This is a genomic window from Erythrobacter alti (assembly GCF_037996805.1).
Taxonomy (GTDB): Bacteria; Pseudomonadota; Alphaproteobacteria; order Sphingomonadales; family Sphingomonadaceae; genus Alteraurantiacibacter; species Alteraurantiacibacter alti.
Genome location: NZ_JBBNAX010000005.1, coordinates 1 through 55,313, shown reverse-complemented (window position 1 = coordinate 55,313; position 55,313 = coordinate 1). Strand labels below are relative to the sequence as shown.

Sequence of the window (55,313 nt, the reverse complement as noted above, 5' to 3'; positions counted from 1 at the left end):
TCGACCTGATCTATGCCCTACCCGGTCAATCAGCCGCGGCCTGGGAAGACCAGCTGCGCCGCGCACTCGGATTGGGCACTGGACACCTCTCGCTTTACCAATTGACCATCGAGCCGGGGACGCGGTTTGAATCCATGGTTCGACGCGAGGAATTCCTGCCGCTGGACAACGATGAGGCCGCAGACCTGTTCACCTTGACTCGCGAGCTGACTGCTGGTGCCGGCCTGCCTGCATATGAAATCAGCAATCACGCCCGTCCCGGCGAGGAAAGCCGCCACAACCTCACCTATTGGCGATATGAGGATTACGCAGGCGTGGGTCCGGGCGCGCATGGGCGGCGAGGCGGCTTTGCGACAACGCGGCACAAAAAGCCGGAGAACTGGCTGGCTGCGGTCGATCGCAAAGGCAACGGTCTGCAGGAAGAGCGCGCGCTCGGCACCAGCGAACAGGCTTCCGAGGCGCTCCTGATGGGATTGCGACTGCGCGAAGGTATCGACCTTGCAAGGCTCTGCGCCCGCTTCGGCGTAGCGGAGGATGCCCTGCTCGATCCAATCCAGATCGAGCGCCATGCCGACCTTGATCTGGTCTGGCGGGACGGCTCCCGCGTAGGTGTGACCGAGGCGGGGATGCCGCTACTCGATGCCCTGCTCGCCAAGCTTGTCGCGGATGAGCTGGTATCGGCATGAGTGCATCGGCTGACCTGCTCGAACAATGGCACGATTATCTCGCCATCGCCCGTCGCCGGTCGCCACATACAGTGCGCGCCTATGTCGCAACCGCAGGTCGCTTGCTGCAATACCGTCAGCTTGAAAGCTGGGACCAGGTCGCGGGCCTTTCCACGCGTGATTTGCGCGCCCATCTTGCCGAACGACGGGCAGAGGGCATCGGCAATGTTTCCGCGGCGCGAGAACTCTCCGCCCTCAAGGCTTTCGTTGGCTACGCCCTGGAGCAAACCGGCGCCGAGCCGGGGTCTGCGCCGCGCATTCGTGGTCCTCGCATAAAGAAGGGATTGCCCCGCCCCATCACGCCTGACGAGGCCGCCAATATGGTCGCCAGCGTCACCGAGAATGCGAGCGAGGACTGGACCGGCTCGCGCGACGCATCGGTGCTACTGCTGATGTATGGCGCGGGTCTTCGCATTGCCGAGGCTTTGTCGCTCAAGGCAAGCGACCTGCCATTGGGTGAGACGCTCGTGGTAACCGGCAAGGGTAGCAAGCAGCGGGTGGTTCCACTGCTCCCCGTGGTCCGCGATGCTGTTGCCAGCTATGCCGCCGCCTGCCCCTGGCCTCTCTCGGGCGACGATCTGCTGTTTCGCGGCGTGAAAGGTGGCCCGCTGAGCCAGGGCATGGTGCAAAAAGCGATGGCGCGGGCGCGTCGTGCGCTTGGATTGCCTGACACCGCTACGCCCCACGCTCTGCGGCATAGCTTCGCGACTCACCTCCTTGGCTCAGGCGCAGACCTGCGCAGCCTGCAGGAATTGCTTGGCCACGCCAGCCTTGGCTCCACACAGATCTACACGCAGGTTGATGCGGCGAAGATGCTCGAAGCCTATCGCTCGGCGCATCCCCGCGAGGATGGCTAGTCGGCTTCACGCTCGGCGCGAGGCACGAAAGTGAAAACGCGCCAAAGGTAGCCAGCTACCGTGAGCGCCACCAAGCCGACGATGATCCAGCCGATAATGTGCTGCGAATCTTCGAGGTAGTGCCCCAGCCATTCGCCGCCCTTGATCAGGAGCGCATTCCAGATCAGCGATCCGGCAAATGTGAAGCCGAGGAATTTCCATTTCGGCATATGCGCCAACCCGGCCGGGAGCGAGATGATCGTGCGCAGGAAAGGGCTGAACCGCAGGAAGAACACTACCCAATGCCCGCGTTGCGAAAAGAACACCTGCGCCTTGGCAATATGCTCCCAATCGACCGTAAGCCAACGGCCCCACTTGTCGACAAACGGTGCAAGGCGCCGGTAACCCCAGGCATCGCCGACCCAGTACCAGGCGTAATTGCCGACCGTAGTACCAAACGTGCCGATCAGCAGCAGCGGCCAGAATTCCATTGACCCGCGTTGCACAAGCAACCCGCCAACGCCCATGATGACCTCGCTTGGTACTGGCGGGATGACGTTTTCGAGCACCATCAGGAAGAAGATACCAAGGTATCCACCCTGCTCGATCAGATCGACGATTAGCTTGTCCATGCTTAGCCAATGCGCGGGAAGGCTAGTCTATCCCCATTTCAGCGTGGCGACGCTCCAGCGCGTCCCAGATCAGACCCGGCGTATCGGTGCCGTTGAACTTGTCGATGGCGACAATGCCGGTCGGTGAAGTGACATTGATTTCGGTGAGCCATTCGCCCCCGATCACGTCGATACCAACGAATGTCAGCCCGCGCCGTTTGAGATCAGGCCCCATCGCGTCGCAAATTTCCTGCTCGCGAGGTGTCAGCTGCGTTGCCTCTGCGCTGCCGCCTTGCGCGAGGTTGGAGCGGAACTCGCCTTCGCCCGGCTTGCGGTTGATCGCGCCTGCAACTTCGCCATCGACCAACACGATGCGCTTGTCGCCCTTGGACACGCTGGAAAGGAAGGGCTGGACCATATGCGGCTCTGGCCAGGTCTGGTTGAAAACCTCGAACAGCGCCGAGATGTTGGTGCCGTCTGCATCGATCCGGAAAATCGCCTTGCCGCCATTGCCATGCAGTGGCTTTACCACGACCGCGCCGTGCTCTTTCTGGAACTCGCGCACATCGTCCAGCACCCGCGTGATCAGCGTGGGCGGCATGAAATGCGCATAATCGAGGACGTACATCTTCTCCGGCGCGTTCACGACTTCGCGCGGGTCATTGCTTACCAGCGTCTTGCCCTTCAATCGGTCCAGAAGCAGCGCCGAACTGATGTAGCCGAGGTGGAACGGCGGGTCCTGCCGCATCAGAACCACGTCGATATCCTGCGCCAGATCGATCCGTGCCAATGCCCCGGCATCGAAATGATTGCCTTTTACGCGCTGCACGGTGACGGGTTTCGCCCATGCGCATACCTTGCCGTCCTGCCAGCTGAGCGAGGTGACGTCATAGTGCCAGACGCTATGCCCGCGTTCCTGCGCAGCGAGCATCAGGGCGAAGCTGGAATCACCAGCAATGTTGATGGATTCGAGAGGGTCCATCTGGACGGCGACGCGAAGACTCATGTGAATTCCTTATGGCATCCAGGCGTTTTCGATGTGGCGAGGCGGGGTGCCGGGTGCAAGCAGGATTACGTCGACGCGCAGATCCTCGCCATTCTCCGCATATTCGTGCGCTACCGCTTCGGCGGCGGCGGCAACCCTGCGAAGGCGGTATTCGTCGATTGCGAAATCGAGATCCACCGGCCTGGCGCGCCATTTGACTTCGATGAAGGCAATCAGCCCATCACGTTTGCCGATAAGGTCGATCTCACCCGCTTTCACTTTGACCCGCCGGGCGACAATCTCCCAGCCCTGTTCTTCGAGCCAAGCTGCAGCTTCGTTCTCCGCTGTGCGCCCGCGTGCCTCTGCTGCCTGCCGCTTCATTCGCCTTTCAGTTCCATTGCGCGGGCATAAAGCATCTTGCGATCGAGCCCTGTGGCCTTTGCGACCTGTGCAACAGCCTTCGATGCCTTTTCGGTAGCCAGCAGATCACGCAGCATTGCGTCGGCATCATCGGCATTGGCTGCCACTTCGGGCGGCGGACCGACGAGCAGGACGATCTCACCCCTTGGAGGGTGCGCCGTGTAATGTTCGATCAGTTCCTGCGCGCTGCCGGTGCGGCATTCTTCGTAAATCTTTGTCAATTCGCGGGCGACGGCAACTTCGCGTCCGGGCAGGATTTCATCAATTGCCGCAAGACTCTTGGTGAGCCGCGGCGCGGTATCGAAGAAGATCAGTGTTGCCTCGATATTGTCCAGTTCACCCAGCATGTCGCGCCTGGCCTTGTCCTTGTTCGGCAGGAAACCGGCAAACAAGAATCGGTCATTGGGCAGGCCCGACAAGGCCAGCGCCGTCAGCGGGGCGTTCGCACCGGGGAGCGCAGTGATGGGGATTCCCGCAGCTTTTGCGTCATTTACCAGCCTGTATCCCGGATCGGAGACCAGCGGCATTCCCGCATCGCTGACCAATGCCACGGCCTTGTCCCGCATCGATTCGACAAGGCGCGCACGGTCGTTCGGGGCCGAGTGGTCGTCATACCGCCAGAGCGGCTTGGAAATGCCCAGATGGCGGATCAGCTTCTGGGTGACCCGCGTGTCTTCACAGGCAATTCCGTCACACCGTGCCAGCACCTCGCTTGCCCGCACGGTGATGTCGCCAAGATTGCCAATCGGCGTGGCAACTATATAGAGGCCGGGAGAGAGAGGGTCGCCGTCATGGGTCACGCGCGCCTCCTTGGACGAAACATAGCGGAGACGGCAAGCATGTTCGGTAATTTGAAGCGCCTCTTGGTGGCGGGTCTTGGCAGTATAGCGCTGGCGGGCTGCGCAGTCATTCCCGATAGCGGGATGGCAGATCGCGCACCTCCGGTTGCAGACGCGCCGGTTGCAGGCCCGAGCGCCGATGTCCTCCCGACCGACAATGAACGTCACCGCGTGGCCCTGCTGGTGCCGCTGTCGGGCGCAAATTCCGAAGTCGGACAGTCGATTGCCAATGCGACGACGATGGCCTTGCTCGATACCGGCGCGGAAAACCTGCGCATCACCACTTATGACACCGCTGGCGGCGCTCGTGCTGCTGCAAGCCGGGCAGTCAACGACGGTAACCGTCTGATCCTTGGCCCGCTGATGGGCGACAATGTCGGTGACGTGCTGTCGGTAGCGCGACCGGCCGATGTTCCGCTGCTCGCATTCTCGAACGATACAACCGTAGCTCGCAACGATGTCTTCGTGATGGGCCATATTCCTGAACAGTCCGTCGAGAGGACCGTTGAATTTGCGATTTCGCAGGGTGCGCGCAATTTCGCTGCGCTTGCACCGCGTGGTGACTACGGCAACCGCGCACTTACGGCGCTTGATCGCGCCGTGGCGCAGCATGGTGGCAGGGTTGTCACTGTCGAACGTTATGATCGCGGGAATACCTCGATCCTGAGTGCCGCAGATCGCCTCAGGCAAACCGGCGGTTACGATACCGTGCTTATTGCAGATAACGCCCGCCTTTCCGCGATGGCAGCCCCGCGACTGAAGAGCGCAGGCGATACCCTGCCGTCGATCATCGGGACAGAACTGTGGAGCCGCGAAGACGCGCTTACGCGCAACGCAGTTATGCGCGGCGCATGGTTTTCAGCCGTATCGGATGACCGCTATCGCCAGTTTGCTGACAGCTACACCTCGCGTTTCGGCAGCCAGCCCTTCCGCATTGCCACACTCGGCTATGACGCGGTCCTGCTTACCTTGCGCCTCACGCGCGACTGGCGGCCCGGGCGTGAGCTTCCCGAAGGCTTGCTAACCGATGATGGTGGCTTCCTCGGCCTGGATGGGCCGATCCGCTTCCACAGCAATGGTCTCGGCGAACGCGCGTTTGAAGTGCGGCAGGTGGGCAATGGCGCTTTTAGCGTGGTCGACCCGGCACCCGGCGGCTTCTAGGTCGGATAACCCCGCGAGTTCGCTTGTAGTCTGCGATTCCACGGGCCTATAGCTTCCTGCATGAGCGACGATCTGTTTGAAAAACTACCGTCTGCGGGCGGCGATTACGATTCCTCCTCCATCGAGGTGCTCGAAGGGCTGGAGCCTGTGCGCCGCCGCCCGGGCATGTATATCGGGGGCACCGATGATCGCGCACTGCACCATCTCGCAGCCGAAGTGCTCGACAATGCCATGGACGAAGCGGTGGCGGGCCATGCCAACCGCATCGAAATGCACCTGGACGAAGGCAACCGGCTGACGATTTCGGACAATGGGCGCGGCATCCCGATTGACGAGCATCCCAAGTTTCCCGGCAAATCCACGCTCGAGGTGATCCTCACCACTCTCCACTCTGGCGGCAAGTTCTCTGGCAAGGCTTACGCCACCAGCGGCGGCCTGCACGGGGTCGGCGTCTCGGTCGTCAACGCACTTTCCCGCGACACGCGGGTGGAAGTGGCGCGCAACAAGGAAGTATACGCACAGGAATTTGCCAAGGGCCTCGCCAAGGGACCGATTGCAAAAGTTGGCGATACGCCCAACCGGCGCGGCACCACGGTCACATTCGTTCCCGACAGCGAGATTTTTGGCGATCGCATGTTCAAGCCTGCCCGGCTGTTCAAGCTCGCACGATCAAAGGCCTATCTGTTTGCCGGAGTCGAGATCCGCTGGAAATGCGCGCCGTCGCTCGCATCCGAAGATGTGCCCGAAGAGGCCGTGTTCCAGTTCCCCGGCGGCCTGGCAGATCATTTGAAGGAGCAGGTCGGCGCGCGTGAATGCGTGACGGCAGACTTCTTCACCGGCAGTCAGGACTTCCCCGAGGACAATGGCCGGGTCGAGTGGGCGGTCGCCTGGCCTTTATGGTCCGATGGATCGACGAGTTGGTATTGTAACACCGTGCCGACGCCCGATGGCGGAACGCACGAAGCTGGCCTGCGCGCCGCCTTGACCAAGGGCCTGCGCGCCTTTGGCGAACTGACCGGCACGAAGAAGGCCAAGGATCTTACCGCGGACGATGTGATGACCGGCGCGGAGATCATGCTCAGCGTGTTCATCCGTGATCCGCAATTCCAGAGCCAGACCAAGGATCGCCTCACCAGTCCGGAAGCGGCACGCCTTGTCGAGAACGCGGTGCGCGATCATTTCGACCACTTCCTCGCTGACAATATGGAGCGTGGCAAGGCGCTGCTCGGCTCCGTCATGGAGCGCATGGATGAACGGCTCAAGCGCAAGCAGGAACGCGAGATCAAGCGCAAGACTGCGACCAATGCGAAGAAGCTGCGCCTGCCTGGCAAGCTGACCGATTGCAGCGGCGAGACCGATGCCGAAACCGAATTGTTCATTGTCGAGGGCGATTCCGCTGGCGGCAGCGCCAAGCAGGCGCGCAATCGCAAGACGCAGGCGATCTTGCCGATCCGCGGCAAAATCCTCAACGTAGCCAGCGCCACGACCGAGAAGATCCGCGCCAACAGCGAAATCGCCGATCTCAGCCTCGCGCTGGGTTGCGGGACGCGCAAGGATTGCGATGCCGAAAACCTGCGCTACGACCGTGTCGTCATCATGACCGATGCCGATGTCGACGGCGCGCATATCGCGACATTGCTGATGACATTCTTTTTCCAGGAAATGCCCGATCTCGTCCGCAACGGGCACCTCTACCTGGCGCAACCACCACTCTATCGCCTGACCGCAGGCAAGGAGAGCCTCTACGCCCGCGATGATGCACACCGCGCGGAAATCGAGGCGGGTCCATTCAAGGGCAAGAAGGTCGAGGTCAGCCGGTTCAAGGGTCTCGGCGAGATGAACCCGCAGCAATTGCGCGAAACCACGATGGACCCGGCCACGCGCAACTTGGTGCGTATCACCCTTCCCGAACACAATGAGCAACGCTTCGCGGTGAAGGAACTGGTCGATCAGTTGATGGGCCGTAATCCTGAGCACCGATTCAACTTCATCCAGAACCGCGCGGGCGAAATCGATCGCGAGATGATCGACGCGTGATCGAACCGGGTGAGCAGGACGACCGGCAAATCCATACCGGTCGACGCTCGCATACACGTTTCGCAATCATCCGGTCGCGGCTCGAAGGATTTACGCCGCCAGCCGGCCCAGCAAGCTGGCTCTACGAATTTGTCCTGTTCGGATTCAAGCAGGCGTGGGCCTGCCTTTTCGGAGCCTTGCTGCTCGCTCTCCTGCTGGCGACGCACCTGTTTTATCCCGATGACGCAGCGCTGGAGCGGTATGACTTTCTCACAGTGGCAGCGCTCGGAATCCAGATCGCCATGCTGGCTTTTCGGCTCGAGACCTGGGATGAGGCGAAAGTAATCCTCGCATTTCACGTGGTCGGCACGATCATGGAAATCTTCAAGACCGCAGTCGGCTCGTGGGTCTACCCCGAAGACGCGTTCCTGCGCATTGGGGGTGTGCCGCTGTTCTCGGGCTTCATGTATGCATCTGTCGGCAGTTATATCGCCCGTGTCTGGCGCATCTTCGATTTTCGCTTCGAACCGTACCCGACACCCTGGCTCACGTGGCTGTTGGCCATCGGGGTCTACATCAACTTTTTCGCGCATCATTACCTGCCGGACATTCGCTATGCGCTGTTTGCCGGGATTGCCCTGCTGTTCTGGCGCACGCGTGTATACTTCACCGTCTGGCAGCAGCCTCGCTGGATGCCGCTGTTGCTCGGCTGGTTGCTGGTCGCTGTCTTCATCTGGTTTGCCGAGAACATCGCTACGTTTGCAAACGCGTGGACCTATCCCGATCAGGAAAATGGCTGGCAGATGGTTTCGCTCGCCAAGCTCGGATCATGGGTGCTCTTGATGTACATCTCCTTCGTGCTGGTGGCAGCCGTTGCCGGTCCGCGCGCTCGAGACGCCGAAAAATCTTCAAAGTTTTCTTAACCAAACTTTCCTATCCCCCAGCCTTGTCCAGTTGGGAGAAAGTCGCATGGCAACGCGGCCTATTTCGGATGATTGTGGGAATGCGGAACGCCGCAGCACTTTCCTTGCGCAGTTGAAAGACCCGTCGCGGGCGCTCGTTTCACCAATGGTGGATGCGCTGCTCTTGTGGGGTGCGCCGCTGGCGGTGATCGCATCCATTGCCGTCTGGCTGAAGGGGACCGAGCTGGCCTTCGGTGCTAGTGCAACCGAACTCTCTGTCTACGTCTTCTTCTTTGCAACCATGATCACTTACGGCCACCTCGTCGCCGTGGTGCCGCGCGCCTATTTCAATCCCGACGTGTTCAACGCCAATCGCTTCCGCCTGACGGTTGTGCCGGTCGTGCTGATAGCTGCACTTATCATTTCGCCGACCGTTTTCATTATCGCAGGAATCGTGGCGTTTTTCTGGGACGTGCATCACAGCGCGATGCAGACCTTCGGCATTGCGCGGATTTACGAATTCAAGGCGGGTAACGGGCCGAGCTGGCTGCGCCGGACAGACCTCTACCTGAATTGGTTGCTATATGTCGGGCCAATTTTCGTCGGGGCTTCCTTCCTCCTCCATGCCGAGCAGTTGAGCGGCTTTGCCGAAACACCGCTCACATTCCTCGCCACGGCTCCTGGTTATCTGGAAGCAGGTCACGGCCAGCTCCGCCAAGTCGCGCTGGCTATCTGGGGTGTAGGGATTGCATGGGCCGTGGTGAATTACGGCAAGGCGATGGCGGAAGGTTATAACCCGCCCGCGCACAAGATCGGCCTTGTCGTGAGCACTGGCGCGGTGACATTCCTCGCCTGGGGCTACCTTCCCCCGCTGATTGCTTTTGCCACGATAAACATCCACCATGCGCTGCAATATTACGTCATCGTGTGGATGCAGGAAGGCAAGCGCATGGCGACATTGTCGCGGCTTGGCTCACGCGGTGCTTTTGCGTTGTTCGTGCTGTTCACCGCGGTCGTCGCGCTTGGCTATGACATGGCAACGAGGCTGGATTCCCGCTTGTGGCTGGTGCCTTTCCTTGCCTGCTCGCTGCTGCATTTCTGGTATGACGGTTTCGTCTGGTCCGTCCGGAAGAAGTCCGTGTAACCAAACGGGTAGTTGGTCGATACCGGCATTGACCTGACGGTTGATCCCCCTGCATGGTCGTGCGGTCGTTGACCGGAGGATTACCCAATGCGCGCCGCTTTGCTTGCCCTGCCCGCCCTCTTGCTCACACCTAATGCAACATTCGCACAAGAGCCGCAGGACGCCGCTGCACAGCAATCGCTCGTCGAACAGCGCGCGCAGGATATTCTCGCGGTAATGCGCGGAGAGATGGCCTATGATGCTGTCTTTGCACAGGCATTCCGCGATCAGGTGGAACAGGCCCAGTTCGATGCGATCAGTGCGCAATTGCAGGCGCAGTTCGGCCCGCTTGTGGGTGTCGAGAGTGTGATCGAACGATCCGCCACCGCTGCCGAATTACAGATCAGGTTCGAACGCGGTCTGGCGAGCGGCAATCTGAACCTTGAAGAAGCAGCGCCGCATTACGTGAACGGCTTCCTGCTTACCGGTGTCGAGCCGCTCAATGACAATGTCGAGGCGCTGCTTGAAGATATCGCCGCATTACCCGGCGAAGCAAACCTGCTGATCATGCCGCTTGGCACAGGCGAGCCTGTCGCGGCGCATAATGCCGATGTTCCGATGGCACTCGGTTCTACCTTCAAGCTCTATGTCCTTTCCGCCCTCGCCCAGTCGATTGCAGCGGGTGAGCATAGCTGGGGTGAGGTTGTCCCGCTTTCGCAGACGAGCTTCCCGAGCGGGATCTTGCAGGACTGGCCCGAAGGCGCGCCGGTTACCCTGCACACGCTGGCGACACTGATGATCTCCATCAGCGACAATACCGCTACCGATCAGTTGATCTCCGTGCTCGGGCGCGATGCCGTGGAAGCCGAAGTTGCCGCATCGGGCCACTCCGATCCTGCATTGCTCAGCCCTTTCATGATGACGCGCGAACTGTTCGTGCTGAAATCCGGGACGGACGGCGAAACCGACGCCTATCGAACATCCGACACGCCTGGGCGCCTCGCCATGCTGGAAAGCCTCGCCGACATCGACCGGACGCAAGAAGCGATCATGGCTGCCTTTACTGGCGGGCCTAACGCCATCGACCTCGAATGGTTTGCGTCTGCTCGTGATGTTGCCGCCATATTCGATCGGCTTCGCGGCGACGAGACTGCTCTTGGCGTCATGGGGATCAATACGGCGATGGCCGATGCCGAGCTTGCGAACTGGGCATACGTAGGTTTCAAGGGCGGATCGGAGCCGGGTGTGCTTAACTTCAGCTACCTGTTGCAGGACGCACAAGGCGATTGGTCGGTTGTGACATTGGGCTGGAACAATCCTGACGCAAGCGTCGATCAACAACAGTTCAACCTGCTCGCCATGCGTGCAATTGCGCTTGCACGATAGGTTGCAGGCCGCGCGGAAAACCGCCATCCGGAGAGAATATGGCAGAGCCAGAACAGTTTGACGAAGACGACCAGGAATCCGCTCGCAGAACCGGCAAATTTGTCTGGATCGCGCTCGGCCTGGTCGCCGCCATTGCTCTTGCGGCATTCGGCGGGAAAATGCTGGGCGAATTTGCCGGCCTGTCGCAGGGCGAGGTAACGGCGGTCGATGGCTCGCAAGCTCCTGCGCCGACCGATGAGCCAAGCGCGCCAGTGCTAACTCCGGTAGAGCCTGACCTCCCGCCCACCGATCCGACAGAAGTGAATATCGCTACATCGCTAGCGCCCGACAGCGGGATTCGAGCGATCGGAATGGGTGAGTGGCTGCGGCAAGAGGATTTTCCGCGTGAGTTGTTTGGCGGTGAACCCGTCAACGGCGTTATCGCCGCCTACCTGACGGTCGTTCCCGAAGGATCGGTGACCCGTTGCACCATTGGCAGCAGCAGCGAGGTCGAGCCGCAACGCTTCCTGCGCCCTGCTGCTGTCGGCGTATGCCGCGCGCTGCGCGAACGCGCGCGGTTCGAGCCATACGCCGCTGCGCCGCGTCCGACGATCTCCCCGGTAGCTGTGCCCACGGCCACTTCGAGTGATCCCAAGCAAGAGGCAGACCCGGCACAGCAGAATAGCCCGACTATACTAGCGGCGCCGCCAGTCGACGAACGCGAGGTGTTCGTGCGGGTAGCATTCAGGACAGCCCAACCGCCAGCTGCTTCAGAATAACGAGACACAGGCCCTGCGTGGAGTAGCGATTGCCAAGCCGGCTCAATAAAGCAGCAGCTCTGCCACTTCCTCACGCCAGCGCGCTTCGTCGGGAGCGGCAAGTTCTTCGAGATCGCGCGGCGCGGCGTCACTGTCATCGACCCATTCGCGCAAGGATGGCCCGCCGTTGATCACGTCGATAGCCAGCACGTCGTTCGTGTACTCGTATTTGAAGTCGGTGCCGCGCCACAGCGAGTAATTAGGGTTAAGGCTGCGGATTGCCTTGAATGCGAGAGCCTGCAGGCGCCACGGGCGAAAGGCCTGATGCGCGTAGAACGGGCCCTCGGCATGGATCATCAGCCCGTTGCAGAGTTGGCCAACGTGCTTGTGGAATGTCGGCTCGAACCAGCATTCGCGAAGCGCGCAGCCCTTTAGCCATTCGGGCGCAATGCGCTGCATTTCAGCAAGCACGGCCTTGGCATCCACATCGGGAGCCCCGAACAGCACCTCGAGCGGGCGCGTGGTACCTCGCCCTTCGCTCAACGTCGCACCTTCAAGCATGACAGTTCCAGCATAGGCTCGCGCCATGTTGAGGCTGGCAGCATTGGGACTCGGATTGATCCAGATGCGGTTGTCCGGCCAACCTTCACCCGGCCCTTCCGGCAACCAATGGTGCATCGTGATGACGCGGTAATCGACGTCCAGATCGAAGTGGCGCACGAACCATTGCCCCATTTCGCCCAGCGTCAGCCCGTGGCGCATCGGCATGGCAGCAGCGCCGACAAAACTCTCGAAACCCGCTACCAGCAAAGTCCCTTCGACCGGGCGTCCTGCCGGATTCGGCCGATCCAGCACCCAGACAGTCTTCCCGTGTTTTGCTGCTTCTTCAAGCAGGTAGAGCAAGGTGGTAACAAAGGTATAGATGCGGCAGCCAAGGTCTTGCAGGTCAAACAGGAAGACATCCGCGCTCGACATCATCTCGCCTGTGGGTCGGCGGACTTCGCCATACAGGCTGAATATCGGGATCTTGTAAAACGGATCGATCTCGTCCGCCGTTTCGACCATATTGTCCTGCTTGTCGCCCTTCAGCCCGTGCTGCGGGCCAAAAGCGCTGGTCACATTGATACCCGCAGCGATCAGCCCATCAAGGCTGTGCGTCAGGTCGGCGGTAACCGATGCAGGATGAGCGACGAGCGCAACGCGCTTGCCCTCAAGAGGTTTTCTCAGCTCGGGTTCGGCAAGGAGCCGGTCGATTCCAAATTTCATGCAGCGCGGGTTCGCGCAAGTCCGGCTGTGAAGCAAGTGGGATCGTGGAAATCCGGCTCTTCCTTGTTATGCGCCAGGGCCCAATAGCTCTTCACTCCGCCCTCTTCCTCAAGCACGGCAGCCAGGCCGATGGCACATGGCGGACCCGGCAACTGAAGACGCGGCAAGGCGGCATCGAAGATCGAGATCGAGCGTCCGGTGCGGATGGTGCACTCCGGCTCGCGGGCAAATTCACGCGGCCGCATACCTTCGCGGTAGTCGTCGAAATCATAGGCAGCCCAGCGTTCGGATGGCGACATGTTGAATTCGCTGTACGACTTCGAACCATCCTTGGGCATGATGAAAAGTTCGAAGCAGGTTGTCTGCCACAACTCGTCCTTGCGCCCGCGGCCGGCAAATGGCGGGACGACAAGCTTTTCGGATCCGTCCACGCGCCAGCGCACGCGCATCCACGCGTCCGTCATCGACAGGATTTTCGCCTCTACGCGGCGGATTGATAGTGGTGGTTGCGAGGCATGTGCGACCAGTTCATGCGTTTGCAAGCGAAGTTCCCCGTGCTACGCGCCCCCGGGTTTGAACAATTAGGCGCCAAATCCCCCGACATGACGACATACGAATCAGATTTGCTGCAACTGCTCAATGAGCGCGGCTATGTCCATCAGATGACTGACGCTGCGGGACTAGATGCCCTCGCAGCGCGGCAAGTCGTGCCGGGGTACATCGGATTCGACGCAACCGCCCCATCCCTGCATGTCGGGTCGCTTGTCCAGATCATGATGCTGCGACGTTTGCAGCAAGCCGGGCACAAGCCGATTGTCCTGATGGGCGGCGGCACAACGCGCATTGGCGACCCGACCGGCCGCGACGAGAGTCGCAAGATGCTGACTGACCAGACTATTGCCGAAAATATCGCGGGCATTCGAACCGTGTTCGAAAAGCTGTTGACCTTCGGTGACGGCCCGACCGATGCCGTGATGGTGAATAACAATGATTGGCTCGGCAAACTTGGCTACATCGAATTGTTGCAGGAAGTTGGCACTCATTTCACCGTCAATCGGATGCTGACCTTCGATTCGGTAAGACTCCGGCTTGATCGAGAGCAGCCGATGACCTTTCTCGAATTCAACTACATGATCCTGCAGGGATATGATTTCCGCTATCTCGCGAAAGAGATGGACGTGCGCCTGCAGATGGGCGGAAGCGATCAGTGGGGCAATATCGTCAACGGGATGGAACTCGGTCGCCGGATGGACGGAACCGAACTTTTCGGTCTTACGACCCCGCTGCTCACCACCGCTGATGGCGCCAAGATGGGCAAGACTGCGGCGGGCGCAGTGTGGCTCAATGAAGAACAGCTACCGGCTTATGATTTCTGGCAGTTCTGGCGCAACACCGATGACCGCGATGTGGGCCGTTTCCTCAAGCTGTTTACCGACCTTCCGCTCGAGGAAATCGCCCGCCTCGAAGCGCTCGAGGGTAGCGAGATCAATCAGGCCAAGGTCGTGCTGGCAAATGAAGTCACAAAACTGGTACGCGGAGATGATGCAGCTTCATCGGCTCGTGCGACGGCAGAACAGACCTTTGCCGGCGGCGGTATGGGCGAAGACCTGCCCACGCTCGATATCCCGGCAGAGGGTATGCGCATTGGCGCGGCGCTGACAGCACTGGGCTTCACCGCCTCCAACGGGGAAGCCAAGCGCAAGATTGCTGAAGGCGCGGTCAAGCTGGATGACGCTGCAATTGCCGATCCGGGTTATTTGATCGAAGCACCTGCCGAAGGTGCTGAATTGCGCCTGAGCCTTGGCAAGAAACGGCACGCTGCCTTGCGAAAAGGTTGATTTTACAAAATATCCACCATTTTGCTCCATATCCCGGATCAACCGATCAAAGGGAGCATTCGGCATATGGCAGCGGGCGCACAATTGTCTGTCACTGATATGCGGCGAGCGTCGCGACATCCGGTGGATTATAAGGTCATCGCGGAGCACTTGTTGCACGGTGATGTAGAACTGCATGTCGCGAACATTTCCGCACATGGATTCATGATCGATGATGCCAGCAATGTCGGACGTGGAGATCGCCTGATTATCCGCTTGCCCTCGGTTGGCCGTATCGAAGCCTATTGCATCTGGGTCACGGAAGATCGTGCCGGTTTCCAGTTCGAGCGCATCCTGCGGCTCGACGATTTCGAAGCCATGATCTCCGAAATGCAGCCCAATCCGGCGCTGCGTCGTCGCGGCTAGTCTTTTACCCGTTCAAGTTTAGTTAGCTTGGCAATATCGCCTCGCGCTGTCATGGCGCGGGAGTGACTACGCTCGCCGACCAGCCGACCCACCCGTTCCGCATTGCCAATTTCCGCGCCTATTGGACTGCGCGGCTTACGCTGACGCTGGCACAATATGCGATGCTGCTGATTATCGGTTGGCAGACCTACAATCTGGCGCGCGATGCCGGGATGAGCGTAGGCGAGGCTTCGGGCCAGCTCGCGCTGATCGGCCTGCTGCAATTTGTCCCTTTGTTCCTGCTCACGCCGTTTACCGGCTTGGCGGCGGACCGCTTCGACAGGCGCAACCTCGGCCGCCTCATGGTGCTGCTGCAATTGCTCTGCGCAGCGACGCTGGCGCTATTCACATGGTCGGACGCGATCGGCCTGCCCGTTCTGTACAGCGTTGCGATTGTATTGGGCATTGCGCGGGCTTTCGCAGGTCCGGCATTCTCCGCCCTCGCCCCCAACCTCGTGCCAAAAGCCGTCCTGCCCAATGCGATCGCGCTATCATCCATCGCGTGGCAAGTCGGGATGATTGTCGGCCCGGCGGTGGGCGGGATCATGTACGAGATTATCCCGGCCCTGCCCTATGCTGTCGCAGCCGCGCTGTTCGCCGTTTCAGCCATTGCGCTGACCTTCATCGGGCACGTGCCGCGTGGATCGCCGCGCAGCACCGACAAGCCCCTGCGGCAAATCCGCGAAGGCCTCGTCTATGTGATGCAGAACAAGATGGTCCTCGGTGCGATCACTCTCGATTTGTTCGCGGTGTTCCTTGCCGGGGCGACCGCGCTGTTTCCGGTCTACGCCCGGGATATCCTGCAAGTCGGCGCGAGCGGACTAAGCCAGCTGGCGATGGCTCCGGCCATCGGTGCCGCCCTGACCGCCCTGTGGTTCTCGTTCAGCCCGCTGAGGAACAACGTCGGGCCCAAGATGCTCGCGGCGGTAGCTATCTTCGGTGCAGCGACAATCGTATTCGGCCTGTCGAAATCCATGCCGCTTTCGCTCGCCATGCTGTTTATCGTAGGCGCGGCGGACATGTTCAGCGTCTATATCCGCCAGTCGCTGATCCAGCTGCACACACCCGATGACAAGCGCGGCCGGGTGTCTGCAGTCTCGCTCATGACGATCAGCGCGAGCAATGAATTCGGCGACTTCTTCTCCGGCAGCCTCGCGTTTCTCATCGGACCGGTGGCAGCAGTTGTTGCCGGGGGTGCAGGTGCGATCGTGACAGTCGTCGCATGGACGGGTCTGTTCCCCGTCTTGCGGACAACAAGGACCTTCGATCCACCTGAAGAGTTGCTAGAAGAGAAAATGAACGTTCCGAACACCGATCCTGCCAAAGAGGGGGCCTGAGCCATGAAATTCGACAATGTCTTGCAATCCATCGGCAACACACCGCATATTCGCCTGTCACGCTTGTTTCCCGATCACGAAGTCTGGGTGAAAAGCGAACGCGCCAATCCGGGTGGTTCGATCAAAGACCGTATTGCCCTCGCCATGGTTGAAGATGCCGAGGCATCGGGTGCGCTCAAGCCCGGCGGCACAATCGTGGAGCCGACCAGCGGCAATACCGGCATCGGTCTGGCGATGGTAGCGGCTGTTAAAGGCTACAAGCTGGTGCTGGTTATGCCCGAAAGCATGAGCCTCGAGCGGCGTCGCCTGATGCTCGCATACGGTGCCAGTTTCGACCTCACGCCCAAGGAAAAGGGCATGAAGGGTGCGCTGGAACGCGCTGCCGAACTGGTCGAACAGACTGAAGGCGCGTGGATGCCGCAGCAGTTCGAAAACCCGGCCAATGTGGATGTGCATGTTCGCACGACTGCAAAGGAAATCCTTGCCGATTTCACCGACACTCCCATCAATGTCCTGATCACTGGCGTTGGCACCGGCGGACATCTCACTGGGTGTGCGGAGGAACTGAAGAAGAGCTGGCCGGGGCTGAAATCATATGCAGTGGAGCCAGAGCTTTCACCGGTGATATCCGGCGGACAACCTGGTCCCCACCCGATCCAGGGCATCGGTGCAGGCTTCATTCCGGGCAATCTGCACACCCGCTCCATCGATGGTGCCATCCAGGTCGACGCTGAAGCGGCGAAAGACATGGCGCGTCGTTGCGCGGTGGAAGAAGGATTGCTTGTGGGCATCAGCTCGGGAGCAACTCTCGCGGCGATTGCCAAGAAGTTGCCAGATCTGGAGGCTGGCACACGTGTGCTTGGCTTCAATTACGATACCGGAGAACGGTACCTCTCGGTGCCGGATTTCCTCCCTACCGAGTAAGCAAAGATAGGCTGCGCGACGCCTGCGCAATAGCACTTGAAATAGAATAGGGATCGCGCAATCATTGCGGGGTGGGTCGTTACGTAGCTGACAGGAGCTTCTGTGACGCCTGCCACCCATCTGAATTCGCGTCCGCCGCTGTATCGATGCCTCAAGAAGCATCGCTTCAAGCTCAACGCTTTCGGCGCGCGTTTCTCCCTTATTCCGAACGACCCCGTCCTGGATGCCGCGCAGTTCGGATGGACGGCACCGATCGCCGAGAAATGGGGAGAGATTCGCGACGAAGCGAAGGCCATTTATGCTCATGCCGAAGCAATCCCGCCCTTGCGCCGCATTTCTCCCGACCATCGCCGGATTGCCACCGACGATGGTTGGCGCAGCTTTTTCCTGATCGGTTACGGCAATGAAGTGCCTGACAACGTTGCCCGTGCACCGCGCACGATGGAATTGGTGCAGCGCATCCCGCAGCTTAACTCCGCATTCTTCTCTATCCTCGCTCCCGGTGCGCATATCGCCCGCCATCGCGGTGTTTCGAAGAGCTTTTTCACCGCACACCTTGGCTTGTGCGTGCCTTCCGATCACGAAAATTGCCGCATGGAGGTGGATGCAAACACGCTTCACTGGCGTGCTGGTGAATGGACCGTGTTCGACGATACCTACGAGCATGAGGTCTGGAACAACACCGCTGAGGCGCGGATCATCCTGCTATGCCAAGTCGGTAGACCCCTGCGCGCTCCGGGGAGTTGGATGGCGCGCTTTTTCGACTGGTACATGCGCCGCAGCCCCTTCGTTACCGATGCCAAGCATGAGCTGGACGACTGGGAACAGCTCTACCGGGAAGCAGAGAAACTAAGTCAACTGCCAGAGCGGACCAGCGAGTCGCCGTCGATCCAGCGATAGAAGCAGCTTCGCGCCCCGGTATGACAAGCGGGACCGGCTGCAGTCACCTTCAGAACCAGCGCATCCTGGTCACAGTCGACCAGTATTTCCTCTACTTTCAGGACATTTCCCGATGTCTCACCCTTCTTCCAGAGCCTGCCGCGACTGCGGGAGTGGAAATGTGCCTCGCCACTTTTGCGCGTGGCAGCCAAGGCTTCGGCATCCATGAACGCCACCATCAGCACTTCGCCTGTCGTTGCTTCCTGCACCACAGCACTCAACAGCCCGGCAGCGTCGAATTTTGGCATGAAAGAAGTGCCCTGCTCGCGATCTTCATCGTGGAGGTCTATCGAAGAAATGGCAGTTACCTTTCCAAATAAGTTAACAGGTTGCATCGCGCATACCTGTTTGTTGCACGATAATCACAGAACCGTATCAATTTCTACCACATCCCAGAAAGCGGTTTGCTCTGAAACCTTTCAGTGAGATGAAGGCGCTTCGGCTTGACGGGCCGACTGTCGTTTCATGACACTTCAAGTGCCAAGGAATGGGAGGAAACGGGAAAGATGGCAAACATCTCCCGATTCATGAGGGTTTGGAACTGCCGCGCTGCTGGGGGGTGACGCGAGGTTCCAGCGAGATCGTCACGCGAACGCCCGAAGGGAAACCTTCGGGCGTTTAGCATTTCTATATCCGCCTAGGCCGCCTCACCGAGAACGCGCGAGAAACAGGCGATCACCACCTTTTTCGCACCCGATTGCTTCAACGCCTTGACGCAAACGCTGGTGGTCGCGCCGCTTGTAAGGACATCGTCGACGAGGATGATGTTAGCGCCCCGCAATTTCGGAAGACGCTTGGGATTGACTGCAATCGCGCCCCTTAGCGTATTTGCTCGCGCCACCTTGCCAAGCCCGCCAAGTGCTGGGGTAGCGCGCGTGCGGACCAGACCGTCCACCACAAGTTCGGTTCTGGATAATTTGCTGATTTCATGTGCAAGCAGGGCAGACTGGTTGAAGCCACGTTTCCACAGCCGAAAACGGTGCAACGGAACCGGGACAGCAAGCCAATCTCCATCCAGCACGGGAAGCCTTGCACTGGTCAGCCTTGCCAGCATCGGCGCTAACGCGATCCTGCCCCCGTGCTTGTACGACAGGACCAGCTTTCGTGCGGCGTCGTTGTAGAGAGTCCCTGCCGCAATCCCGTCATGCCGGGGCGGGCGAGCCGTGCAGGGGGCGCATGTCAGGGTGGAAGATTGGCTCTCGTCGAACTCGCCATCTGCCAAGGGACGTTGGCACTTCCGGCAGGCTGGCTCGCCCGGGATCGACAGTGTTCCCCAGCAAGCGGAACACAATCCCTTCTGCGCCGCCAATCCGTCACCGCACAACGGACAGCGCGGCGGGTAGATCAGATCCACCAATGGCGCGAAAGTCTCTGAAACAAGGCGGGAAGCTAGCATTGCGGACTATGCTGCCCCGCCCTTCGGCTGTAGGCAAGCGCATATGGCCAAGGCACCACCGCAGATATTCTCCAAGGGCCGCAAGCGTGCCCGTAATCGCAGGGCGTCTGCGATGCGCTTCGAAGGCGAACAGGTCCCATTCCTGCTCGATGAAATGGCGCAGGATGCGCACGAGCGCCTTGCCTTCCTACGACATGAGCCAAGCCGCGTGCTGGTCGAGGGCTTTGACGCGGGAGCGATATCGTCTGGTCCCTGGCAAACGTTGCCCGACATCACTGATATCCAACAGCAGGACTTTGACGATCCGCTCCCGCTGAGCTCTGCCACATTCGATCTTGTTGCCACCATCAACAGTCTCGACACGGTCAATGATCTGCCCGGTGCGCTTATCCAGATACGCGAACTGCTGGTACCCGGCGGACTTGCCATTGCCAGTTTCATCGGCGGGGCGAGCCTGGGCAAGTTGCGCCGTGCCATGTTCGATGCCGAGCCGGACAGACCTGCAGCGCGAATGCACCCGCTGATCGACCCGCGTTCATGTCCGCAATTGCTTTCGCGTGCCGGTTGGAGCGATTCGGTGGTGGACAGCTTCCCGCTCACGGTGCGCTATGGTTCGCTCGACCGACTGGTCCGAGACCTCCGCGAACACGCGATGGGTAGCGCGTTGGCATCCCCGGCCCCGCCCCTCACTCACGCCGGCAAGAAGCGCGCCGAGCAAGCATTTCTCGATCAGGCAGACCAAGATGGCAAGGTCAGCGAGACCTTCGAGATCATCACCCTCACGGGCCGCCGGTCACTCGCCGGAGCGTAATGCCGCCTGCGCTGCTGCAAGTCTGGCGATCGGCACGCGGTAAGGCGATGCGCTGACGTAATCGAGACCGACCTTCTCGCAGAAAGCAATGCTTTCCGGGTCGCCTCCATGCTCGCCGCAAATGCCGAGCTTGATGTCGGGAGTGGTTGCCCTCCCCCGCTCTGCCGCGATCTCTACTAACTGGCCCACGCCATCAATGTCGAGACTGACGAAGGGATCGCGCGCGTAGATTCCCTGATCGACGTAGGGCGCGAGGAAACGTCCGGCATCGTCGCGGCTAACGCCGAGCGCGGTTTGGGTCAGGTCGTTGGTTCCGAAGCTGAAGAAGCGCGCCTCGTGAGCGATTTCGCCCGCCATCAGCGCAGCGCGCGGCAGTTCGATCATCGTGCCGACCAGATACTCGACCCGCGAGCCTCTCTCAGAGAACACCTCTTCGGCCACACGGTCGACAAGCTGGCGCAGTATCTCGAGTTCCTTGCGCGTGGCTACCAGAGGGATCATCACTTCGGGCACAACAGCATCGCCGCCCTCGGCGGTCACATCGCAGGCCGCTTCGAAGATGGCCCGCGCCTGCATTTCGTAGATTTCGGGGAAGGTAATCCCCAAACGGCAACCACGGTGGCCGAGCATGGGGTTGAACTCGTGCAATTCGCCTGCACGGCGCTTGAGGTGATCGACACCCACATTCAGATCATCTGCCAGCTCGGCAAATTCTTCATCACGCGTTGGCATGAATTCATGCAGCGGCGGATCGAGCAGGCGGATCGTGCAAGGCAGGCCTGCCATGGTGCGGAAGATCTCGGCAAAGTCTCCGCGTTGTTCGGGCAGCAGGCGAGCCAATGCGGCACGGCGTCCGGCTTCGTCATCGGCAAGGATCATAGCGCGCACCGCGCTGATGCGGTCGGCATCGAAGAACATATGTTCCGTGCGGCACAGGCCAATGCCCTCGGCACCGAATCCGCGTGCAGTACGGCAGTCGGCGGGCGTTTCCGCATTGGTTCGCACGCCCATGCGGCGGTGCTTGTCTGCCCATTCCATCAACACACCGAAATCGCCCGCCATTTCAGGTTCGATCGTGGGGACCTGCCCGGCGATGATTTCGCCCTTGGCGCCGTCCAGCGTGATGACATCGCCTTCCTTGAGCTCGCGATCACCGATACGCAGCTTGCGATTGGCCAGGTCGATCGAGACTGCCGACGCGCCCGAGACACAAGGGCGCCCCATGCCGCGTGCGACCACGGCCGCATGTGACGTCATGCCGCCACGTGCCGTCAGGATAGCCTTGGCGGCGTGCATTCCGTGGATGTCTTCCGGGCTGGTTTCGACCCGCACCAGAATTACAGCTTCCTCGCGATTGGCCCACAACTCGGCCGTATCGGCGTCGAGCACGATCTTGCCCGAGGCGGCACCCGGAGATGCCGGAAGTCCCTTGGCCAGCACATCACGCGGCGCATCGGGGTCGAGCGCAGGGTGGAGCAATTGGTCGAGCGCCATCGGATCGACCCGCAGGATTGCGGTCTCCTCGTCGATCAGCCCTTCGTCTGCCATGTCCACCGCCATCTTGAGCGCAGCCTTGGCGGTGCGCTTGCCCGAACGGGTTTGCAGCATCCACAGTTTGCCCTGCTGCACTGTGAACTCAATGTCCTGCATGTCCTTGTAGTGCTTTTCGAGCAGGTCGAATGTGCGTGCCAATTCCTCGAACGCCTCGGGCATGGCTTCTTCCATGCTCGGAAGGTCCGCTCCAGCCGCCTCGCGCCGCGCCTTTGTGAGATATTGCGGGGTACGGATACCGGCCACCACGTCCTCACCCTGCGCATTCACCAGCCATTCGCCGTAGTAAGCGCGCTCGCCCGTCGATGGGTCGCGGGTGAAGGCGACGCCGGTGGCGCTGGTGTCACCCATATTGCCGAACACCATGGCCTGGACATTGACCGCCGTGCCCCACTCGCCGGGAATGCCGTTCAAGCGGCGATAAACTTTCGCCCGGTCGCTGTCCCAGCTTTCGAACACGGCAGCAATCGCGCCCCAGAGCTGTTCGTTCACGTCCTGCGGGAATGGCGAACCGTGCTCGCGCTCGACGATTTCCTTGAAGCTGCCGACCACTTCCTGCCAGTCCTCGGTCTGAAGCTCGGTATCGGTGAAATAGCCGCGGTCTTCCTTGGCGATTTCCAGTGCTTCCTCGAACAGGCCATGTTCGACGCCGAGCACGACGTCAGAATACATCTGGATAAAGCGGCGATAGCTGTCCCACGCAAAGCGCGGATGTCCCGAGGTTGCAGCCAGCCCTTCGACTGTCTCATCATTCAAGCCGAGATTGAGCACCGTATCCATCATGCCCGGCATCGACACACGCGCGCCCGACCGGACGGATACCAGCAAAGGATCTGCCGGATTGCCGAATGTCTTGCCCACGGCCTGTTCGATGTGCGCGAGCGAAGCCGCGACATCAGCGCGCAGCTTGTCCGAAAAGGCCTCACCCTCATTCAGGTAACGGACCGATTCCTCGGTCGTGATCGTGAAACCGGGAGGAACCGGAAGGCCAATCCCGGCCATTTCAGCAAGGTTTGCGCCCTTGCCGCCGGCGACGGTCTTGTCCTTCTGCCGCGCGTCGTCATGCGTCGCGTTGCCGCCAAAGTTATAGACCGTTGGGATCATGAGTTCTTGCCTATCGGAATGGACACGTCTGCAAGTGTCCGGAAGTTGAATTCGCTACCCCTCGATCTTCGAGAAGTCGGCGACGTTGTGCACTGCAGCACGGAACCTTGCAAGCAGGTCGAGACGGGCTGCACGCTTGTCTGCATTCTCGTCATTGACCGTAACTTCCTCGAAAAAGGCGTCTATCGGTGCGCGCAGGCTGGCGAGAGCTGCCATCGCTGCGGCGAAATCTTCCTTCGCAATCGCTGCTTCGGCCTGCGGTTCGGCTGCGTCGAGCGCATCGGTCAGTGCCTTCTCGGCGGGTTCAAGCGTATAGGAATGCTCTGCCGCGTGGCGTTCTTCCATCTTGGCGGCAATGACTTCCGCCATTTCGGGATCGTCCACCTGGCTCAGCGGGTCTTCCTCACCCGTATGCGCGATCTCGCCCTCGATGCCGCGCCAGTCTTCCTTCTTGAGGATATTGGCCGCGCGCTTGTAGCCTGCGAGGAGATTGGCGCCGTTGTCGGTTTCGATGAAGGCTTGGAGAGCATGGACGCGAGCGAGCAGGCGGACGAGATCGTGCTCGCCGCCGAGTACAAAAATTGCTTCGATAAGATCATGGCGAACGCCTGCTTCGCGCTGTTGAACTTTCAGGCGGTCGACAATGAAATCAAAAACTTCGTCCTGAAAACGCTCTACCTCGTTGCCATCTTGCACCAAAAGCGCAAGTTGCATGTCGAGAAGCAGATCAGGTGCGATATTGGCTTCAAATCCCTTGTAAGTGAGAAGCCCTCTTTCTGCATCAAAATCCAATTCAGTGTTGTAGTCTGGAACTTGTCCATAGTTCTCATCGATGTAAGCGATAACTTTGTCGTATTTTTGGGTGCAAAGTTCCAAGATCGCGAACCCAACGAGCAGCCGTAAATCAATACGCTGTTTCGTTTCCAATATTATCCGGATCAAACCAAGGGCAGCCCGACGTAGGGCATAGGGGTCCTTTGAGCCTGTCGGACGTAACCCAATTGCAAAGAAAGAGCTTAGTGCCTCAACCTTATCGGAAATTGCGAGTGCATGGCCGAGCGAGTTCTCTGGAATGCCATCCGCAGCGCCTGTCGGCAGATAATGATCTCGAATTGCGGATGCGATATTATCTGGCTGTCCTTCGGCGTGGGCATAGTATGATCCCATCAAACCCTGCAATTCCGGAAACTCTCCAACCATCTCGGTTACGAGATCGCCCTTGGCCATCATCGCCAAAGCTATTGATTTTGCTTCGCGTTTTTCATCATCATGGCCGCCCGTTATGACGTTGAAAATTTTACCAATTCTTTGTGCCCGCTCCGCCACGCTGCCAAGCTTTTCATGGAAGGTAATCCGCTCTAGCTTTTCTGCGTGCTTCGCCAAGGTCGTCTTTCGGTCCACGTCCCAGAAGAAGCGCGCATCGCTCAGCCGTGCGGCGAGAACCTTGCGGTTGCCGTCGACAACCACGGCGGGGTCTTCAGCGGCGATGTTGGCGGTGCAGATGAAGGCGTTGGCAAGCTTGCCCGCCGCATCCTCGCACACGAAATACTTCTGGTTCACCCGCGCGGTGAGCTGGATGACTTCGGGCGGAACGTCGAGATAGTCCTCGTCGAAGCGCCCGAGCAGCGGCACGGGCCACTCAGTTAGGCCGGCGTTTTCAACCACCAGTCCTTCATCTTCCACCAGCGTGAGGCCAGCATCGGCGGCCACCTTGGCGGCACCATCACGAATGATCGCGGCGCGTTCTTCATGATCGACGATCACATGGCAGGCGCGCAGCTTCTCGGCATAATCGTCCGCCGAACCGATGGTAATGTCGCCGGGACAATGGAAGCGGTGGCCCAGCGTGACCCAGCCTGACGTAACCCCATGCACTTCGCACTCGACAAGGTCTTCGCCCAGCAGCGCGACAATGCCGGAAAGCGGGCGCACCCAGCGCAGGCTTTCGGTGCTGAGCGAGGCCTCGCCCCAGCGCATTGATTTGGGCCAGGAAAACGATTCGATTATTTTTGGGATCACGTCCTGAATTACGCGCATCATAGATCGGCCGGCGGCAAAATCTTCAAGAAAGTAGATGCCATCACGTTCAATCAGGTCATCACGAGTTCTTTCATAGCGACGTAAGAATCCATCAATGGCTTGATCAGGAGCGCCAACACGCGGTCCCTTCGTTTCGGTTTTGCTCGGCTCAGTCTGTTCAGGCAAGCCACGCGCGATCAACGTTAGCCGACGCGGCGATGACCAGATCGTAAGATCATCAAACGTTATGTCTTCTGCATCCATCTCGCGCCGGAACAGCCTTTCCAGCTCACGGCGCGCACCAGCCTGCATCCGGGCAGGAATTTCTTCGCAACGAATTTCGAGGAGGAAATCACTCATAGCGACCACTCCGGATATTTGGCCTGCCAGTCGGGTGCCATGACTTCGGCATATTTCTCGCAGGAACCGCGCGCCAGGTCGCGAACGCGGGCCATGTAGCTGGCGCGTTCTTGCACGCTAATTACCCCGCGCGCTTGCAGCAGGTTGAAGATGTGGCTTGCCTCCACCGCCTGCTCATAGGCGGCTATGGGAACGTCATGAGCTATTGCGTTCCGGCATTCTGCCTCCGCCTTGGCGAACAGGTCGAACAGCGCATCGGTTTCGGCGACTTCGAAGTTCCACTTCGACATCTGTTTCTCGTTCTCGAGAAAGACCTCGCTATAGCTGACACCGCGACCGTTGAAGTCGAGATCGAACACGCTGTCGACGCCCTGTATATACATGGCGAGCCGCTCCAGCCCGTAGGTCAGTTCCCCCGCCACCGGCTTGCAATCGAACCCACCCATCTGCTGGAAATAGGTGAATTGGGTCACTTCCATCCCGTCGCACCAGACTTCCCAGCCAAGACCCCATGCGCCAAGCGTTGGCGATTCCCAGTCATCCTCGACAAAGCGGATATCGTGCTTGAGCGGATCGATGCCGATGACTTCTAGGCTCTTGAGATAAAGGTCCTGAATGTCAGGCGGGCTCGGCTTCAAGATCACTTGATACTGATAGTAATGCTGCAACCGGTTGGGGTTTTCGCCGTAACGGCCATCGGTCGGTCGGCGGCAGGGCTGCACGAAAGCGGCATTCCACGGCTCCGGACCCAGCGCGCGCAAGGTCGTTGCGGTGTGAAAAGTGCCCGCGCCCATGCGCATGTCATAGGGTTGCAGGATCAGGCAGCCATGGGCGCTCCAGAAATCGTGCAGCGCAAGGATCATGTCCTGGAAAGAGGATTGAGGGTTGCGTTCCATGGTGCGGCGCAATGGCTCATGGCTGGCAGGGCGTCAATGCCGCGCGCGCGCGTGGCTTGACATCGGCGCTGATTGTCGTCTCAACTGGCTACGATGCAAAGGCGATTTCTCCACCGGATACTGGCTGCTTTCGCCTGTACGCTGCTTGCCGTTCCCGCCTCGGGTTCTGCGCAATCCCAACCGGCGGAGCCAAACCGGTTTGCCTTTACTCAGGACTATGAGCCCTCGCCCGCGATCTGGATCTTGTCGGACGAAGATACGACCATCTACATGCTGGGCACGATCCACTCTCTTCCTCGCGGGTTTGAATGGCGCAACGAACGTATCGATGCGATCATCGAGGAAGCGGAAGAGCTGGTCGTGGAGAGCAGCGCCTATGCAAATGTGCCCGACCCGGTTGATGTCGACACAAAGTTGGCTGCGCGGATCGCCAGCCGCTTGCCGACATCGAGCAGGCTGTCCGAAGCCGGAAGTGTGCGTTGGCGGCAATTGATCAGGTCAACGGGGCTCGACTTCGATACGGTTGACACCATGCCGGTGCTTGTCGCCCTCATGACATTGGGCATGAGCGGCGGCGAGTATGATACCTCTTCGCCTGTCTACGGCGTTGAAAGCGTGCTGGAGCAGGAATTTCTCGAGCGGGAGCGGCCGATCGTTTCGATCGAGGACTGGGGCGAGGTGATGTACAGCCTGCTTCGCCTCGACGGGTCCGAGATCTTGGGCGAGCTGGATAGCAGCCTGGTTGCATGGGACGGGAAAACAGCCAGCGCATTCTTCGATCCCGAACATGTAGCGCGCAGCGGTAACGCCTATTGGGAGGCGGAGCATAATTGGGCACGCGGCATCGTTGCTGACAATTTCGACATCGGTCTAGGCAGTGGCGCAATCGGCAGGGCCTTCAACTTCAACCTGCTGGATCGACGCAACGCAGCCTGGGCTATCTGGCTTGAAGAGCGTCTCGAACAACCAGGCACAGTCCTGCTGGCCGTAGGAGCGGGCCATTTCGAGGGCGATAACACGGTGCTCGACATGCTCGAGGCACGTGGACTCGTTGCACAGCGACTAAACTAGGCGGCTTCAAACATGCGGATATCTTAGCGGCAACGCTGTTTCTGAATATCTTTCGACCCCTAAAATTCAATCTGTTAGTGCGGCACCAGTCCTGTTTGCCTGACTTTGTGTCAGGTAGAGTTGACATAGTCACAGAATCGCGACATATAGTAATGACAACCTGACATTTCGGAAGGTTCACATGACACGCGAACCCACCGCCCACCGCAATGGAGGCTTGGAAATGAACAATCGCCTCAAGGTACTGCGTGCAATGCGTGACTGGAGTCAGGCGGAACTTGCCGGGAGGCTCGAGGTCTCGCGGCAAGCAGTCAATGCAATTGAGACAGGCAAGCACGACCCGTCTCTTCCGCTGGCATTCCGCATAGCGCGCCTGTTTGAATTGCCGATCGAGGAGATCTTCGATGACAGATCTGAGTGAAACCCAACTTTCCGGAGAATCCCGCCTGAAGGCCCGTCGCCGGAAGTTCTGGCGATACTTCATGATCGCTATGGTCATGTCTGCAGGCGCGGGCATGCTCAGCGGCATTGCATCTTCCATGTATGAAGACGGCGAACTGCCGCTTTGGGTGCCGGTCAGCGCAACAATCGTGATTATCGCGGGCCTCTCCTGGTTCACATGGGATTACTTCCGCCGCATTGATGAGATCGATCTGCAGGACAACCTCTGGGCAAACACATTCGGCGCTTATGCCGGTGTCATAACCTACTTGGGATGGTGGTTTTTCGCCGATCTGGGCCTCGTCACACAGCCGACTGCACTCGGCATTATCCTGGTCATGTTTGTCACGACCATGGCCGTCTACGGCCTGAGAAAACTCAATTTCCGCTAAGTTTCGCTTTTCAACGATCACACTATTTGAGAGGAATACCTGATGCTGAAGAAACTGATCCTGTCCGCTTCCGCGCTCGCCATTTCGGCCTGCGCTTACCCGACCACGACGCTTGCCCATGAACATGAATCGCATGAACATGAAGCACACGCCCATGAAGCTGCAGAATCGACTGCAAGCGGCCCGGCACTCTGGCGGGTGGCTGACGAGGACACGACAATCTACCTCTTCGGCACGGTGCACCTTCTCCCCGAAGGTCTCGACTGGCTTAGCCCCACCGTCGAACAGGCGCTGACGAGCTCCGACCAGTTTGTCAGCGAAATCGACACAAGTCTGATCCCCGAATATGATCCGGCTTCCGGCACCCCGCCGCCACCCGAACTCATGGCGATCCTGCAGATGCAGATGGGCCTTGCCCAGCTGACGACTGGCGGGACGCTGCGCGACCTGATGAACGAAGAAGACCGCGCCGAATACGAAACCGCAATGACCGATCTGGGCCTTCCCGTTGCCGCTTTCGACGGTTTTGAGCCCTGGTTTGCCATCATTGCCATGTCGCAGGTTGCGATGACGCAGGCCGGCCTTGATGCTTCCAACGGCGTCGAACGCCAGCTCGATCACCTGATCGAAGGCAAGGACCGCGCTGCATTCGAGACGGTCGAGCAACAGATGGGCTTTTTCGACGGCCTGCCGATGGAATCGCAGCTGACCATGCTGGATGAATCGGTTGAGGGTTTTGCCGTCATGCGGGAAATGTTTGACCAGATGGTTGGCGAATGGGTCGAGGGCGACCCTGACGGTCTTGCCGCGATCATCAACGATGCAATGGCCGCCGACCCTATTCTTTACGACACTCTGCTGACCCAACGGAACACCAATTGGGCCGGTTGGATCGATGATCGCCTCGACCAACCGGGCACCGTGTTCATCGCAGTCGGCGCTGGCCATCTTGCGGGCCAGGATAGCGTGCAGGACTTTCTGACCGAACGCGGCATCACTGCCGAACGGATCGAATACTGATCCGCGTAGCACTTACTATCCTCGGGGCGCTGTGGCTTTCAGGCTGCGGCGCCCCTTTGGATTCTGGTCGGGAATGGCCTGCGCCCTCCCCCGCCATGTGGGAAGCGACCGGACCCGATGGCCAGCGCATCTGGCTGTTAGGAACGATCCACTCGCTTCCCGATGGTCTTGAATGGCGCACGCCCGCAATCGAACAGGTCATCGCCGATACGGATGTTCTTCTGGTCGAGATTGCCAATCTCGGTGCCCGGCAGGAGGCGGGCGAGGCATTCGAAACGCGCGCCTACGACACCGAGCTTGCCCCGCTGCTAGACCGGGTGCCTCAGGAGCGGCGAGCCACACTGGCGACTTCGCTCGATCGCGCAGGCTTGGATGCAGAGGCACTCATCCATACCGATACATGGGCTGTCGCTCTGCAATTGGGCAATGCCATCCGCTGCGCCAACCCGGCCAATGGTGTCGATCGCGCATTGCTACGTGAGCTCGACGATGCCCGGTCGCTTGAAAGCTACGGCCAGCAATTTGGTGCTTTCGATGGCCTTCCAGATCATGCCCAAATCGATCTGCTGCTTTCGGTTGCTGAAGAGCAGGATTGCAGCGCGAGTGAAGCCCGCACTGAGGCCTGGCTAACCGGAGATATCGCGACGCTCGAGACAAGAATCCTGGCTGGCTTCCGCGGCAATGTAGTGCTGAAGGCCGCGTTGGTCGATGCGCGCAACGCGCATTATGTCGACCAGATCGTGGAATATCGGGCTTTAGATACGGACGCAGACCTGCTGGTTGCCGTCGGTGCCGGCCATATGCTCGGCGACACAGGCCTGCCGGCACTTCTGACCGCTCGCGGATACAAGGTGCGCCGCATACAATAGTTGCAAAACTCCCGTTTGCTGCTAAACGCGCGCCTCCCCTGTCATGGTCATCCCTGGAGGCGTGGCAGGAGGAGTGTATCCAACCTATTGAAAGGCAAGTGTTATGAGCGAAGCTCTAAAACTGACGGCCGAGTTGCGCGAAAGGGCTGGCAAGGGAGCCTCCCGTGAATTGCGTCGCAATGGCCGCGTTCCCGCCGTGATTTACGGCGGCAAGGAAGAACCCACCACGATCCACCTGGAAGAAAAGGCATTGGTCAAGCAATTGATGACCGGCCACTTCATGAACTCGATCGTGATGATCGACGCTGGCGGCAAGGCCGTCCGCACGATTCCGAAGGATGTGGCGCTTGATCCGGTCAAGGATCGCCCGATTCACGTGGACTTCCTGCGTCTTGCCAAGAACGCCAAGATCGTCGTCGACATCCCCGTGGTCTTCGTCAACGAAGAAGAAAGCCCCGGCCTCAAGAAGGGCGGCGTTCTCAACGTTGTCCGTCACGAGCTTGAGCTTAACTGCGAAGCTGACAAGATCCCCGGCGAGATCGAGATCGACGTCACCGGCCTCGAAGTCGGCGATTCGATCCACATCAGCGCTGTTACGCTTCCCGAAGGTTCGGAAAGCGCCATCACCGATCGTGATTACACCATCGCCACCATCGTTGCTCCGTCCGCGCTCAAGCGTGCCGAGGGTGAAGCCGGTGAAGGCGAGGACGATCAGACCGGCGAGGACATGGAAGCTGGCGAAACCGCCGCGACCGAACAGGGTCCTGATGCCGATGCTGCAGAAGAACAGGAAGACAAGAGCTAATACGGCTCTTAATTCCTTGGAAACAGTGACGCCGGCTCCTAACGGGGCCGGCGTTTGCTTTTGCGGGCCTGCAATATACAGGAAGCGTCATGCAACTTTGGGTTGGCCTTGGAAATCCCGGACCGAGCTACACCATGCACCGGCACAATGTCGGCTTCATGGCGTGTGACGTCATTGCGGACATGCACGAATTCGGCCCCGTCCAGAAAAAGTTTCAGGGCTGGATGCAAGAAGGCCGAATTGGCGGCGAGAAAATTCTCCTGCTCAAGCCTGCCACCTTCATGAACGAGAGCGGACGCAGCGTCGGAGAAGCGCTCCGCTTTTACAAGCTGCCGCTCGAAGCGCTGACCGTGTTCCATGATGAGCTTGACCTCGCTCCGTTCAAGATCAAGGTCAAACAAGGCGGCGGTCACGCAGGACATAATGGCCTGCGCTCCATCGACCAGCACTGCGGCGCTGATTTCCGGCGCGTGCGCATCGGCATCGGGCATCCGGGCCACAAGGAACGCGTTCACGGCCACGTACTCGGTAACTATTCGAAGGCAGAGATAGATGACCTTGCCGCAATGCTTGGTGCTGTCGGAGCCGAGGCGGAGTGGCTCGCCAAGGGTAATGATGCCCGCTTCATGAGCGACATCGCGCTGCGGTTGCAGGACTAGGCCTATCTAGGCGGCAGATGCCTGCTGCAACAGTTCGCGGTCGATATCCTGCGCGTGCGGTCCATATGCGATGGGTCGGATTACGCGGCGCGCCTCTGTCTGTTCGCCCAAGGCAAGCAGGATGCGGGCAAAAATGCGCGCATAGGCCGGATTGTCGGGGTAGCGGCGATTAAGCGGAGCCAATTGAGCCCGCGCCAGTTCCAATTGTCCCATTTCAAGCAGAGCCTGCCCATATAGCCCGCGCGCATTGTCATGGGCAGCGATTCGGCTTTCATGTTCTTGCAAGAATGTACGCGTCGCGGACCAGTTGCCATCGTGCGCATACAGGCTTGCTGTCAGGTAGATGAATTCGACATCTTGCGGATAGGCATCGCGACCGCGCTGGACCAGATCGCGGATCAAATCGATACGCCCCAGCTTGTCCAGTTCCGCGATCGCGCCGAGCAAGGCCGGACGATCAACAGGAGCGCGATCGAGAATCGCGAGATATGCGCGCGCGGCAAGTTCTGGCGCACCATCGATCTGCGCGAGCCGTGCCGAAACGAACAGCGTTTCGATACTTGTCGGCGCGAGGCGCTGGACCTGCGCCACAGCATGGCGCGCAGCAGCCGGGTCACCGCGGGCGAGGTGGAAATTGGCTTCGGCAGTAAACAACTTTCGTTTGTCACCTTCCGCTTCCCGCCCTCTCAGGAAAGCGGCAATCGCAACCTCTGAATCACCCGCGAGGTTCGCGGCCAATGCGCGCAGCCGCCAGCTTTCGGCACTTTCCTCACCGACAAGTAGCTCCAAGGCTTGTTCATGTTCTCCTGTCTGGAGCATGGCTTCGGCCTCGAGCAGTCGCACGTTCGCAGGCGGGGTGCCGGTGGCTTTCAAGCGGTCCAGAATTGCCAGTGCATCGGCGCCTTGGCCCATAGCGAGATAGATTTGTGCCAGCAGGTCGAGTGCTGCGGGATCGCGTTCGTTTTGCTGTAATGCCTGGAGGGCAGCTTCACGGGCGACCGTGTAATCCTGCTGCACGAAAGCTTCGCGGGACTGGTCGACCGGGTCGGACAGGATCAGGGAGCAAGCTCCCAGCATACCTGCCAGGGCTCCAGCCAGCACGATTGAGTAAAGCTTTCTCGCGGTCATATTCGCGGGCTTAATCGCAAACGGCAAATTTTCGGTGAAGCGTCGGATTACTTTGCAACTCGGCCCAATCCAGCGGCGCGTTAAGCTTCGTAACACGCCGAAATCAGGGATTGGCACAGAGATTGCGTTCATTTCTGTCAACCACGCAATTTTGCGTTATCTGAGGGTAGACGAAGGTGTTCAAGAAACTAGCGACAGGACTCGCAGCCTTGGCCGGATTGGCGTTTGCCGCTCCCGCTCATGCCGATCCCATTACTCTGGGTGCCGGTGATGAAGGCACCACGTTCTCGATCAATCTCAACGGATTTGTAGGCGACAGCAGCAGCACCATCGACAATCTGACGAGCACGCTGACTTTCACGCTCGATAGCGTGAGCGGCGACCGTTACGATTTCTCGTACACCGTCGACAACACGACCAGCGGTGGCCTGACCTCGAACATTTCGAGCTTTGCCTTCAATGTCGATCCCGACATCGTAGGCGCGACGGTAGACGGTGCTTACAGCTACACCTTCGTGACCGACGGACGGTCAAGCGATCCGCGCTATCCGAACCAGATCGGCGCGGTCGATGTTTGCTTCAAGGCGAAAAACAGCGGCTCGTGCTCGAATGGCGGCGGAGTTTCCGAAGGCAATTCGGGTAGCGGCACGCTGTCCTTGTTCTTCGATCCCGATGTGAGCGAAATTACCTTGAGCGACTTCTTCGTGCGGTATCAGGGTATTTCCGGTGCCGGTAATGTCGGTTCGGCTTCGGGCGAGCAGATTTCGTCGACCAGCGGCACTACCACTTCGAGCACTACGAGCGGCACTCCGGTTCCCGCACCGGGCATGCTCGGACTGCTGGCTCTTGCTCTCGTGTCGCTCGGCTTCATGCGCCGTCGTCGCGATCATGTCGAGCAACCCGCATTCGCCTAAGCTGGCCCGTTCAGCCAGAGGCACAAAAGAATGGCGTCGTCCCCCGCGGGACGGCGCCTTTTCTCCATGCAGATCCTGTTATCGCAAGTTAGGCACCACGCGCTTCTGCCAGATGGCGCGCAATCACCGCATTTGCTGGTGCAGCAGCAGCGGCCCGTTCGAGAAGCAGCAGCCCACGCGACCGGTCCCGCCCGCTCTCCACCAGCAGCCAGCCCAGCGTATCCATTACCGAAGGATGCTCCGGGGCAAGATCATGGGCAAGCTCGGCGATTTCCAGTGCTTTGCGCGCGTTGCCTGTACGGCTGTGTGCAAAGGCGAGATTGTTGAGGACCATGGCATTCGAATTGCCGGTCCAGCCGCGCAGTTCCTCATAGGCATCAATCGCTGCGCGCCAGTTTTCTTCCCGCAAGGCACGGTCTCCCGCAGCCAACAAATTGCTGAGCCGTTCCGCTGGCGGCGAATCGACTAATACGCGGTTGGCCTCGACCGAGCGACCTGATGCTCGTGCGGCAGCATTGAACAAGGCGACATCTTGCGAAGTTCCGCGCGCGCTGCTGGCGAGCGGATGGATTGTAGCGAACGCTCGTTCGGCATCGCCGCTTTCAAGCTGTGCACGGGCCAGCAGGCGGCGGACCTCAACATTGCTAGGTGTTCGGCGCAGAAGTGTGGCTAGGCGCGGTATCGCCTGTTCGGGCAAATCAAGTTCGACGAATGCACGCGAATAGAGCAATTGCTGCCGCGTATCCTGTCGCCCTTCTATAGGCTGGAGCATGTCACGCACTTCGCTCCAGTCATTATCCTCGGCCGCGAGCCGCGCCTGCAGGTACACCAGGTCGGGATCGCCCGGGATGCGGTGCGCAAACTCCTCTATGAGGGGGCGCGCCTCTTCCATGCGGCCCAGATCACCCAATACGCCGATACGGCCCAATATTGCTGCCCGGCTTTCCGGCCATCGCCGCATAGCCTGCTCGTAATAACCCAGTGCCGCACGCATCTCACCGCGCGCTTGCGCTATACGCGCGCTCGCAAGCAGCGGATCGAGGGAAGACGGTGCGGCAACACGCGCTGCTGTGGCGAGCCGCTCAGCCGCGCTGGAATCGCCAGCCTGGAGCATGAAGATGGCGTAATCAGCCTGAAGACGAGCTTTTTCTCCGCCTTGGGCCAACCCTGCCTCGAACGCTGCCTGCGCCGCGCGGACATTCCCCAATCCGATCTGGGCGAGCGCCACGATACGCGCGCCTTCGGCGGTTTGCAGCGCCTCCCCTTGCGCGAGAGCCGTCTCGTAATCACCGCTCAGCAAGTTCGCCTCGGCAACGAGGGCGGCATGGCCTTCTGCCTGCCCTCCAAGCCGTTCGAGCCGAGCCAGAGATGAAGCAGCGCCCTCCCCGTCTCCCAGTTGAAACTGGGTTCGGGCGAGCAGCAGGAGTGCACCGGCATTCTCGGCATTTTCTTGCAGCACGCTGGCCAGATCGAGGCGCGCTTCGGAAAAGCGGTTTTCCGCAAAAGCCACCTCTGCGCGCTCCATGCGTTCTTCGGGCGACAGGCCGCAGGCAACTAACATGAGGGCGAGCGCTATGGCGGATGTGGTACGAATGGCTTTTCTCATGGCCGCCCATAATCCGATTTGGGTTGAAAACCCGTTTACTGCGCAAGTCACTCCACGCCACTGGTCATGAAGGCTGGAGGCGGCTAAGGCGCGCGCAACACACCATCGATTGATCAAAGGTTACAGATTCATGGGATTCCGCTGCGGGATCGTTGGCCTGCCCAATGTCGGCAAGTCCACCCTATTCAACGCTCTGACTGAGACGCAGGCTGCACAGGCTGCCAACTACCCGTTTTGCACCATCGAGCCCAATGTAGGGCAGGTGGCGGTGCCCGACGAACGGCTCGACAAGATTGCCGCAATCGCAAAAAGCGCGAAGGTCATTCACACGCAACTCGGCTTTGTCGATATTGCGGGGCTTGTGAAGGGTGCCAGCGCGGGCGAAGGCTTGGGCAACCAGTTTCTCGGTAATATCAGGGAGGTGGACGCGATTGTTCACGTTCTGCGTTGCTTCGAGGATGACGATATCCAGCACGTGTCGAACAAGGTCGATCCAATCGCCGATGCGGAGGTTGTGGAGACCGAGCTGATGCTGGCCGATCTCGAGAGCCTTGAGAAACGCGTCGACAATGCGGCCAAGCGCGCCACGGCCGGTGACAAGGAAGCCAAGGCGCTCGCCAGCGTGTTGGGACAAGCGCTGCAATTGCTGCGTGATGGCAAGCCCGCCCGCCTCACTGCGCCGAACGATGACGAGGAAGCGCGACTTTTTGCGCAGGCGCAGCTCCTTACCGCCAAGCCCGTGCTCTACGTGTGCAACGTTGCAGAGGACGATGCCGCCAACGGCAATGCCTTGTCGGAGAAGGTATTTGCGAAGGCCGCATCCGAAGGGGCCGAGGCCGTGGTCGTTTCCGCAGCGATCGAGGCCGAGCTGGTAGAAATGCCGGCGGAAGACCGTGCCGAATTCCTCGCTGAAATGGGTCTTGAAGAGAGCGGGCTCGCACGAGTCATCCGCGCCGGATACCAGTTGCTTGGTCTCAAGACTTTTTTCACCGCCGGGCCGAAAGAATCGCGTGCCTGGACCTTCCCCGAAGGTGCCCTCGCACCGCAAGCCGCTGGCGAAATTCACACGGACTTCGAACGCGGCTTCATCCGCGCCGAAACCATCGCCTACGAAGATTACGTGTCACTCGGCGGCGAAACGGCGGCCAAGGATGCCGGGAAACTGCGTCAGGAAGGCAAGGAATACGTCGTACAGGATGGCGACGTAATGTTGTTCAAGTTCAACGTATAACCGGGCCATCAGGCCGCGTCCTGCCGAACAGCCGCCGCACGGGTGTGGCGATGGCCGCAGCGAGGATCAGCAGGGCAATGCCAAGCGGTTGTAGCAGCTTGGCAAGGACAGCGAGGACGCCGACATTCTTCGCCACGGCCACGCCCACGCCTGTCGCGACAAGCCCGGCCACGCCATAATTCGCAACATTATCGCGTTGGGCGTCGAAATCGGCATAGCGCGCGCCCGGATTGAAGGTGACGCGGCCTGACAGGTCATCTCCCGCCGTGCGGATTTCATCAAGCTGGTCCATTGTCCCTACGACATTCATGCTCAGGACACCGCGCCGGCCAAGGACCCGAAGATCGTAATGCAGCGTGTGCGGCTCACCGTCGAAGAAGCGCAGCTCGCGCGCCCATGAAACGGTGTTGGCTACGCTATCGTGGCGCGGCTCTTGCGCCCAGCCCATGATTTGCACTTCGGGGAAACCCTGGGCTCGGCGCTGCGGATTGAGCGCTCGCGTCGCGGATTGCATCTGAGCGAGCAGCTCTTCGTAGTCGGCGTCACGCGCATTCTCTCCCGAAACCCAGCCAATCGGCTCCCAAGTCACCACTGCGCCCCACGACCTTTGATCGGGTGTCGCATCGGCAGGCATGATGATCCCAAGGACGCCATCGGCCTCTGCAGGTGGATTTTCCCATATGTCGATCAGGATGGTTCGCGCGCCCGACGGTCCGTAAAAGCGATAGTATTCACCGAGATGCAACTCCGCCTCGGCTTCAGGCAGAGCAATCGATCCACTCTCGGGCTTGAGAGACGCCACGGCCGCCGGTGCCTGCGCGGCAGCAGGAAACTGCATCAGCAGCATGGCTAAAAAGGTAAGAAGCAGGCTTCGCATGGCCCGCAATGTAGCGCGCAAGGCTTACCGCAAGGTGGATTTGCGTTTCACACAAAAAACGGCGCGGAAAGCATCTGCCTTCCGCGCCGCAACTCATTCAAATTAAGCTAGCTTACTGCGCCATCTGCTGGTCGGCGTAGATCGACCACAAATTGGCAATCGGCGCACGATCACCGGTTACGCGCGAGAAGTGATCTTTCGCTGCAGCGTAATTGCCCTGCATGGCATGGGTGATCCCCATGCGAGTATGGGCCGTGTTGGGATTGCCACCACGCTCCAGAGCAAGTTCGTAGAACCGCTGTGCCTGGGCATAATCGTCAAGCGAATAGAGCACATCGCCGGTTGCCAAGGCATCCAGCGCATCACCGCTCTCACCTTCGGCAACGTAAGTCGAAACCTGCCTGCGGTCGGTCGCTGCGCGCGGCGTCGCGATACCGGTGAGCTCGGTGTAATAAGCATCGCCTGTATCAATCACACCGTTCTGCACACCGTGTTGAAGCACCGACAAGACCTCATTGCCCATGATCCGCGGATCGAGATCCTCAGCAAAGCGGAACAGCTCGCCACGGGTCGTGATCGTGTTGGTAGCCTGCATCAGTCGGAAAAGATCAATCCGGGCAGCAGGCTCAAGCTCATAATAGGCATTGAGAATCTGGACGGCATTGGTCCAGTTCCGCTGGGTTGGATAGTGCCGTGCGACCAGCGCCGACATCTCCGTGGCCTGCTGGGTCAGGTTGTTGTCGAGGCTGTCCTGCAATGCACGCAACAACCAGCGTTCGGGTACGGCTTGCCCTGCCGCGAAGCGCGTCTCGGCGATGCCCTTGATGTACGCGACACCGGCTGCCGGGTTGCCTTCAGCAACATAGCTCTGATGCATCACATATTCGGGATCGTTGCCAGGCTCCGAATCGCTATCAACATATCCGTTGGCCAAAGCCCGTTCGATCGCTTGACGAGCGACTGCATAATCACCGGCATTATACGCGAAATTGGCGCTATACCAGTGGAACTGGCCAAGTTGCTCGGGAGCGACCTTGCCGCTGGCCAGCATGGTGTCAATGCCGCGACGCCGCAGCACATCATCATTGAGATTCTGGCCGATAATCAGCGCGAGATTGCCTGCTGCCATTCGATCATCCGGCGTTTCGATTGCAGCGAATACAGCTTCGATCTGAGCGCGAGCACCGGCATGGTTCGGGGTCTCTCCCTGCGTCATCTGCGCGACAGGCTGGTAGGCTTCCACGAAGCCGGACGAATGATCTTGCGCATAGGCCGCGGGTGCGGTGGCGGCGGCGCCCAAGGCGGCACCTCCGGCCAAGGCAATGGCCATGGCGAAATGAGACGATTTCCGGCGAGCGGAACGGAAGGCGGCAAACATGGATATTCTCTCCTGAAAAACTTCTTGTGGCAGCCTGCGCTGCCGCGTCGTTCGAGGGCGGTTTAGGATTACAACGCCCGAGATTGCAAATCTGTCCTACAAATATGCCGCTGAATGGGGTTTTAACGCAATGGAAAAAGGCCAGGTTGCGTCTCGTCGAGGGCTTCAACGAGCCGCGCTCGACCCGCAGCGGCCGCCAAGTGTGGAAAAGCCCTACTTTCTCCCCATCTAACACCCTGCAAAACTGGCGCTAGGCCACCCCTTCCCCTAGGATTTGGGGATAAATCGAACAGTCATGGATACCACCATTCAGTGAGCGACGAGACCGATAATCTCACGCCGCCTGCGGCACCTGAAAACTTCGGACGCATCGACATCGTCGATGAGATGAAGACCAGCTATCTCGATTACGCGATGAGCGTAATCGTGAGCCGCGCCCTGCCCGATGTGCGCGACGGATTGAAGCCGGTTCACCGCCGCATTCTTTATGCCGCACAGGTTGGCGGCTACACCTCGTCCAAGCCCTATCGCAAATCGGCAAAAATCGTCGGTGAAGTCATGGGTAGCTATCACCCGCATGGCGACAGCGCTATTTACGACGCGCTGGCCCGTATGGTGCAGCCGTGGTCGCTTCGCCTGCCGCTGATCGATGGTCAGGGCAATTTTGGCAGCATGGACCCCGATCCGCCTGCCGCGATGCGCTACACCGAAAGCCGCCTTGCTAAGGCAGCCGAGCCGCTGCTGAACGATCTCGACAAGGACACGGTTGATTTCGTCGACAATTATGACGGTTCCGAGCAGGAGCCATCTGTTCTCCCTGCGCGGTTCCCCAATCTGCTCGTCAATGGCGCCGGCGGTATCGCGGTGGGCATGGCGACAAACATTCCGCCGCATAATCTTGGCGAAGTGATCGATGGCTGTTTCGCCTATATGGACGATCCTGGCATAACGTCCGAACAGCTGCACGAAATCATTCCCGGACCCGATTTCCCGACAGCACCGCTGATTCTGGGCAAGGCAGGCGCACGTTCGGCCTACACGACCGGTCGCGGATCAATCCTCATGCGCAGTCGGCACGAAATCGAGGTCGGTCGTGGCGACCGTGAAAGCATCGTGTTGACCGCGATACCTTATCAGGTCGGCAAGGCTGGCCTGGTCGAAAAAATTGCCGAAGCGGCGAAGGAAAAGCGCATTGATGGCATTTCCGATATCCGCGACGAATCGAGCCGCGCCGGTGTCCGCGTGGTCATCGACCTGAAGCGCGATGCCACGCCCGAAGTGGTGCTCAACCAGTTGTGGCGGCACACACCCGCGCAATCGAGCTTCCCGGCCAATATGCTCGCAATTCGTGGTGGACGGCCTGAAACGCTTGCTTTGCGCGATTTCATCCAGGCTTTCATCAACTTCCGCGAAGAAGTTATCACGCGGCGCACGAAATACGAATTGAACAAGGCACGTGATCGTGCCCATATCCTGCTCGGCCTGGTGGTCGCTGTTTCCAATCTCGATGAAGTCGTGGCGATGATCCGTGGCTCGTCCAATCCGCAAATCGCGCGCGCAAAGCTGCTTGAGAAGAAGTGGCCCATCGGTGAAATCGCGCAATATATTGCGCTGGTCGAAGCGATCGAGCCGAGCGATACTGAAGAAGGCGGCACTTACCAGCTTTCCGAGCGCCAGGTTCGCGCCATCCTCGAACTGCGCCTTCATCGCCTGACCGCGCTTGGGCGCGATGAAATTGGCGGTGAATTGCAAGAGCTTGCCGACAAGATCGAATATTATCTCTCGCTTCTGGCCGACCGAATCAAGCTGTATGAAGTTATGCGCCAGGAATTGCAGGACGTGCGCGACCAATTCGCTACGCCGCGTGTTTCTGAAATAGCGCCGGCCTGGGACGGGCTTGATGACGAAGACCTGATCGAACGCGAGGAAATGGTCGTAACCGTCACCCACGGCGGTTACATCAAGCGCACACCGCTCGAAGCCTTCCGCGCTCAGCGACACGGCGGCAAGGGCCGTTCAAGCATGGCGACGAAAGATGAAGACGCGGTCGTCGAAATGTTTGTAACATCGACGCATAACCCCGTGCTTTTCTTTACCAATACAGGCCGTGTCTATCGCCTGAAAGTCTGGAAACTGCCCGAAGGCGGGCCGCAGACCAAGGGCCGGCCGATGGTCAATCTGTTGCCGCTGGGCGATGGCGAGCGCGTCACGAATGTGTTGCCCCTGCCCGAGGACGAAGATGACTGGGCCGCGCTTAATATCGTCTTCGCCACCGAACAGGGCATGATCCGTCGCAATTCGATGGACGCTTTCACCAACGTGCCAACGGCAGGCAAATACGCGATGGGCTTTGTCGAGGACAGCGGCGACCGCCTGATCGGTGTAAGACTGCTTACCGAGGAGCAGGAGATCTTTCTCGCTTCCGACGCCGGCAAGGCGATCCGCTTCGCCGCTACCGATGCCCGCGAGACCAAGAGCCGCACCGGTATCGGCGTGCGCGGCATGGCGCTGAAAAACGATGCCAAGGTTGTCAGCCTTGCCATCCTCGACCGTCTCGACGCCGATATGGAAACGCGCGATGCCTATCTGCGCGCGGCCGCGTGGAAGAACAACGAGAACGAACCGACGCTCGATGCAGACACGATGGCGAAAATGGCGGATGAGGAAGAGTTCATCCTCACCATCACCGCCAATGGTTATGGCAAGATCTCGTCCGCCTATGAATACCGCACGATCGGTCGCGGCGGACAGGGATTGACCAACATCGGCTCACCCGACAGCAATCCAGATCGCAACGGCCCGGTCGTCGCCAGCTTCCCTGTGCGACATGGAATGCAACTGATGCTCGTGACGGATCGCGCGAAACTGATCCGCTTGCCGATAAACTTCCGCCACATGACCGAAGGCGGTTTCGAAAACCACGAAGGCTGGGCGGTCTATGGTCGCACGTCGTCGGGTATCCGTATCTTCGACGTTGCCAAGGGCGAACATATCGTCGGCGCAGCACGCATCGATGAGGATGAAAGCCCCGAGAATGAGGCCGAAGAGGCTGTTGTGGAGGAAATGCTGGAGCGGCGCGGTGGAGGTGACGAAACCGAGCCGAAAACCACTCTGCACTCTGACGACAATCTCGACGACCAAGATACTGACGAAAGCTGACTTTCGCACCTGATCATGAGATGATTATTTAACGTATGGCGTGCGATAACGGGCTTCACCTCTGGAGTCCGGCTGATGAAATTCGTTTCGCTCAAGTCACGCGGTGGGAATTATCTCGTCGTCGCGGCGAATGTCGCCTGGTTGCGGTCTGACGAGAACGGTCAGACCAAAGTCGGGATCGTTGGTTCAACGCCCCTGCTTGTTGTCGGCAGTATCGAGGAAGTCGCCGCGCAGATCGGGGCTGAATAAGTCAGCCTCGCTTCGACGCGCTCTACTCCGCACCGCCCTTGACCACCCGCAATTCCGGATCGCGCTTCCGCAAGGTTGTCACTACGCCCACCGTAAGCAGGAACATGCCGAGGTAGTAGATCGGCCAGACAAGATACTCGGAAATCTGGGTGCCCGATAGCGGCCCCAGTCCGGCGAAAATCAGCAGGTCAGAAACTACGAAGAGGATGGCACCCGCGCCAACGCGAATGCGTGGGAAATCGCTCGCCCATGCACCTGCCGCCATTCCGCCCAATGCCAGCGCATAGAGCGTTACCGGCCAGGACAGGCGATCATCATAGGGCAGGAAATAGGCGACGAAGGGCGTCCCAAGAAGAAGCACGATGAATACAAGGCTGTCGCGCCCTTCCAAGGGCGGACGGCGGTGCCGCAACAGCATGACGATCATGATTACATGCGCGACAAAGAACGCCGCTCCGCCAAGGATCAGGTCGAACTCGATCGCCATGTCTCCGATGGCTGCCACGACCAGGGCACTTGCCAGCAGGTGCGCGGATTTTGATGAATGGCGCATCCAGCAATAGAGCGCGAGGAAACCGACCGCGCTTCCCTTGATCGGAACAAGGTACATTTCAGGCAAGTTGCTCGCCCGCAAATAGTAGAACGCCAGCGCCGCGATGACACTGAGCACGAGATAGGGGCGTTTGTTCACAAGGGCACGACGCGGCATCCGGCCAGACCTAAAGGTCACGCAGCGTTTGCGCCAGCGTGCAATCGCACTTATCTGCCGCCTCTCTATGGAAAAACTCGCATGACACATCAGGTCAACATCATTGGCGGCGGCTTGGCCGGAAGCGAAGCGGCCTGGCAGCTTGCCCGTCGCGGCATCCGCGTTCGCTTGTCCGAAATGCGCGGTGGTGGAGGCTCGACCCCGGCGCATCACACCGACGGCCTGGCCGAACTTGTGTGCTCTAACTCCTTCCGCTCGGATGATGACGAGAAGAATGCAGTCGGCCTGCTGCATCACGAAATGCGGCGACTCGATTCGATAATCATGCGCGCAGGCGAAGTGGCACGTGTGCCGGCTGGCAGCGCGATGGCAGTGGACCGTGATGTGTTCAGTGCCGAGGTCGAAAGGGCGCTACAGGACCATCCCAATATCGAAATCGTACGCGAAACTGTCGAGCAACTGCCGTCCGAGGGCATGACCATTGTTGCAACCGGTCCGCTTACCGCCGCGGCAATGGCGGACAGCATTATCGATGTCACCGGAGAAGATCGGCTCGCCTTCTTCGATGCCATCGCGCCCATCGTCTATCGCGACAGTATCGACATGGACAAGGCGTGGATCCAGTCTCGGTGGAACAAGACCACGATCGCTTCCAACGAAGGCGGCGATTACATCAACTGCCCGATGACCAAGGAGCAGTATCTCGCATTCCATCAGGGACTGATTGATGCCGAAAAGGGCGAGTTCAAGGAATGGGAAGCCGACACGCCCTATTTCGATGGCTGCATGCCGATCGAGGTGATGGCGGAACGCGGCGTCGAAACTCTACGCTACGGGCCAATGAAGGGCGTGGGGCTGGATAATCCCTATGACACCAGCGAAGAGCATCCGCAGGGCAAATGGCCCTATGCCGTGGTGCAGTTGCGGCAGGACAACAAGCTGGGCACGCTTTGGAACATGGTCGGTTTCCAGACCAAGATGAAATATGGCGCTCAGGTTGAGCTGTTCCGCACAATTCCGGGTCTGGAGAATGCCGAGTTTGCGCGTCTGGGCGGGATGCACCGCAACACCTTCCTCAATTCACCCGTGCTTCTCGACAGGCAATTGCGGCTGAAGAGCGCTCCGCACATTCGCTTTGCCGGACAGGTCACCGGCTGCGAAGGCTATGTCGAAAGCAGCGCTGTCGGACTGATGGCGGGCATGATGGCGGCGAATGAGCTGGCGGGCGAGGTATGGAGCCCCCCTCCCAAGACATCGGCTATGGGCGCTCTGCTCAGCCACATTACCGGCGATGCGGAAGCGGCAAGCTTCCAACCGATGAACGTCAATTTCGGCCTGTTCCCGCCGCTCCACGATGTGAAGAAAAAGGTGCGCAAGGAAGCATATACCAACCGTGCCAAGGCTGAATTCGGCACATGGCTTGATGGTTTGCGCGTTCCTGCCTGATCAGCAATTACAACGAGGGCGCGAGTTGCTCCGGCGAGCAGGCGCGCTGGTGGCAAATTCGGCGGGCGTCAGTTCCTCATCACCATTGCCGTCCATTTCGTCGAACCGGTTGGCCGTGGTCACCGCCCATTCCTCGAACGTCAGCAGGTTGTTGCCGTCGACATCGAGATTGCGGAAGGAATTGGTCCGCGTGGAGAGCATCTCGTTGCGAGTGATCTTCATATCGCGGTTGCGGTCATAGCGGAAGAAACGGCGTTGTTCGCGCGTCAGTTCGCTGGCCTCCGGCGGCGCCGGGCCTTCCATGTCGCCAACATCGGCCGTGGGAAGAGCATTGGGGTCTTCCTCCTCGACAAGCTCCACCGGCTCTGGAGGAGGCGCGGCCTTTTCCACCTGCGCCCTGCCCTGCATCCAGAACAGCCCCAACGTAGCCAGCACAAGCGCGCCGAAAGCGCCCAAGAGCATGCGATTCATCGTGAATTCTCCTTATGGCGCATTCTACTCTACCGCCCGGTGATGCCAACCCTGATTGCGAGTGCCATCGCTCCTGCACCATCGAGCAGGTGAGACTTGTCGCCAATCCAAGCCCGTCGTGAAAGTGCGTGAAGCACCGCAAGTGGCCGCAAGGCGCGAGGTAGTCTTGCCCGCTCCCAGCTTTCCTTGTCCGCCATATTGCTCGCGACAACCACCTCCTCCGGTCGAGACAGATTACGCACGAGATCGAACAGGGTGATCTCCTTTGCCGCTCGCTCGATGGCGGAGCTAGTGCTGCCAGTGCCAAGGCCATCGCCAAGTGCCGACCACGCTTGCGCCTTGCCGCGGCTGAAGGACGTGACCGCCGCACGGTCCAGCGTATCTCCCAGCAGCGTCTCCCATCCATCGACGAGCGGAACGAGTCGCTTCGTATCGCCACCCCAGGCCTTGAACAGTGCCAGTAGCGGTTCACCCAGCGGCCAGTCTTCGGGATCGCCCGACAGCCTCTCGCGCCACCACGCCAGCTTCATCTGGGCAATGATCGCTTCGCCATCTCCGCGCACAATCCCGGTAAGCCGCGCGTCCAGCGCAAGCAGGGCCAACGTATCAGCCTTGGCCGAAGCGGGCGCATAGCTGAGCGCGAGGCGGTGCGCGATCGGCAGGCTTTGCAGGAGCGGTTCATCCATATGCGCGCCGGTGCCCGTGACGCATACGTTTCGTCAAGGATGTTCGCGTAACAGACTCTCCGAACGACAGGGGTCAGACAATCAATGACGCGGAAATCGCAACGCAAGCACACCAAAACCCGGCGATTTCAGGGTGCAGGAAACATTAACCATTTCACTTCAGAACTTGCTTACCCGCGGTCGGGTATTTCCCTGCAAAGATAGATCAATTCTCGCAACAGACAGGCACCGCCATGATCACCAAGATCCGTCGTCATATCGCTCGCATGACCGGTTGTTCCAGCGGGAACGCCACCTTGCTGGTAGCGCTTGGAATGCCCGTCCTCATTGGAGGCGCGGGCCTCGGTGTTGACGTAACACAGTGGTACATGTGGAAGCGCGAATTGCAGTTCGCAGTAGACCAGGCGGCAGTTGCCGGTGCCTGGGCACGCGCAGAAAGCTCGACCGAAACCACTTACCAATTGCGCGCGACACAAGAATTCGACGCCAACCTTTCGGTGACAGACGATTTCAATGCCGCCCCGACTGTTACGCTGGCCGACTATGCCGGCGGTTCGCTGAACTCGGTGGCTGTATCGGCTACGGCGAGCAAGGTGCTGCCCTTCACCAACTTCCTGACGGGCGGCGACACGACAATTTACGCCTACGCGCAGGCAAGCTTCGAAGAAGGCACGACCTTCACAAGCTGCCTGATCGCGCTGGATGACGATGATGAGGGTGCCATCACCATTGGTGGTAGTTCGGTGCTGACCGCTAGCTGCGGTCTCGCGGCGCTTTCAACCGATGCGACTGCGATCAAGGTCAACGGCAACCCGACTGTCGATGCGGGGTGGATTCTTGCAGCTGGCGGGATCGATCAATGGCTGAAAGACAATACCGACGACGTCATCATCGAGAATATGGAAGGGCTATACGATCCCTTCGAGGAGCTTACGCCGCCAAATCCGACTGAATCGCGACCTAATCGCACATATAGTTGCTCGGCCGAACCCACGTTCACCACGGCTGACATCCGGACGCGAACCGTAATACAGTACGACTATTTTCAAGGCTCAAACGAACGGAATGCGACGGGTTGGTCCAACGGCGAAGGCAAGGAAGACACTGACCTTACCACCGACGCAACCCAGCAATCAGTTCCCAATGGAACGACCGAGGGAACTGTCGAGTCCAGTTCGGTCACTTGGCGAAACATGGGCGGCAATGGCAATAATCGCAAATGGGAACGCAAGACAGAAACGGTCTACAAAACCTATTCGAACATCACGACAACGGGAGGTGCACAGGCGGGCAGCGTCCGTCCTGGCACGTACAGCGGAATTCACGTCGGGTGTAATACTGCCTTCGCCCCAGGCGTCTACAACATCGTCGGCGGCGGTCTCAAGATCACTGGCCAACATGAAGTTACTGGCTCCGGCGTGATGTTCGTTCTTTATGACGGCGCATGGATCGACATCGCAGGCGGAGCGGACATCAATCTTACGGCCATGCAGGCATCGGACTTGATGTCGCTGGGCGTCGGAGCCGATGAGGCCAATCGCCTCGCCGGTATGCTGGTTTTCGAAGATCGCAATTCCCGTGGCAGCGGCAAGACCAAGATGAATGGTAACGCGAATACGGTCTTGAACGGAACCATGTATTTTCCCGTGAGCGAAGTGTTCTTCGCAGGCACGGTGGGCGTGACCAGCCAGTGCCTGATGATTGCTGCCAACAACATCACCATCACCGGTACGACGAATATGTCTACCTTCTGCCCGGCAGGTTCGTCCGAAGATGAAGTGGTGGCAACGACGGCTGCGAAAGTTAGGCTGGTCGCATGATGCGTCAACTCGCCAGTTTTGCCCGCTTGCGTTGCAATGAAGACGGCTCGATGGCTATCGAGACGGCATTCGTCGCGCCCATCCTGCTTGTTCTTGCGCTGGGCGGCTTCGAAGTCAGTTCGATGGTGGCTCGCCAGACGGAGCTGCAGACGGCTGCCGCCGAGGCAGCAACTGTTGTGCGTGCGACCATCCCCGAGACGGTCGAGCAGCAGAACACCGTTCGCGATATCCTCGTCACGTCGACCGGCCTGACCGCAGAGCAAGTAACCATCACGCCGATTTACCGCTGCGGTACGGCGCAAGACTATGTCACAGTTGCAGATAGTTGTGGTTCGGACGCCGAATACAAGTTTATCCGGGTCGATTTGCGAGACACTTATGCACCGGTCTGGACCAAGTTCGGTGTCACTTCGGGCTTCGACTTCAATATTCGCCGCACTGTACAGATCGGATGATTATGACGAACTTCATTCGCCGCCTTCGGGCCGACACTTTGGGCGCTGCTGCGATCGAATTCGCACTGATCGGTCCGGCTTTCATCGTGATGATGCTGGGCGTGCTGCAAGTCGGCATGGGTTTGCAAAGCTACAACGCGATGCGGAACCTGTCCGCCGACGTGGCGCGCTATTCGATGGTGCAATACCAGACGGGTAATGCCATCTCGAATTCGCAAATCCGCACCTGGACGCGCAACCATGCAAAGGGCGCTCCCTATATGCTCGATCCAGACCGTCTTGGTGTCACTATCCGCGATGCTTCGACGCAGCGTGTGGCCGATGCAAAAGAGCTGGAAATCATCGTGACTTACCAGATTACCAGCGTTCTGGAGTTTATCGATATCGATGGCCCGACGCTCGATTTCGAGCGTCCGGTTTTCTTGCTCGAACCATGATCTCCCTGCGGGTCGCAGGATGGTCGGCACGCTAGCAGCACCGACGCAAGACTGAAAAAGGCGGACGTGGCATATTGCCGCGCCCGCCTTTTTCATGCCTGCAATTCGCTCTTGTTAGTCGGCGTAACACACCTTCTTGCAAGCGGAGACTACGCGGGCCTTGTCGATCAGCGCCAGCTTCTCGAGGTTTGCGGCATAGGGCAGCGGCACATCCTCGTTGCAAACGCGCAATACCGGCGCATCGAGATGGTCGAAGCCTTCTTCCATGCAAATAGAGGCCACTTCCGAAGCAATCGAGCACGTCGGCCACCCCTCTTCGGCAATTACCAGGCGATTGGTCTTGGCCAACGATGTGAGGATAGCCTCGCGATCGAGTGGGCGCAGGGTGCGGAGATCAATAACCTCGGCCTCGATACCCTGCTCGGCCAGTTCGTCTGCCGCCTGCAGCGAGATGCCAACACCGATCGAGTAGGAGACGATGGTGACATCGCTGCCTTCACGCATGATGCGTGCCTTGCCGATCGGCAGGACATGGTCATCGAGCTGCGCAACTTCGAAGCTCTGGCCGTAGATAAGCTCGTTCTCGAGAAACACGACTGGATCTTCCGAACGGATCGCAGCTTTCATCAGGCCCTTGGCGTCCTGCGCATCGTACGGCGCGATCACGATCAGACCCGGCACGCTGGCGTACCATGGTCCATAGTTCTGGCTGTGCTGGGCTCCGACACGGCTGGCAGCACCGTTAGGACCACGGAACACGACAGGGCAGCGCATCTGGCCGCCCGACATGTAATTGGTCTTGGCTGCCGAGTTGATGATGTGGTCAATCGCCTGCATGGCGAAGTTGAAGGTCATGAATTCCACGATCGGGCGCAGACCGCCCATCGCAGCGCCAGTTCCGATACCGGCGAATCCGTACTCGGTAATCGGCGTATCGATGACCCGCTTGGGCCCGAATTCGTCGAGCAGACCCTGTGTGACCTTGTAGGCACCCTGGTACTCGGCGACTTCCTCACCCATCACGAACACGCGTTCGTCGCGGCGCATTTCTTCGGCCATGCCATCGCGCAAGGCTTCGCGCACGGTGAGCTTCACCATGTTGGTGCCTTCGGGAATGGCCGGATCATCGGCGCGCGCAGCAGGCTGCGGCTTGGTCACTTCAGCTTCGCTCGGTTCGCGGCCCACATCCTTGCCTTCGCCGGGAACATCGGCAACTTCTTCCGAGCCAGAAGGTGCAGAGACATCGGCGACGTCTTCACCCTCGCCTGCAAGGATCGCGATGACCGTGCCGACCTTCACTTCTTCCGTGCCTTCTGCGACCAGGATCTTGCCCACGGTGCCTTCATCGATGGATTCGAATTCCATCGTTGCCTTGTCGGTCTCGATTTCGGCCAGAACATCGCCGGCAGAGACGGTATCGCCTTCTTTCACCAGCCATTTGGCCAGCGTGCCTTCTTCCATGGTGGGGCTGAGGGCGGGCATCTTGAGTTCAATAGCCATGGCTCAATACTCCTCCACCAGGACATCGGTGTAGAGTTCGCCCGGTTCCGGCTCGGGGCTTTTCTCGGCAAAGTCGGCTGCTTCTGAAACGGTTGCGCGAATGGCCTTGTCAATTTCCTTCAGCTTCGCCTCGTCCATACCGCCGCTCGTCAATTCCTTCTTGAGCCGCTCGATAGGATCGTGGTTTTCACGCTGGTCCTGCACTTCTTCACGCGTCCGGTATTTCGCAGGGTCGGACATGGAGTGCCCGCGATAGCGATAGGTATTGCATTCCATCAGCACCGGGCCGTTACCCTCCCGCACGTATTTGAAAGCGATTTCGGCAGCTTGGCGAACAGCGAGGACATCCATGCCATCAACTTCCATGCCGGGGATGCGGAATGCCGTACCGCGGCGATAGAATTCGGTCTCTGCCGAGGAGCGCTTGACCGCCGTGCCCATGGCATACTGGTTGTTCTCGACCACGAACACGATCGGCAGCTTCCACAGCGCCGCCATGTTCATCGTTTCGTACACCTGTCCCTGGTTTGCTGCACCATCACCAAAATAGGCCAAGCACAGTCCGCCGTCTTCGTTGTACTGGTGGGCGAAGGCGAGACCGCCGCCGAGCGAAACCTGCGCACCGACAATGCCGTGACCGCCGTAGAATTTGTGCTCGGTGCTGAACATGTGCATCGAGCCGCCCTTGCCCTTCGAAATCCCGGCAGCGCGGCCGGTCAGCTCTGCCATGATCACATTCGGATCGATGCCATAGGCGAGCATGTGGCCATGATCGCGGTAACCAGTGATGACGCTGTCGACATCATTGTTGAGCGCGGATTGCAGGCCGATGGCGACCGCTTCCTGACCGATGTACAAATGGCAGAAGCCGCCGATCAAGCCGAGGCCGTAGAGTTGGCCTGCCTTTTCCTCGAAACGCCGAATGAGCAGCATTTGCTCATAGAAATGCAGCAGTTGCTCATCGCTGGCGGAGTAGCGTTTGTCCTTGTCCAGTGCTTCCTGCAGACTGCGCAGTGCGAAGTTGGGATCATCGGTGGCGGCGCTTGTCTCGGCCTTCTTCTTGGCTGGAGTGCGCTTGCCCTTGCTTGAGCTGGGTTTGGTGGCCTTGGCCAATGCATTTCCCCTCTTTGCGCCGTGGCAGTGTCCACCGGCGTTCGGTTGTTAAATGCCTATACGCGCGGAAATGTTTGGCTGGCAACGCTGCGCATACGAATTTCGCCTAGCTGGTTATTTCGCTGAAGCGCGCTTACCAAAAGCGTTCGGGGATCAATGCTGTTCGCCGAGATCGACTACCACTTCATCTTGATGCGCAACGCCCAGGTCGCGCCGGACAAGTTCGGAAGAGAGATCGGGGTCGACATTGTCGGGATCGAGTAATTCGACCCTGTTTGCAAGTTCGGCACGCTCTTCCTCGAGCGCGGCAATGCGTTCTTCATGGGCTTCAAGTTTGGCGGCATTGTCGCTCCAGGCAAGCAGGCCCGACGGTCCCATGAAGGCCAGCATTCCGATAAGGATCAGGAGCAGCAACGCCAACGCGTTGCCCACCCGTTCGCGGGCCACCTCTCGCTTGTTGCGCAGATCATTCATGACAGCCCTTGAATCACAGCCTGCGATTTGATTCAAGCCGGATGCGGTGGAACCTGCGGATAGCAGGAGCGTCAATCGAGTGCTTGCCCGAATCCGTGTAACAAGTTACAGATGAAACCATGACTGACCTTTTCGAAAATCCGATCGGCCTTGATGGCTTTGAGTTTGTGGAATTCTGCGCGCCCGAAAAGGGCCAGATCGAACCTGTGTTCAAGGCGATGGGTTTTCAGCACGTCGCCAACCACCGTTCGAAAGATGTACAGCTCTGGCGGCAGGGCCAGATCAATCTGATCATCAATTACGAACCGCGCAGCGCCGCATGGTTCTTTGCCCGTGAACACGGACCGTCTGCATGTGGCATGGGTTTCCGCGTCAAGGATGCGGCGAAAGCCTATGATGAACTGCTCGCGCGCGGTGCAGAACCCGTGGATGTCACGACAGGTCCGATGGAACTGCGCATTCCCGCAATCCGCGGAATTGGCGGAGCAATTGTTTATCTGATCGACCGATACGAAGATCAGGATGGAAATGGCCTTTCCATTTACGACATCGACTTCGAATATATCGAAGGCGTGGACAAGCACCCCGAAGGTGCTGGCTTCAACGTCATCGATCACCTGACCCACAATGTCTACGGTGGGCGCATGGCCTATTGGGCCGACTATTACGAAACGCTGTTCAACTTCCGCGAAATCCGGTTTTTCGATATCAAGGGCGAATACACCGGTCTGACGTCGAAGGCGTTGACCGCACCCGATGGCAAGATCCGCATCCCGCTCAACGAGGAAGGCGAAGGCGGCAAGGGCCAGATTGAAGAGTTCCTGCGCGAATTCAACGGCGAAGGTATCCAGCACATCGCCCTTATCTGCGACGATCTTGTTGCCGCATGGGACAAGCTCAAGGAATTCGGCGTACCGTTCATGACCGCGCCGCCCGAAACATATTACGAGATGCTGTCGGAGCGACTGCCCGGCCACGGCGAGCCCGAAGACGAATTGAAGGCGCGTGGAATCCTGCTTGATGGTACGACCGAGGGCGGCTCACCTCGCCTGTTGCTGCAGATCTTTGCAGAGGCTCAGGTGGGTCCGGTGTTCTTCGAATTCATCCAGCGCAAGGGTGACGAAGGCTTCGGCGAAGGTAACTTCAAGGCGCTGTTTGAAAGCATCGAACGCGACCAGGTGAAGCGCGGCGTGCTGAATGTCGATGCTGAAAAAGTGGTCGACGCCTGACACTGGCGCAGCGAATCCGGTTTGATGGTTGTCTCTATTCTATCGCCGGATTACACGGTCGCCCGGCGCGCCCGTAGCTCAGTCGGATAGAGCATCGGATTCCTAATCCGGGGGCCACAGGTTCGAATCCTGTCGGGCGCACCAATTGTCGCAGTCAATTCAACTTGTCGGGCGGCGCGACCGGGAATGGTAGAGGTGCAACCTGCACCCCTTCCTCCAGCAGATCCTGAGCTTCCTTTGCGCTCGCCTCCCCATGAATCGGGGCCTGCTCCTGATCACCGTAGTGCATGGCACGCGACTGCTCGGCAAACTTCTTGCCGACCCACTTGCTGTCTTTGAGTGCCTTGGCCTGAGCGTCGGCCAGCCTCTCTAACGCCTGCGCGACCTCAGGTGGCATGGGAGCATTGGAAACTCCCCGACTTGCCTGGGTGGCAGAGACTTGTGTTTCACTCGTGTCCGTCGAGACTGTAACCGCGCTATTTCCCTTGCGACCCACTGCGGGCGCCATAGGTGCCTTGGCGACTTCGCTGGCGCCGCATTCCGGACAGCTAATCAGGCCGCCTTCGCGTTGTTCGATGAATTTTTCGGACGAGCCGAACCAGCCCTCGAAACGATGGCCGTTGATGCACGAAAGGTCGTAAACGATCATTGTGCTCGCGATCTAGGGATATCGCGGCGGTTCGCAAGACTCGGCAACTGGCTGCGGACTTCAGCAATCCGGTCGAGATCAATGTCGCAAAAGCCGAGGCCGGCCTCGTCTCCGCCCATATCGAGCAAGACGTCACCCCACGGGTCAACCACCAGCGAATGGCCAAAAGTGCGCCGCCCGTCCTCGTGCTCCCCGACCTGTGCAGCGGCGATGACGAACGCGCTCGATTCGACCGCCCGCGCCCGTTGGAGCAGGTGCCAATGCGCCCTGCCCGTCGGGACGGTAAAGGCAGCGGGCGTTGCGATCGCATTACAATTCTGGCGTCCAAGCTCTTCAAACAAAGCCGGAAATCGAATGTCATAGCAGATAGTCAACCCGAGCCGACCCAGCGGGGTGTCAGAGCAGCTTACCGCGCTCTCACCCGGATCATAGGCGCTCGATTCCTGCCAGCTCTCACCGCCATCCAGCGCCATGTCGAACATGTGTATCTTATCATAGCGGGCGGCAACTTTCCCAGTATTGTCGAACAGGATCGTCCGGTTCGACCACCCGCCCTGATCGTTTACGACGGGTAGTCCGAGCGAAATCCAGATGCCCGCTTTCGCAGCGCCTTCCCCCACTTCCGTCACCAACGAACTTTCGTCTTCCGGCACAATGTGTTCATTCGCCCGTTCGCGCTTGCGATCAAGCAACCCCGCCATTTCTGGCGTGAACAGCATCTTCGCGCCAACACTTGCCGCCCCTCTGGCCGCATCGCAAATTGCCGCGGCATTCGCATCTGGATCGACGCCCGATGTCATCTGCAAGAGCGCGATCTTGGGCATGTTTTTCTACCTACAAACCAAGAAGCGCGTCGAGTTTGCCATCGCGTTCAAGTGCGGCGAGATCATCCGACCCGCCGATTGCCTGATCGTCGACAAAAATTTGTGGCACAGTCATCGCGTCGGGTTTGCGCTGCATCATCTCGTCACGCTTCTCCCCGCCCATCGATATGTCATATTCGGCATAATCAACGCCTTTTTCGTCTAGCAATCGCTTTGCCCGCACGCAGAATCCGCAAAAAGCTTTGGTGTAGATTTCGACCTTGGGTGTGCTCACGTGTTTTCCTAACCTGTTCGACCCGCCATTTTCGGCACCGTTGATTGACCACGATATAGGCCAATTTGCATTCTTGAAACCCGCGTCAGGCCAACTATGTTCCTATCACGGACGCCATGGATGGGTCCGTAATACGTCAAATTGCTCAACAGAGGATTTGTTAAAATGAACCGTTTTGACCTTACACCCTATCGTCGTTCCACCGTCGGTTTCGACCGGCTGTTCGATCTGCTGGAAAACAACAACCGTGGATCATCGGGCGACAATTACCCCCCGTTCAACATCGAGCGCCGCGATGAGGATGCCTACCGCATTACCATCGCAGTAGCAGGCTTCCGTGCGGGTGACATTGACATTACCGCGCAGCAGAACTTGCTGACTGTCCAAGGCAAGAAGCGCGATGAAACCGTCGATGGCGAGATGCTCCACATGGGCATCGCCAATCGCGGGTTCGAGCGCCGCTTCGAACTGGCTGACTACGTACGCGTGGAAAATGCCGACCTGCGTGATGGCCTGCTCGTAATTGACCTGGTGCGCGAAGTGCCAGAAGCGATGAAGCCCAAGAAGATCGCAATCGGCGGGAATACGCTCGAAGTGGTCGAGGGCGACAAGAAGGATGATGGCAAGGCTGACGCCGCCTGATCATCCGGTACTTTTATAATTGAATCAAATGGAGGCGGGCCCGCTAAAGCCCGCCTCCTCGGCGCAATGCGCCGACTCGCCAGCCGCCTGATCATCCGGTACTTTTATAATTGAATCAAATGGAGGCGGGCCCGCTAAAGCCCGCCTCCTCGGCGCAAT

General features: G+C 59.3%; 55 protein-coding genes and 1 tRNA gene (1 of these 56 running past the window's edge). 32 read left to right on the top strand and 24 right to left on the bottom strand.

What is annotated here, in order from left to right; all coding sequences use genetic code 11:
• Window positions 1-686, top strand: partial view of a radical SAM family heme chaperone HemW gene (gene hemW, locus AAC850_RS05630; RefSeq protein ID WP_340587702.1) — the 3' portion only. The gene continues 466 nt to the left of window position 1, outside the view; 686 of the gene's 1,152 nt are visible here — the last part of the coding sequence; its start codon lies off the left edge, out of view; its stop codon occupies window positions 684-686.
• The gene (locus tag AAC850_RS05625; RefSeq protein WP_340587701.1) at window positions 683-1,582 is read left to right on the top strand and encodes a tyrosine recombinase XerC; all 900 of its coding nucleotides are present in this window, start codon (window positions 683-685) and stop codon (window positions 1,580-1,582) included. The genes hemW and AAC850_RS05625 overlap by 4 nt, the downstream gene beginning before the upstream one ends.
• Here AAC850_RS05625 and AAC850_RS05620 read toward each other — a convergent pair.
• The 4 genes from AAC850_RS05620 to rsmI are packed head-to-tail and all read right to left on the bottom strand — an operon-like array spanning window position 1,579 to window position 4,377.
• Window positions 1,579-2,193 (bottom strand): DedA family protein, encoded by a 615-nt coding sequence (locus AAC850_RS05620; protein WP_340587699.1) that lies wholly within the window; start codon window positions 2,191-2,193, stop codon window positions 1,579-1,581. The two genes, AAC850_RS05625 and AAC850_RS05620, sit on opposite strands and share 4 nt — an antisense overlap.
• Window positions 2,194-2,215: 22 nt before the next feature.
• On the bottom strand, window positions 2,216-3,178 hold the full coding sequence (gene gshB / locus AAC850_RS05615; protein ID WP_340587697.1) for a glutathione synthase: 963 nt from the start codon (window positions 3,176-3,178) through the stop codon (window positions 2,216-2,218).
• A 9-nt stretch (window positions 3,179-3,187) separates the two neighbouring features.
• Window positions 3,188-3,538: a YraN family protein gene (locus AAC850_RS05610; protein WP_340587695.1), complete on the bottom strand. Its 351-nt coding sequence runs from the start codon at window positions 3,536-3,538 to the stop codon at window positions 3,188-3,190.
• On the bottom strand, window positions 3,535-4,377 hold the full coding sequence (gene rsmI, locus AAC850_RS05605; protein ID WP_340587693.1) for a 16S rRNA (cytidine(1402)-2'-O)-methyltransferase: 843 nt from the start codon (window positions 4,375-4,377) through the stop codon (window positions 3,535-3,537). Before rsmI ends, AAC850_RS05610 begins: the two co-directional genes overlap by 4 nt.
• Window positions 4,378-4,416: 39 nt before the next feature.
• On the opposite strand from rsmI, the gene AAC850_RS05600 reads away from it, so the two are divergent.
• The 6 genes from AAC850_RS05600 (at window position 4,417) to AAC850_RS05575 (ending at window position 11,762) form a co-directional block, all read left to right on the top strand.
• Window positions 4,417-5,577, top strand: coding sequence for a penicillin-binding protein activator (locus tag AAC850_RS05600; protein ID WP_340587692.1), 1,161 nt, complete (start codon window positions 4,417-4,419; stop codon window positions 5,575-5,577).
• 60 nt (window positions 5,578-5,637) lie between these two features.
• Window positions 5,638-7,614, top strand: a complete 1,977-nt coding sequence (gene parE / locus AAC850_RS05595) for a DNA topoisomerase IV subunit B (RefSeq protein WP_340587690.1) — start codon at window positions 5,638-5,640, stop codon at window positions 7,612-7,614.
• On the top strand, window positions 7,611-8,516 hold the full coding sequence (locus AAC850_RS05590; RefSeq protein WP_340587689.1) for a DUF817 domain-containing protein: 906 nt from the start codon (window positions 7,611-7,613) through the stop codon (window positions 8,514-8,516). The genes parE and AAC850_RS05590 overlap by 4 nt, the downstream gene beginning before the upstream one ends.
• 46 nt (window positions 8,517-8,562) lie before the next feature.
• Entirely contained in the window at window positions 8,563-9,639 is a 1,077-nt protein-coding gene (locus AAC850_RS05585) for a hypothetical protein (protein WP_340587687.1), read from the top strand.
• Window positions 9,640-9,726: 87 nt separating this feature from the next.
• Window positions 9,727-11,004: a serine hydrolase gene (locus tag AAC850_RS05580; RefSeq protein ID WP_340587685.1), complete on the top strand. Its 1,278-nt coding sequence runs from the start codon at window positions 9,727-9,729 to the stop codon at window positions 11,002-11,004.
• A 38-nt stretch (window positions 11,005-11,042) separates the two neighbouring features.
• Window positions 11,043-11,762: a hypothetical protein gene (locus AAC850_RS05575; RefSeq protein ID WP_340587683.1), complete on the top strand. Its 720-nt coding sequence runs from the start codon at window positions 11,043-11,045 to the stop codon at window positions 11,760-11,762.
• 42 nt (window positions 11,763-11,804) lie between these two features.
• On the opposite strand, the gene AAC850_RS05570 is transcribed toward AAC850_RS05575, so the two are convergent.
• Together AAC850_RS05570 and AAC850_RS05565 are read right to left on the bottom strand one after the other, a co-directional pair.
• Complete coding sequence (locus AAC850_RS05570) at window positions 11,805-13,007, bottom strand: exo-beta-N-acetylmuramidase NamZ family protein (protein WP_340587682.1); 1,203 nt, start codon at window positions 13,005-13,007, stop codon at window positions 11,805-11,807.
• A complete protein-coding gene (locus AAC850_RS05565; protein WP_340587681.1) occupies window positions 13,004-13,549 on the bottom strand; it encodes a DOMON-like domain-containing protein in 546 nt (181 codons plus the stop codon). Before AAC850_RS05565 ends, AAC850_RS05570 begins: the two co-directional genes overlap by 4 nt.
• Before the next feature lie 60 nt (window positions 13,550-13,609).
• On the opposite strand from AAC850_RS05565, the gene tyrS reads away from it, so the two are divergent.
• The 5 genes from tyrS (at window position 13,610) to AAC850_RS05540 (ending at window position 18,450) form a co-directional block, all read left to right on the top strand.
• On the top strand, window positions 13,610-14,845 hold the full coding sequence (gene tyrS / locus AAC850_RS05560; RefSeq protein ID WP_340587680.1) for a tyrosine--tRNA ligase: 1,236 nt from the start codon (window positions 13,610-13,612) through the stop codon (window positions 14,843-14,845).
• 66 nt (window positions 14,846-14,911) lie between these two features.
• The gene (locus tag AAC850_RS05555) at window positions 14,912-15,250 is read left to right on the top strand and encodes a PilZ domain-containing protein (protein WP_340587679.1); all 339 of its coding nucleotides are present in this window, start codon (window positions 14,912-14,914) and stop codon (window positions 15,248-15,250) included.
• Window positions 15,251-15,312: 62 nt separating this feature from the next.
• Complete coding sequence (locus tag AAC850_RS05550; protein ID WP_340587678.1) at window positions 15,313-16,626, top strand: MFS transporter; 1,314 nt, start codon at window positions 15,313-15,315, stop codon at window positions 16,624-16,626.
• A 3-nt stretch (window positions 16,627-16,629) separates the two neighbouring features.
• A complete protein-coding gene (cysK, locus tag AAC850_RS05545) occupies window positions 16,630-17,550 on the top strand; it encodes a cysteine synthase A (RefSeq protein WP_340587677.1) in 921 nt (306 codons plus the stop codon).
• Between the two features lie 102 nt (window positions 17,551-17,652).
• On the top strand, window positions 17,653-18,450 hold the full coding sequence (locus AAC850_RS05540) for an aspartyl/asparaginyl beta-hydroxylase domain-containing protein (RefSeq protein ID WP_340587675.1): 798 nt from the start codon (window positions 17,653-17,655) through the stop codon (window positions 18,448-18,450).
• Here AAC850_RS05540 and hisI read toward each other — a convergent pair.
• Window positions 18,405-18,737 carry a phosphoribosyl-AMP cyclohydrolase gene (hisI, locus tag AAC850_RS05535; RefSeq protein WP_340587674.1) on the bottom strand — a complete coding sequence of 111 codons (333 nt, stop codon included), beginning with the start codon at window positions 18,735-18,737 and terminating at the stop codon, window positions 18,405-18,407. The two genes, AAC850_RS05540 and hisI, sit on opposite strands and share 46 nt — an antisense overlap.
• 389 nt (window positions 18,738-19,126) lie before the next feature.
• Window positions 19,127-19,885: a ComF family protein gene (locus tag AAC850_RS05530; protein ID WP_340587672.1), complete on the bottom strand. Its 759-nt coding sequence runs from the start codon at window positions 19,883-19,885 to the stop codon at window positions 19,127-19,129.
• Between the two features lie 43 nt (window positions 19,886-19,928).
• On the opposite strand from AAC850_RS05530, the gene AAC850_RS05525 reads away from it, so the two are divergent.
• Window positions 19,929-20,696: a methyltransferase domain-containing protein gene (locus AAC850_RS05525; RefSeq protein WP_340587671.1), complete on the top strand. Its 768-nt coding sequence runs from the start codon at window positions 19,929-19,931 to the stop codon at window positions 20,694-20,696.
• Here the strand turns inward: AAC850_RS05525 and ppdK are convergent.
• From ppdK to AAC850_RS05510, 3 genes are read right to left on the bottom strand one after another with little or no spacing between them, the layout of a single operon-like run.
• On the bottom strand, window positions 20,679-23,351 hold the full coding sequence (gene ppdK / locus AAC850_RS05520) for a pyruvate, phosphate dikinase (RefSeq protein ID WP_340587670.1): 2,673 nt from the start codon (window positions 23,349-23,351) through the stop codon (window positions 20,679-20,681). The two genes, AAC850_RS05525 and ppdK, sit on opposite strands and share 18 nt — an antisense overlap.
• 54 nt (window positions 23,352-23,405) lie before the next feature.
• Entirely contained in the window at window positions 23,406-25,730 is a 2,325-nt protein-coding gene (gene glyS / locus AAC850_RS05515) for a glycine--tRNA ligase subunit beta (protein ID WP_340587669.1), read from the bottom strand.
• Window positions 25,727-26,626, bottom strand: a complete 900-nt coding sequence (locus AAC850_RS05510; RefSeq protein ID WP_340587668.1) for a glycine--tRNA ligase subunit alpha — start codon at window positions 26,624-26,626, stop codon at window positions 25,727-25,729. Before AAC850_RS05510 ends, glyS begins: the two co-directional genes overlap by 4 nt.
• 93 nt (window positions 26,627-26,719) lie before the next feature.
• On the opposite strand from AAC850_RS05510, the gene AAC850_RS05505 reads away from it, so the two are divergent.
• The 7 genes from AAC850_RS05505 to pth all read left to right on the top strand — a co-directional run bounded on the left by AAC850_RS05505 (window position 26,720) and on the right by pth (window position 31,883).
• Window positions 26,720-27,697: a TraB/GumN family protein gene (locus tag AAC850_RS05505; RefSeq protein ID WP_340587666.1), complete on the top strand. Its 978-nt coding sequence runs from the start codon at window positions 26,720-26,722 to the stop codon at window positions 27,695-27,697.
• Window positions 27,698-27,920: 223 nt separating this feature from the next.
• Window positions 27,921-28,118, top strand: coding sequence for a helix-turn-helix transcriptional regulator (locus AAC850_RS05500; protein WP_340588077.1), 198 nt, complete (start codon window positions 27,921-27,923; stop codon window positions 28,116-28,118).
• The gene (locus AAC850_RS05495; RefSeq protein WP_340587665.1) at window positions 28,102-28,530 is read left to right on the top strand and encodes a hypothetical protein; all 429 of its coding nucleotides are present in this window, start codon (window positions 28,102-28,104) and stop codon (window positions 28,528-28,530) included. Before AAC850_RS05500 ends, AAC850_RS05495 begins: the two co-directional genes overlap by 17 nt.
• 42 nt (window positions 28,531-28,572) lie before the next feature.
• Window positions 28,573-29,550: a TraB/GumN family protein gene (locus AAC850_RS05490; protein ID WP_340587664.1), complete on the top strand. Its 978-nt coding sequence runs from the start codon at window positions 28,573-28,575 to the stop codon at window positions 29,548-29,550.
• Between the two features lie 95 nt (window positions 29,551-29,645).
• Complete coding sequence (locus AAC850_RS05485; protein WP_340587663.1) at window positions 29,646-30,419, top strand: TraB/GumN family protein; 774 nt, start codon at window positions 29,646-29,648, stop codon at window positions 30,417-30,419.
• Between the two features lie 103 nt (window positions 30,420-30,522).
• Window positions 30,523-31,224 (top strand): 50S ribosomal protein L25/general stress protein Ctc, encoded by a 702-nt coding sequence (locus AAC850_RS05480; RefSeq protein ID WP_340587662.1) that lies wholly within the window; start codon window positions 30,523-30,525, stop codon window positions 31,222-31,224.
• An 89-nt stretch (window positions 31,225-31,313) separates the two neighbouring features.
• A complete protein-coding gene (gene pth, locus AAC850_RS05475; RefSeq protein ID WP_340587661.1) occupies window positions 31,314-31,883 on the top strand; it encodes an aminoacyl-tRNA hydrolase in 570 nt (189 codons plus the stop codon).
• A 6-nt stretch (window positions 31,884-31,889) separates the two neighbouring features.
• Here pth and AAC850_RS05470 read toward each other — a convergent pair whose 3' ends face one another.
• The gene (locus AAC850_RS05470; protein ID WP_340587659.1) at window positions 31,890-33,011 is read right to left on the bottom strand and encodes a tetratricopeptide repeat protein; all 1,122 of its coding nucleotides are present in this window, start codon (window positions 33,009-33,011) and stop codon (window positions 31,890-31,892) included.
• A 176-nt stretch (window positions 33,012-33,187) separates the two neighbouring features.
• Here AAC850_RS05470 and AAC850_RS05465 point away from each other — a divergent pair, with 176 nt between their 5' ends.
• Window positions 33,188-33,925 carry a cistern family PEP-CTERM protein gene (locus tag AAC850_RS05465; RefSeq protein ID WP_340587658.1) on the top strand — a complete coding sequence of 246 codons (738 nt, stop codon included), beginning with the start codon at window positions 33,188-33,190 and terminating at the stop codon, window positions 33,923-33,925.
• Between the two features lie 88 nt (window positions 33,926-34,013).
• On the opposite strand, the gene AAC850_RS05460 is transcribed toward AAC850_RS05465, so the two are convergent.
• Window positions 34,014-35,531, bottom strand: a complete 1,518-nt coding sequence (locus AAC850_RS05460) for a tetratricopeptide repeat protein (RefSeq protein WP_340587657.1) — start codon at window positions 35,529-35,531, stop codon at window positions 34,014-34,016.
• Between the two features lie 130 nt (window positions 35,532-35,661).
• Between AAC850_RS05460 and ychF the strand changes: the two genes are divergently transcribed.
• Window positions 35,662-36,762, top strand: a complete 1,101-nt coding sequence (gene ychF, locus AAC850_RS05455) for a redox-regulated ATPase YchF (RefSeq protein WP_340587656.1) — start codon at window positions 35,662-35,664, stop codon at window positions 36,760-36,762.
• Here ychF and AAC850_RS05450 read toward each other — a convergent pair.
• Complete coding sequence (locus tag AAC850_RS05450) at window positions 36,752-37,639, bottom strand: DUF2167 domain-containing protein (protein ID WP_340587655.1); 888 nt, start codon at window positions 37,637-37,639, stop codon at window positions 36,752-36,754. The genes ychF and AAC850_RS05450 overlap by 11 nt on opposite strands.
• A 112-nt stretch (window positions 37,640-37,751) precedes the next feature.
• On the bottom strand, window positions 37,752-38,969 hold the full coding sequence (locus AAC850_RS05445) for a tetratricopeptide repeat protein (protein WP_340587654.1): 1,218 nt from the start codon (window positions 38,967-38,969) through the stop codon (window positions 37,752-37,754).
• Window positions 38,970-39,329: 360 nt separating this feature from the next.
• Between AAC850_RS05445 and gyrA the strand changes: the two genes are divergently transcribed.
• Together gyrA and AAC850_RS05435 are read left to right on the top strand one after the other, a co-directional pair.
• Entirely contained in the window at window positions 39,330-42,176 is a 2,847-nt protein-coding gene (gyrA, locus tag AAC850_RS05440) for a DNA gyrase subunit A (RefSeq protein ID WP_340587653.1), read from the top strand.
• A 75-nt stretch (window positions 42,177-42,251) separates the two neighbouring features.
• Window positions 42,252-42,425 carry a hypothetical protein gene (locus AAC850_RS05435; RefSeq protein WP_340587652.1) on the top strand — a complete coding sequence of 58 codons (174 nt, stop codon included), beginning with the start codon at window positions 42,252-42,254 and terminating at the stop codon, window positions 42,423-42,425.
• A 22-nt stretch (window positions 42,426-42,447) separates the two neighbouring features.
• On the opposite strand, the gene AAC850_RS05430 is transcribed toward AAC850_RS05435, so the two are convergent.
• Window positions 42,448-43,134 carry a lysoplasmalogenase family protein gene (locus tag AAC850_RS05430; protein ID WP_340587651.1) on the bottom strand — a complete coding sequence of 229 codons (687 nt, stop codon included), beginning with the start codon at window positions 43,132-43,134 and terminating at the stop codon, window positions 42,448-42,450.
• A gap of 81 nt (window positions 43,135-43,215) precedes the next feature.
• Between AAC850_RS05430 and trmFO the strand changes: the two genes are divergently transcribed.
• Window positions 43,216-44,580, top strand: a complete 1,365-nt coding sequence (gene trmFO, locus AAC850_RS05425) for a methylenetetrahydrofolate--tRNA-(uracil(54)-C(5))-methyltransferase (FADH(2)-oxidizing) TrmFO (RefSeq protein ID WP_340587650.1) — start codon at window positions 43,216-43,218, stop codon at window positions 44,578-44,580.
• On the opposite strand, the gene AAC850_RS05420 is transcribed toward trmFO, so the two are convergent.
• Both AAC850_RS05420 and AAC850_RS05415 read right to left on the bottom strand, forming a co-directional pair.
• On the bottom strand, window positions 44,581-45,051 hold the full coding sequence (locus AAC850_RS05420) for an EF-hand domain-containing protein (protein ID WP_340587648.1): 471 nt from the start codon (window positions 45,049-45,051) through the stop codon (window positions 44,581-44,583). It lies immediately after the preceding gene.
• Window positions 45,052-45,080: 29 nt separating this feature from the next.
• Window positions 45,081-45,737 carry a hypothetical protein gene (locus AAC850_RS05415; protein ID WP_340587647.1) on the bottom strand — a complete coding sequence of 219 codons (657 nt, stop codon included), beginning with the start codon at window positions 45,735-45,737 and terminating at the stop codon, window positions 45,081-45,083.
• Between the two features lie 233 nt (window positions 45,738-45,970).
• On the opposite strand from AAC850_RS05415, the gene AAC850_RS05410 reads away from it, so the two are divergent.
• From AAC850_RS05410 to AAC850_RS05400, 3 genes are read left to right on the top strand one after another with little or no spacing between them, the layout of a single operon-like run.
• The gene (locus AAC850_RS05410) at window positions 45,971-47,557 is read left to right on the top strand and encodes a TadE/TadG family type IV pilus assembly protein (protein ID WP_340587646.1); all 1,587 of its coding nucleotides are present in this window, start codon (window positions 45,971-45,973) and stop codon (window positions 47,555-47,557) included.
• A complete protein-coding gene (locus AAC850_RS05405) occupies window positions 47,554-48,012 on the top strand; it encodes a TadE/TadG family type IV pilus assembly protein (RefSeq protein WP_340587645.1) in 459 nt (152 codons plus the stop codon). Before AAC850_RS05410 ends, AAC850_RS05405 begins: the two co-directional genes overlap by 4 nt.
• 2 nt (window positions 48,013-48,014) lie before the next feature.
• Window positions 48,015-48,449, top strand: coding sequence for a TadE family protein (locus AAC850_RS05400; RefSeq protein WP_340587644.1), 435 nt, complete (start codon window positions 48,015-48,017; stop codon window positions 48,447-48,449).
• Window positions 48,450-48,563: 114 nt separating this feature from the next.
• Here the strand turns inward: AAC850_RS05400 and AAC850_RS05395 are convergent, their stop codons facing one another.
• From AAC850_RS05395 to AAC850_RS05385, 3 genes are all read right to left on the bottom strand, one after another.
• Entirely contained in the window at window positions 48,564-49,949 is a 1,386-nt protein-coding gene (locus tag AAC850_RS05395) for a pyruvate dehydrogenase complex E1 component subunit beta (RefSeq protein WP_340587643.1), read from the bottom strand.
• A 3-nt stretch (window positions 49,950-49,952) separates the two neighbouring features.
• Window positions 49,953-51,062, bottom strand: a complete 1,110-nt coding sequence (gene pdhA / locus AAC850_RS05390) for a pyruvate dehydrogenase (acetyl-transferring) E1 component subunit alpha (RefSeq protein ID WP_340587642.1) — start codon at window positions 51,060-51,062, stop codon at window positions 49,953-49,955.
• Window positions 51,063-51,215: 153 nt separating this feature from the next.
• Entirely contained in the window at window positions 51,216-51,536 is a 321-nt protein-coding gene (locus AAC850_RS05385) for an FtsB family cell division protein (RefSeq protein WP_340587641.1), read from the bottom strand.
• Window positions 51,537-51,655: 119 nt separating this feature from the next.
• Here AAC850_RS05385 and hppD point away from each other — a divergent pair, with 119 nt between their 5' ends.
• Together hppD and AAC850_RS05375 are read left to right on the top strand one after the other, a co-directional pair.
• On the top strand, window positions 51,656-52,765 hold the full coding sequence (gene hppD / locus AAC850_RS05380; RefSeq protein WP_340587640.1) for a 4-hydroxyphenylpyruvate dioxygenase: 1,110 nt from the start codon (window positions 51,656-51,658) through the stop codon (window positions 52,763-52,765).
• 67 nt (window positions 52,766-52,832) lie between these two features.
• Window positions 52,833-52,909: transfer RNA gene (locus tag AAC850_RS05375), tRNA-Arg, on the top strand.
• Window positions 52,910-52,919: 10 nt separating this feature from the next.
• Here AAC850_RS05375 and AAC850_RS05370 read toward each other — a convergent pair.
• From AAC850_RS05370 to grxC, 3 genes are read right to left on the bottom strand one after another with little or no spacing between them, the layout of a single operon-like run.
• Window positions 52,920-53,414, bottom strand: a complete 495-nt coding sequence (locus tag AAC850_RS05370) for a DUF1178 family protein (RefSeq protein WP_340587639.1) — start codon at window positions 53,412-53,414, stop codon at window positions 52,920-52,922.
• Window positions 53,411-54,238, bottom strand: coding sequence for a carbon-nitrogen hydrolase family protein (locus tag AAC850_RS05365; RefSeq protein ID WP_340587638.1), 828 nt, complete (start codon window positions 54,236-54,238; stop codon window positions 53,411-53,413). The genes AAC850_RS05370 and AAC850_RS05365 overlap by 4 nt, the downstream gene beginning before the upstream one ends.
• 10 nt (window positions 54,239-54,248) lie before the next feature.
• Window positions 54,249-54,512, bottom strand: coding sequence for a glutaredoxin 3 (grxC, locus tag AAC850_RS05360; protein WP_340587637.1), 264 nt, complete (start codon window positions 54,510-54,512; stop codon window positions 54,249-54,251).
• Between the two features lie 165 nt (window positions 54,513-54,677).
• Between grxC and AAC850_RS05355 the strand changes: the two genes are divergently transcribed.
• Window positions 54,678-55,154 carry an Hsp20 family protein gene (locus tag AAC850_RS05355; protein WP_340587635.1) on the top strand — a complete coding sequence of 159 codons (477 nt, stop codon included), beginning with the start codon at window positions 54,678-54,680 and terminating at the stop codon, window positions 55,152-55,154.
• Window positions 55,155-55,313: the final 159 nt, after the last annotated feature.

What these genes read in the sequence shown, in the direction of transcription:
- AAC850_RS05625 (WP_340587701.1), top strand. Translation starts at nt 683, where the DNA reads ATGAGTGCATCGGCTGACCTGCTCGAACAATGGCACGATTATCTCGCC.
- AAC850_RS05620 (WP_340587699.1), bottom strand. Translation starts at nt 2,193, where the DNA reads ATGGACAAGCTAATCGTCGATCTGATCGAGCAGGGTGGATACCTTGGT.
- gshB (WP_340587697.1), bottom strand. Translation starts at nt 3,178, where the DNA reads ATGAGTCTTCGCGTCGCCGTCCAGATGGACCCTCTCGAATCCATCAAC.
- AAC850_RS05610 (WP_340587695.1), bottom strand. Translation starts at nt 3,538, where the DNA reads ATGAAGCGGCAGGCAGCAGAGGCACGCGGGCGCACAGCGGAGAACGAA.
- AAC850_RS05600 (WP_340587692.1), top strand. Translation starts at nt 4,417, where the DNA reads ATGTTCGGTAATTTGAAGCGCCTCTTGGTGGCGGGTCTTGGCAGTATA.
- parE (WP_340587690.1), top strand. Translation starts at nt 5,638, where the DNA reads ATGAGCGACGATCTGTTTGAAAAACTACCGTCTGCGGGCGGCGATTAC.
- AAC850_RS05585 (WP_340587687.1), top strand. Translation starts at nt 8,563, where the DNA reads ATGGCAACGCGGCCTATTTCGGATGATTGTGGGAATGCGGAACGCCGC.
- AAC850_RS05580 (WP_340587685.1), top strand. Translation starts at nt 9,727, where the DNA reads ATGCGCGCCGCTTTGCTTGCCCTGCCCGCCCTCTTGCTCACACCTAAT.
- AAC850_RS05575 (WP_340587683.1), top strand. Translation starts at nt 11,043, where the DNA reads ATGGCAGAGCCAGAACAGTTTGACGAAGACGACCAGGAATCCGCTCGC.
- AAC850_RS05570 (WP_340587682.1), bottom strand. Translation starts at nt 13,007, where the DNA reads ATGAAATTTGGAATCGACCGGCTCCTTGCCGAACCCGAGCTGAGAAAA.
- tyrS (WP_340587680.1), top strand. Translation starts at nt 13,610, where the DNA reads ATGACGACATACGAATCAGATTTGCTGCAACTGCTCAATGAGCGCGGC.
- AAC850_RS05555 (WP_340587679.1), top strand. Translation starts at nt 14,912, where the DNA reads ATGGCAGCGGGCGCACAATTGTCTGTCACTGATATGCGGCGAGCGTCG.
- cysK (WP_340587677.1), top strand. Translation starts at nt 16,630, where the DNA reads ATGAAATTCGACAATGTCTTGCAATCCATCGGCAACACACCGCATATT.
- hisI (WP_340587674.1), bottom strand. Translation starts at nt 18,737, where the DNA reads ATGCCAAAATTCGACGCTGCCGGGCTGTTGAGTGCTGTGGTGCAGGAA.
- AAC850_RS05530 (WP_340587672.1), bottom strand. Translation starts at nt 19,885, where the DNA reads ATGCTAGCTTCCCGCCTTGTTTCAGAGACTTTCGCGCCATTGGTGGAT.
- AAC850_RS05525 (WP_340587671.1), top strand. Translation starts at nt 19,929, where the DNA reads ATGGCCAAGGCACCACCGCAGATATTCTCCAAGGGCCGCAAGCGTGCC.
- ppdK (WP_340587670.1), bottom strand. Translation starts at nt 23,351, where the DNA reads ATGATCCCAACGGTCTATAACTTTGGCGGCAACGCGACGCATGACGAC.
- glyS (WP_340587669.1), bottom strand. Translation starts at nt 25,730, where the DNA reads ATGAGTGATTTCCTCCTCGAAATTCGTTGCGAAGAAATTCCTGCCCGG.
- AAC850_RS05510 (WP_340587668.1), bottom strand. Translation starts at nt 26,626, where the DNA reads ATGGAACGCAACCCTCAATCCTCTTTCCAGGACATGATCCTTGCGCTG.
- AAC850_RS05505 (WP_340587666.1), top strand. Translation starts at nt 26,720, where the DNA reads ATGCAAAGGCGATTTCTCCACCGGATACTGGCTGCTTTCGCCTGTACG.
- AAC850_RS05500 (WP_340588077.1), top strand. Translation starts at nt 27,921, where the DNA reads ATGAACAATCGCCTCAAGGTACTGCGTGCAATGCGTGACTGGAGTCAG.
- AAC850_RS05495 (WP_340587665.1), top strand. Translation starts at nt 28,102, where the DNA reads ATGACAGATCTGAGTGAAACCCAACTTTCCGGAGAATCCCGCCTGAAG.
- AAC850_RS05490 (WP_340587664.1), top strand. Translation starts at nt 28,573, where the DNA reads ATGCTGAAGAAACTGATCCTGTCCGCTTCCGCGCTCGCCATTTCGGCC.
- AAC850_RS05485 (WP_340587663.1), top strand. Translation starts at nt 29,646, where the DNA reads ATGTGGGAAGCGACCGGACCCGATGGCCAGCGCATCTGGCTGTTAGGA.
- AAC850_RS05480 (WP_340587662.1), top strand. Translation starts at nt 30,523, where the DNA reads ATGAGCGAAGCTCTAAAACTGACGGCCGAGTTGCGCGAAAGGGCTGGC.
- pth (WP_340587661.1), top strand. Translation starts at nt 31,314, where the DNA reads ATGCAACTTTGGGTTGGCCTTGGAAATCCCGGACCGAGCTACACCATG.
- AAC850_RS05470 (WP_340587659.1), bottom strand. Translation starts at nt 33,011, where the DNA reads ATGACCGCGAGAAAGCTTTACTCAATCGTGCTGGCTGGAGCCCTGGCA.
- AAC850_RS05460 (WP_340587657.1), bottom strand. Translation starts at nt 35,531, where the DNA reads ATGAGAAAAGCCATTCGTACCACATCCGCCATAGCGCTCGCCCTCATG.
- ychF (WP_340587656.1), top strand. Translation starts at nt 35,662, where the DNA reads ATGGGATTCCGCTGCGGGATCGTTGGCCTGCCCAATGTCGGCAAGTCC.
- AAC850_RS05450 (WP_340587655.1), bottom strand. Translation starts at nt 37,639, where the DNA reads ATGCGAAGCCTGCTTCTTACCTTTTTAGCCATGCTGCTGATGCAGTTT.
- AAC850_RS05445 (WP_340587654.1), bottom strand. Translation starts at nt 38,969, where the DNA reads ATGGCCATTGCCTTGGCCGGAGGTGCCGCCTTGGGCGCCGCCGCCACC.
- AAC850_RS05435 (WP_340587652.1), top strand. Translation starts at nt 42,252, where the DNA reads ATGAAATTCGTTTCGCTCAAGTCACGCGGTGGGAATTATCTCGTCGTC.
- AAC850_RS05430 (WP_340587651.1), bottom strand. Translation starts at nt 43,134, where the DNA reads ATGCCGCGTCGTGCCCTTGTGAACAAACGCCCCTATCTCGTGCTCAGT.
- trmFO (WP_340587650.1), top strand. Translation starts at nt 43,216, where the DNA reads ATGACACATCAGGTCAACATCATTGGCGGCGGCTTGGCCGGAAGCGAA.
- AAC850_RS05420 (WP_340587648.1), bottom strand. Translation starts at nt 45,051, where the DNA reads ATGAATCGCATGCTCTTGGGCGCTTTCGGCGCGCTTGTGCTGGCTACG.
- AAC850_RS05415 (WP_340587647.1), bottom strand. Translation starts at nt 45,737, where the DNA reads ATGGATGAACCGCTCCTGCAAAGCCTGCCGATCGCGCACCGCCTCGCG.
- AAC850_RS05410 (WP_340587646.1), top strand. Translation starts at nt 45,971, where the DNA reads ATGATCACCAAGATCCGTCGTCATATCGCTCGCATGACCGGTTGTTCC.
- AAC850_RS05405 (WP_340587645.1), top strand. Translation starts at nt 47,554, where the DNA reads ATGATGCGTCAACTCGCCAGTTTTGCCCGCTTGCGTTGCAATGAAGAC.
- AAC850_RS05400 (WP_340587644.1), top strand. Translation starts at nt 48,015, where the DNA reads ATGACGAACTTCATTCGCCGCCTTCGGGCCGACACTTTGGGCGCTGCT.
- AAC850_RS05395 (WP_340587643.1), bottom strand. Translation starts at nt 49,949, where the DNA reads ATGGCTATTGAACTCAAGATGCCCGCCCTCAGCCCCACCATGGAAGAA.
- AAC850_RS05385 (WP_340587641.1), bottom strand. Translation starts at nt 51,536, where the DNA reads ATGAATGATCTGCGCAACAAGCGAGAGGTGGCCCGCGAACGGGTGGGC.
- hppD (WP_340587640.1), top strand. Translation starts at nt 51,656, where the DNA reads ATGACTGACCTTTTCGAAAATCCGATCGGCCTTGATGGCTTTGAGTTT.
- AAC850_RS05370 (WP_340587639.1), bottom strand. Translation starts at nt 53,414, where the DNA reads ATGATCGTTTACGACCTTTCGTGCATCAACGGCCATCGTTTCGAGGGC.
- AAC850_RS05365 (WP_340587638.1), bottom strand. Translation starts at nt 54,238, where the DNA reads ATGCCCAAGATCGCGCTCTTGCAGATGACATCGGGCGTCGATCCAGAT.
- AAC850_RS05355 (WP_340587635.1), top strand. Translation starts at nt 54,678, where the DNA reads ATGAACCGTTTTGACCTTACACCCTATCGTCGTTCCACCGTCGGTTTC.